Raw genomic sequence first — 56,713 nt, 5'->3', positions numbered from 1 at the left:
TTAAGACTCCCGGATACAAAACTCTTTACTATGTCCAATAACCTTGCAAAATTACGGCCCGCATTGCAACCCGTCCCCTTTTTGAGTTATATTAATTGATTACATGTCCATCACCATGTCACGTATGCAAGATTTTATTGTTATAAAGGGTGCAAGAGAGCATAATCTAAAGAACATAGACCTGAAAATACCGAGAAACAGGATAATTGTTATAACAGGCCCCTCGGGCTCAGGAAAATCTTCCCTTGCCATAGATACAATCTATGCCGAAGGCCAGCGCCGTTATGTCCAGAGCCTTTCATCCTATGCCAGGCAGTTTATCGGCGAACTGCAAAAGCCTGACGTTGATTACATTGAAGGACTCTCTCCCTCTGTGGCGATTGAGCAGAAAACCGTCTCAAGGTCTCCAAGGTCCACCCTCGGAACAATAACTGAAATATACGATTATATGCGGGTGCTGTATACAAGGATCGGAAAACCATACTGCTACAACTGCGGCAGTCCCATCACGGTTCAGGACGCAGAAAACATACTCCTTTCAGTTCTGCAGATGCCGTCAGGAACCAGGCTTCAAATCCTTTCACCAATAGTGAGAGAGCGTAAGGGTGAATACAGGAAGGAGCTTCAGCAGATGAGGCGGGAGGGTTTTGTACGGGCAAGAATTGACGGTGAGATGATTGATCTGACAGGAGATATAGCATTAAAGAAACATAAACGGCACACAATAGAGATGGTTGTTGACAGATTAATAGTTAAGCCGGGAATTGAACGACAACTGAAATCCGCCATTGAAAGCGCCCTGAATTTTTCAGACACGGTGATTATCAACCTCATAGACCGGAACGAGGACATCCTCTTCAGCAGGACCCTTGCATGTATAAAGTGCGGGTTAAGCTATCCGGAAATTACCCCCATGTTCTTCTCATTCAACAGCACCCTCGGGGCCTGTCCACTATGTCACGGCCTCGGATATGAAAACCTCATTGAGGAGACATCAGAGTCTGACGAACTGATACCCTGCAAGGAATGTGGCGGATTAAGGTTAAAGAAGGAGGCACTCGGCATTAAACTCCAGGGCATTAATATTGGAGAATTCTCCAGGCTTCCTGTAAAGAAGGCTCTTGAATTTATAGATAATCTCTCCCTCTCTGAAAGGGAGGGGATAATTGCAGGACGTATAATAAAAGAGGCCAGGGACAGGCTGCATTTTCTCCGTTGGGTGGGGCTTGATTATCTTACCCTGGACAGACCTGCTGCAACACTCTCAGGCGGTGAGGCACAAAGGATCAGGCTGTCCACCCAACTCGGCTCATCTCTTACCGGAGTACTCTATGTACTTGACGAGCCAAGCATCGGACTCCACCCAAGGGATTGCAGGAAGCTCCTCGAGACCCTTTCCGGGATCAGGGATGCTGAAAACACGGTTATAATCGTGGAACATGATGCAGATACAATCATGTGGGCCGATTATGTGGTAGACCTTGGCCCCGGCGGCGGGAGATCAGGCGGATGGATAGTGGCGGAAGGCACACCTCAGGAGATCCAGGAGATGGAATCTTCACCCACAGGACAGTATCTTTCCGGCAGAAAAACCATACCTTTACCTTCTCAGAGGAGGAGACCAAAGGAATGCATAAAGATTACAGGCATTACGGAACACAACCTGAAAGGTCTTAACATAAAGATTCCCCTCGGTGTCTTTGTCTGTTGTACCGGGGTGTCAGGCTCAGGCAAGAGCACGCTTGTCCTCGATATACTTTACAAGGCCCTTTTAAAGGAACTTTACGGCAGCAGGGTCAACCCCGGCAGATTCAGGTCAATAAAGGGTACAGAGAAACTCTCAAGGGTCATATGCGTTGATCAAAAACCCCTGGGCCGTACTCCCAGGTCTAATCCCGCAACATATACGGGTATCTTCACTCATATCCGGGATCTTTTTTCAAGGGTTCAGGATGCACGGGTACGGGGTTACTCTCCCTCAAGGTTCAGTTTTAATGTACAGGGCGGAAGATGTGAGAACTGTAAGGGCGAGGGGTACAAAAAGGTGGAGATGCATTTTCTGCCTGATGTTTATGTCCCTTGCGACGAGTGCAAGGGAATGAGGTATAACCGTGAAACCCTGGCAATCAGGTTTAAGGACAAGAGCATATCCGAAGTCCTCGAAATGACCATTACCGAGGCATATGACTTCTTCTCCAAAATACCTCTGCTGAGAGAAAAACTGCAGGTTCTGGTGGATGTCGGACTCGGATATATCAAACTTGGACAACCCGCAACCACACTCTCCGGGGGAGAGGCTCAGAGGGTGAGACTTGCAAAAGAGCTCAGCAAAAGGTCCCGGGGCGACACCCTTTACATACTTGACGAGCCAACCACAGGCCTGCACTTTGTTGATATAGAGCGTCTCCTTAATGTACTGAACAGCCTGGTGGAAAAGGGAAATACCGTTGTTGTCATTGAACATAACCTCGATGTTATAAAATGCGCTGATTATATAATAGACCTCGGGCCTGAAGGAGGAGAGGACGGGGGCTATCTCGTAGCCGCCGGCACTCCTGAGGATGTATGCCGCAACGAAGGGTCCTATACCGGATTTTTCTTAAAAAAGGTACTGGAAGGAGTGACAGAATTTCAGAGCCGGGGGGTTACGGCTTAAGGTAATCTGAAAACCCGGAAAGGAGTGAAAAGATGAAACGTTTATTATTTCTGGCCCTTAATCTGGCACTTATACTTTCCACTTTCTCCTGTAATTGGAGGAAGGATGAGACATACAGGAAATCAGAGTTCCTTCTGGATACCATAGTTACAATAACCGTGGTATCCGACTCTGAGAAAAAGGCCGGGAATGCCATGGACAAGGCCTTTGCAGAGATAAAGCGCATCGGGAAACTGATCAACTTCTTCTCCCCTGACAGCGAGATATCGGCAATTAACCGCAATGCCGGTATTTCACCTGTAGCACTATCCCCTGATACCTATACACTGCTTGAAAGGGCAACGGAGGTATCAACAGAAACAGGCGGGGCCTTTGACATGACAGTCGGGGTGGTAGTAAACCTCTATGACTTTCATAAAAAAATCCGGCCTTCCGACGCACTGATCAGGGAGAAACTCCCCCTTGTAAACTTCAGGGACTTAATGCTCAACCAGGATAAACAGACCGCATTTCTCAAGAGGAAGGGAATGACCGTTGATGCCGGGGGAATAGCCAAGGGATATGCTGCTGACAGGGCCATAGAGATACTGAAATCAGAGGGGATAAAGGCAGCCCTTGTTGCTGTGGCCGGAGACATCAGGGCATACGGGTTAAAACCCGGTGGAACACCGTGGAGGGTGGGGATAAGAGATCCAAGGGGACAAAGCATGGACGACATAATTGCAACCCTTGAACTCAGGGATATGGCAATATCCACATCCGGGGATTATGAGAGGTTTTTTATCGAAACCGGCAAAAGGTATCACCATCTCATTGACCCCAAGACCGGCTATCCTGCCGGAGGGGTTATGGGTGTAACTATTGTGGGTCCACTCGGAGTATATACTGACTCCCTTGCAACAGCCCTGTTCATATCAGGCATTGATAAAGGTCTTAAAATAGCCGGCACCCTTGGTTATGATGCATTAATGATTGATAAAACGGGTAAAATACATATGACTGATACACTGAAAAACAAAATAACCCTCAAGCCACGAATGGAAACGAATAAAAACAAATGAAGCCAATTGATTATACATGGAATTTAACTCGCAACCCGCAACCCGCAACCCGCAACTTGTTGTACCCCGTAACTCGCAACCCGCAACTATTTGTGAGGCAGGATTGAGTTTATTAAAAGAAACCTTTAAGGAGATCACAATATACGACTGGGCCTTATTCGTTGCACTCATACTACTTTCACTTTCAGGGCTATTCCTTGTCAAAGGGCTTGCCTTATCCGGTAATACAGCAACTATTGAGGTCAATGGAAAACTCATTTACAGGCTCTCCCTTAATGAAGACAAAACTGTTGAGGTTCACGGTCCGGTTGGCGTTACCAGGATCGAGGTAAAAGCGGGAAAGATACGTATAACGGACTCACCCTGCCCGAATAAGCTCTGTATCCGTCAGGGCTGGATAGAGAGGGGGGCAATTATATGTCTTCCCAACAGGGTGGTGGTTACAATCGGGGGGGATACGATGGGAGAGGTCGATGCAATCTCAGGATAGATTAAGGATAGCAATACTTGCAGCATATGCGATCGGACTCCATGGCCTTGAAAGAATGATCCCGGCCCCTGTGCCCTGGTTGAGGTTCGGCTTTGCAAATATCATAACACTGACGGCCCTCATCCTGTACGGCCTCAGGGTAGCCATGACAATAACCCTGATACGCATACTTATAGTCTCTCTCTTTACAGGGAGTTTTTTAGGTCCAGGCTTTGTCCTGAGCCTTGGCGGAGGTGTTGCAAGCACATTAATCATGGGCGGGGCATACTCCCTCTTTTCAGGCATATTCAGCCCCGTGGGAATCGGCCTTATCGGGGCAATGGCACATAACCTTACACAGCTCAGCCTTGCCTATCTGCTCTTCATCCGCCGCATGGAGGCCATACTCTTCGTTGCACCTCTGATACTATTTCTTGGTATAATAACAGGTATGATTAACGGTATGGCCTCCGGACTACTTTTAAAAAAATTAGGTGAAAAAATAACTGTAACTAAATTAAATCCAAAAACAAAAAAGGAAGAAAAGATATGAAAATCAGGTGTCCAATATGCAAAACCATCACCACATGGGAGGAAAATCCATGCAGACCTTTCTGCTCGGAAAGGTGCAAGGTGATTGATCTTGGGACGTGGGCGGCGGAAGAATACAGCATACCGGACAGCAATGCCGGTATGAATGACAATGAAGAACCTCCCCTGGAAACTGCATAGAAAAATATCGCTTATGGATGTCTTCAGGAAGATAACTGAAGAGAGGCTCAGGGCGGCGATGGAACATTTAAATGGCGGAGAGGGGGGGATTCGAACCCCCGGTGGAGTCGCCCCCACAACGGTTTTCGAGACCGCCGCCTTCAACCACTCGGCCACCTCTCCTTGTTAAAAAACAAACAAAGACTTTATTTAAGCCGCAGATTACGCAGATTCACACAGATTTAGCGATCATAACTCCATGGCTCTTTTCCTCTTGCCCCTGAAGAAACTCCTCAAGAGCCCTGCCGACTCCTCTGACAGTACTTCTGAGACTACCTCTGTCTGATGGTTAAGCCTCTTATCCGACAGGATATGATAGAGGCTGTCCACAGCCCCGCCCCTGTCATCCCTGCAGCCGTATACAACCCTGGAGAGCCTCGCGTTTACAATCGCGCCGGCACACATGGGACAGGGCTCTTTTGTGACATAGAGGGTAGCCCCTTCAAGCCTCCAGCTCTCAAGCTTGTCTGCAGCCTCCTTGATTGCAAGGACCTCTGCATGTGCAGTCGGGTCCTGGAGGGCCTCCATCAGGTTATGTGTCCTTGAAAGGATTATACCCCCTTTGACCACCAAGGCACCAACCGGCACCTCATCCAGCTCAAAGGCCTTTCGGGCCTCCTCAAGGGCTAATTGCATATATTCCATGTCTTTCATCCACTAACCACTTGTTTCAGGCAACAACTATATTCACCAGTTTTCCCTTTACCACGATAACCTTCCTGACCGTCCTGCCCTCTATCAGCTTCTTTATCTTCGGCTCACCAAGGGCCATCTCCCTTATCCTTTCATCATCAAGACCCGCAGGCGCCATTGTCTTTGCCCTCACCTTCCCGTTGACCTGGATAACCAGCTCTATCTCCTCTTCCCTTGTCGCATCTTCATCCCACTCAGGCCAATCATGCTCAAGTATGCTCCGCCTCTCACCCATGACCTCCCATAATTCTTCAGCCAGATGAGGAGTGAAGGGGCTCAACATTAAAAGTATATTTTTAATACTGAATCTGAGAACAGCCCAGTCATTGTCAGTCTCAGGGGTAAAGGCGGATACCTCGTTAAAGAGCTCCATCATTGAAGCTATGGCGGTATTGAACTGGAGTCTTTTTTCTATGTCTGTGGTTACTTTTTTGATTGTCTGATGGGTCTTACGGAATAGTTGCGAGTTGCGGGTTGCGGGTTGCAGGTTGTTATGTATAAGGCTAACTTCCTGGCTCTTTGCAGCCTTTATTTTTTTTGCATCCCTGCTTACAAGTGTCCAGATTCTGCCTAAAAACCTGTAGGCTCCCTCTATCCCCTTATCCGACCATTCCAGGTCCTTGTCCGGTGGGGCGGCAAAGAGGATAAAGAGCCTTGACGTATCAGAGCCGTATCTTTTTATAAGGTAATCCGGATCAACTACATTCTTCTTTGACTTTGACATCTTCTCCACCCTGCCCCGCTCAATCCGCAGTCCGCACTTTATACACCTGCCGTCATTGACCTCATGGGGAAAGAGCCATCCATGCTCAGGGCACTTGAGGGTCTCCTTGCAAACCATCCCCTGGGTCAAAAGATTAGTGAAAGGCTCGTTAACCGCGACTATGCCCGAATCCCTTAAAACCCTTGTGAAAAACCGCGAATACAGAAGGTGCAGCACGGCATGCTCCACCCCGCCGATATACTGGTCAACAGGCATCCAGTAGGCTATATTTTCCTTATTTAGGGGTTCTTCGTCCTTTCCTGAGCAATATCTCAGGAAATACCAGGATGAATCAACAAATGTATCCATGGTGTCGGTTTCCCGCCGGGCAGTTGCGCCGCAGGCAGGGCATTCCGTCCTGATAAAATCCTCTGAGGCCTGCAGCGGAGAAGTCCCTGTAGCCGTCAACTTCACATCCTCGGGCAGCACTACCGGCAGGTCCTCTTCCGGCATAGGGACTGTACCGCATTTATCACAGTAAATAATCGGTATCGGCGTCCCCCAGTATCTCTGCCTTGACACCCCCCAGTCCCGCAGACGGTAATTAACAACCCTCCTGCCCAGGCCTTTTTCCTCAATGTATCCTGAAATCTCCTTTATGGCATCCTTGCTCTTCATACCCGAAAACTGTCCTGAATTTATGAGGATTCCTTCACCCTCGTATGCCTGCTGTATGGGCTCTTCAAGCTCCCCATTCCGAGGGACAATAACCACCCTGACCGGAAGCCCGTATTGCTGTGCAAATTCAAAATCCCGCTGATCATGGGCCGGTACTGACATTATGGCGCCTGTGCCATACTCTGTCAGGACAAAGTTGGCAATATAGATGGGAATCCTTTCGCCGTTTACGGGGTTGATGGCATGTTGGCCTGTAAAAAGACCATGTTTTTCCTCCATCACCCCATATTTTGACCTTATAAAATCAAGTCCGGCCCGGTCTCTCACAAGTGACACCGCAAGGGGATGCGTAGGTGCGAGACAGAGAAAGGTAGCGCCCCAGAGGGTATCAGGTCTCGTGGTGTATATTTTTATAGCGCCCTCCCCTTCAGCGAGGGGAAAGTCCATCTCAACCCCCTCGCTCCTGCCTATCCAGTTGCGCTGCATTGCCAGGACATGTTCAGGCCATCCATCAACGAGCTCATCACAGCCCTCAAGCAGCTCTTCTGCATATGCGGTAATTTTAAGAAACCACTGCTCCAGTTCTTTCTGAACCACCTCACTGTCACACCTCCAGCACCTGTCATCAATAACCTGCTCATTTGCAAGCACCGTCACACAGGAAGGACACCAGTTAACAAAGGACGCCTTTCTGTAGGCAAGCCCCCTTTCAAACATCTTCAGGAAAAACCACTGGTTCCACTTATAATATTCAGGGCTGCAGGTGGTCAGCTCCCGAGACCAGTCATAGCTGAATCCCATCCGCTTAAGCTGGGTCTTCATGTACTCTATATTTTCATACGTCCATTTTGCAGGGTGAAGACCGTGGGTTATGGCGGCATTTTCCGCGGGCAGGCCAAAGGCATCCCATCCCATCGGATGCAGCACATTAAATCCCTTCATCCTCTTGTATCTTGCAATGACATCACCTATTGCGTAATTTCGCACATGCCCCATATGAATCCTGCCCGATGGATACGGGAACATCTCGAGACAGTAAAACTTCTCTTTCTTCTCATCAACAACGGAGTTGAAAATGCCTCTTTCCTCCCAGTAGGCCTGCCACTTGAGTTCTACCTTCCCAGGTTCATATTTCTCCAACTTTATCCTCCCTGACGTTAATATCAAAAATGCAATGTTTATAATATCATAACTGCCCGAAATACGAGAACAGGATATGGCCCTTTCGTTGACACAGTATCCGGGTTTCTGCTATTTTTAGTAATGAAGAAGATAACCCTCCTGATCATCCTTCTCCTGGCCCTGACGGATGTCGACTCTTCAGCCGCCTTTGATACAAAAGGGTTTCAACCTGTACAACCCTACGGCACCTTCTCAACCCTGAGTGCCTATACAATTGAAAAAGACAAGCCCGGCATCATGTTCTCCCTCGAGCGGTCAATCGAGCCCAACTTTTACAGATTATTCATAAACGCATCATATGGATTGACAGACAAGATCGAAATACTGACAAGCATCCCCTTTATCTTCAACTATCGAGGCACAGGGGGTATCGGTGATACGAGCATAGGTTACAAATACAATATCTTATCCGAGAAACGCCTTGGTCCGTCTATCTCCTATTTAGTAGGATTTTCGATCCCGGGTAAAGAGACTTTTTCTACGCTTGGCCATGTTGGTGGAGCCCTGCTTATAAGCAAGCGTGTGGGGCCATTCCGGGGACATGGAAATCTCTTTTACTTCAAGTCTACCAGTTCCTCCATGGAAGACGAGGTGGAACTGAGACTCGGTCTTGACCTTGCAGCTGCCCATAGCTTTAACATATTAAGTGAACTAATCGTTAAAAAGAGTCATTTCTCTGAACACATAGACTTGGTGGAAGGCAAGATGGGTTACAGGGTCAAGATTGCCTCAAATTCTTATGCGGCTCTGGGGGTTGGTTATGATTTCAAAAACAGGACCCCTGAACTCAGGATATTCCTGACACTAAGCCTTTTTCCACTGGATCAGGTAAAGGTGAAACGGATCTATTACGAAGAGGAAAAAACATGAAAAAAAGACTTTCCCTTGCTGTAACAGCAATAATCTTGATGATGTTCAGCCTCGCCTCTGCCTCACCTGTCCCTGAAACATTCTCGGGTATCGTCAAATTAAGGGCAAAGAGTGTAGTAAACATCAGTACCACGCAGATAATCAAGGAAAAAACAAAGCCCTTTCCCTTCCTGCCCGGAACCCCTTATCGTGATGAGGAAAAGAAATTAAGGAGACAGTCCCTTGGTTCAGGCTTTATTATTGATGAAGAGGGCTATATACTGACCAATAACCATGTCATAGACAAGGCAGAGGATATAAGGGTAAGACTCTGGGATGAGACCGAATACAAGGCAACCGTTGTGGGAAGGGACCAGAAGACTGATATAGCCCTTATCAAGGTGGAGGCTGACAGACCTCTTCCGGTTGCCCCGTTAGGGGATTCAGACGCCCTTGAGGTGGGCGACTGGATTATTGCCATAGGAAACCCCTTTGGCCTCGGGCACACAGTAACTGCAGGCATTGTGAGTGCCAAGGGCAGGGTATTAGGCTCCGGGCCCTACGATGATTTCATCCAGACGGATGCAGCCATAAACCCCGGTAACTCGGGAGGCCCCCTCTTTAATCTCAACGCCGAGGTTGTAGGTATCAGCAGTGCTATATTCTCCACGTCAGGGGGCAACATAGGGATCGGCTTCGCAATTCCGATTAACCTTGCAAAAGATATCCTGTTTTCCCTCAAAGAAAAGGGATTTGTTGAAAGGGGCTGGCTTGGTGTTACCGTTCAGAAGGTTACGCCGGAGATCGCCGAGAGTTTTGGACTCAGGGACAGACACGGGGCTCTGGTAACCGATGTTACAAAAGATTCACCTGCTGACAGGGCAGGAATACAGCGAGGTGACATCATAGTCGGGTATAATGGTAAAAAGATAGAAGACATGCACGAGCTTCCAAGACTTGTTGCTTCAACTCCCGTTGGAACTAGTGTCAATTTGAAAATCTTCCGGGAAGGCAAGGAACTCGATCTAAATGTTATTATTGAGAAGCTGGGCAAGGGTATTGAAACCCCGGAACTTGTTATTGAGAAGATACTTGGGTTAAGGACTAAAACCATGCATCCTGCTATTGCAGAACAGTTGGGAATCAGGGACGGCGGTGCTGTACTCATCCTTGGTGTTATTGACAACAGCCCGGCTGAAAGACAGAATATTCAGAAAGGTGATGTTATATTAGAGGTCAATCGCAAGAGGGTTACATCAACAGAGGAGATGGCCTCTGTGATCAAGGAACTTGACAAGGGAGACACCGTCCTGTTGCTTGTGAAGAGGAACAGAGGATATGTATACGTGAGTATAAGGCTGGAGTAAGATATGTTTGATTTAGGAATGCAGGAACTTATAGTCATTTTTGCAGTTGTCCTGATCGTCTTTGGACCGCAAAAGCTGCCCGAACTTGCCCGTTCACTCGGCAAAGGTGTGGCTGAGCTAAAAAAGGCCATTAACGGAATTAAAGATCAGATAGACACAGAGGTGAAAGAGGTCCAGGATCCCCTCCGTGAAGGACTGTCGGATACATTTCAAAGAGTAGATATCTCAGGGAAAACAGCAAAAGAAAAGAAAGACGACCACTCACCTTTAGCAGAAAAAACAGATGATAAAGCAGATACAGGAACTTCAGGAGATGCGGGGGAAGAAGCGGGGAGGAAAGCGGAGTAGATGGCTGAGGAAAAACTCCCCTTTACAGAGCATCTCACTGAATTAAGACAGCGGCTGATAAAATCCTTTGTTGCCGTACTGATTGGTTTTGGCTTATCCTTTAACTTTTCGGAGCAACTATTCAGACTCCTGACACTTCCTCTAAGGTCAGATCTGCATTTAAAGACTACTTCACCTTACATAGAGTTCATAACTAAAGATTCACCTATTCAAAAACTTGTTTTTCTCGCACCGGCAGAGGCATTCTGGATGAATATAAAGGTGGCCATGGTTGCCGGTATCGTACTTGCGTTACCGGTAGCCCTGTATCAACTGTGGAAGTTTATCGTCCCGGGACTCATGCCTTCAGAAAAGAAGTATGTTGGACCCTTTGTAGTGGCCGGAACAATGCTGTTTCTTATAGGAGCCCTCTTCTGCTTCACTATTATCCTGCCCTTTGCCATGGGGTTTCTCCTGACTTACAAGACGGCATCCCTGACACCAATGATTTCCGTGGGCAGCTATGTTGATTTCTGTCTGAAATTCCTCCTTTCCTTTGGTGCTGTATTTGAGCTGCCGATAGTAATTCTGTTTCTCACAAGGGCTGGCGTAGTAACACCAAAGACACTCGCAAAAAACAGAAAATATGCCGTTCTTCTGGCTTTTGTCCTTGCAGCCGTCTTGACACCCACACCGGATGCCTTTAACCAGACCCTTATGGCTGTTCCTATTATTCTTCTTTATGAAACCGGTATAATAATCTCAAAAATCTTCTCGAAAAAGAAGGCTCCAGATGAAGGGAATTAGAGGAAAAAGCATAAAGGCCATTTCATGGGATATAGCTGAAGGCTATGCCACTGTGAATCCTATCTTTCTCAAACCCCTTGAGATGGAACTGATAAAAGAACTCTACCAGGAAATTCAGCATATACAGACAGAGATACGGGGAGAAAAGTTTCCCTTTAACGATATTCAGGCAATAAGGAAGAGAAATATGAGGCTTCAGCGGCTAAACAGCGCCCAAGTAATCATAAGAAATTATCTTAAAGAGCGCAAACAGCTATTCATATAATAATCATGACCCTCTCACAGGACGTAAAAGATACTATTCAGGAACTCATCAAGGCAAAAAAAAATCTCAGAATCTATCCGGAAAATAATCCCGTCTATGCCAGGACAATTAATAACATATACTCAAGGATGACCACAATTCTTGATTCTTCCGGCTCTCTATCCCTCAAAATCAAACAGCACGATATATTCCTTGAGGGCGAGGCTGTATATCACAGCGATGAAAAAGAAGAAAATCTCGCACTCTTCTTTTTCAAGGATGGCATACGGGAGCTGACCTTTAAAAGAGGACTTCCGAAAAACGAAATGGAAGACTTTTTAAGGATACTTTCCGTAGACTTTGAAAGGGAGGTCCTTGACGATGATATAGTAACCCTTATGTGGGAAAAAGATTTCCAGTTCATACATTATATTGTTGATGATTCAATTCTTTTAGAAGATGAAACCTATGAAGAAAGGGCTGTTGAGAAAGCCAAAAAAGCCTCTAATAATAACGAAGGTATCCTAAATGCCTATGAAGATGCGTTTGGCCTTGAAAAGGAATCGGTTTTAAATGTAGTCCCCATTACCGATGAAGATCTGGGGACTATTATCCTGGAAATAGAGAACGACCCACCTGACAAGAGCATAACCATGATACATCTGCTCTTTGAGATGTTGTCTTATGCAGAAGGTATGGGGGAATATAAGGAATTGACAGGCTTTATAAGCTCTACACTGGAGTTTGCAATAAACCTTGGAAATCTGGAGGCAGCAGTTTATACATTAAAGAAAATAGAGCATAGCGCCGCAGAGGATATTTATGGTAAAGATGCTGATGTCTGCCTGAAAGAGCTGAAAAACTTTATCAATTCAGCAAAATTCGTCAAACTTCTTGGAGAGATACTCGACGAAGGGGTAGAGTTCAATGAAGAACTCCTGCATGAATTTGCCTCTCTGCTGGACAAAAGGGCAATTCCTTCATTTATCCATATCCTGGGAGAACTAAGAAATGCCCCGGCACGCAAGGCTATCATAATCATACTGTCGGAACTCGGCAAAAAAGATATACCCTCCATTGCAAAAGGCCTTCACGACAGGAGATGGTATGTAGTGAGAAATATTATATGTATTCTAAGACAGATTGGTGACACATCAGCTGTAGAGTATCTCTCACGTGCTGTCAGACACCCAGACAGGAGGGTGAAGAAAGAGGCGATACGTACCCTTGGTGTAATGGGTACAGGAAGCGTCTTGCCGGTACTAAAGGATTGCCTGTCTGATACTGACGAATTGGTAAGGCTTGCCGCTGTCAGGGCAATAGGACTTATAGGAACACCTGTATCCAAAAAAATAATTCTTGACAGGATAACTGACAAGAGTTTCAGGGATAAAAATTATAACGAAAAGAAGGAATTCTATGAAGTCCTTGCCAAATGGAAAGACAGTGATGTCATTAGCTTGCTAATCAGGAGCCTTAAGAGAAAAACCCTCTTTAAACGGGCAAAAAATACCGAGATAAGGGCAGCGGCAGCACACGGCCTTGGTATCATTGGCACGGAAGAGTCGTTGGATATCCTTATGAAGTTGCGGAACTCGAAAAACAAACTTCTGCGGGAAAACATCCAGACCGCTATTAAGAGGATAACGGATGAAAAAAAGAGAAGTTGATCTCAGGACAGCAGGGAAGAACATAATAAATCAGCTTGGCGTTGTACTGAGGACCGGTCATTTACACGATATCGATAATGTTGCCGTAATAGATGCCATAGTAAAGTTTCTGAACCTTCTAACCCCTCTGACAGAGGCGGAAGGTAGTTTAAGGATTGATATTATTGGTGAGTTCTTCTATATAAATGATTCCCGTGTAAGGTATCCACTTGAGTATATGCTGAATTTTGACTACCTCTTGCGGGAGTTTCAAAAAAGAGAACTGGGGACGGTAATCTTTGAATCACAACTTCGCATTGATGACCTCAAGGCTTTTCTGAAGGTCTTTATAAATGCTACATATTCCAGCACCCCCTATGAGGCTATGGAGACTTCTCTTGAAAGCATCCAGAATATTAGAATTGACAAGTTGAAAAAGATAAAGGAAGATGGCGATATAGACCAGAGAAGGATTGTCAAGAAGACCTATTTTAATGCCGTATCCTTTACAGAGGGTGTCATGAACAAGCTGAAGGCCGGAGAGAAGGTAAATATGAAAGTGGCAAAGAGGGTCGTGGAATCAATGGTCGACCTTATACTCTCAGAGGAACAGCTTCTTATCGGAATGACTGCTATAAAAGACTACGATGAATACACCTATCACCACTCAGTCAATGTCAGTGTTCTTTCAATCGCCATAGGCCAGAAGATCGGACTTAGCCGCAAGGCCCTTACAGAGTTGGGACTTGTTGCCCTTTTCCATGATATCGGCAAGATGGAAATTCCGAAAGAAATTTTAAACAAGCCAACTGCCTTTACTGAAGAGGAATGGCGGGTAATCAAACGTCATCCTTACTGGGGGGCCAGGACAATACTAAAACTCAAAGGAATCGACAGGACCTCTATTCGAAGTGCGGTGGTTGCCTTTGAACATCATTTAAACTATGACTATTCCGGCTATCCAAAGGTACGCTACCCCATCAGACTCGATTTTTATTCAAGGGTTCTCACCATAGCAGACCAGTATGATGCAATGACCTCTTCAAGGGTTTATGCCAGGGTGCCTCTTGCCCCGGACAGGGCCCTCAGTATAATGATGGAACGCGCAGGCACTCAACTTGACCCGATACTCTCAAAATTCTTTGTTAATATGGTCGGGGTCTATCCTGTTGGCTCACTGGTACTCCTTGATACACGAGAGATGGGACTCGTCTATGAATGTAATCCCCTCTTTGCCGACAGGCCAAGGGTGATGATTATTGTGGACAGTGCAGGCAAAAAAACGGCTGGCTTTATCACGGACCTTACGGAAAAAGACCCCGCAGGCGAATACCTCAAGAGCATCGTCAAGACCCTCGATCCCAACAAATACAGGATAAACCTTGCAGAATACCTGTTGTAGGATAAACAATCCCAGGATCCTGTAATTCTTCCGGCTTAATATCTGTAATAGCTCTCAGGTGTATGGGATGAGATGAAATTCACGGCCTTGTCTATCATCACCCTTACGGCCTTCTCCATCGGTGTATTCTTATACACGCTCAGCCCTGCCCCAAGGATTCCAACACCACCCCAGCCAAATCCGAGCCCCCCGACCCTGAAAGAAGACGCCTTTCCATCTACAGTTGTAGTGTTTATAATCCTTCTTGTTCTCACATCGATAATCCTGAGGTCCATGGAGATATAAGCATCGTCTTTGCCAAACCTGATACCCCCCAAAACACCGGGCAACAGCCCCCCGGCGCCGATACCCATCCCGCCGGCCTTTGGTTCAAAAGCTGTTATGGAACCAAGCACTATAATATCAGCTGATTCCCACCCTCCGGCCCGGGGAGCCCCGCTCTCTTTTACATACCCGCTCTGAGCAAGGTCAATCTCTTCTTTTATCTCCTTGAGTTCTTCCCTGCCCCCCAGAACCACAAACCGGTTTGTCCTGAAAAGTCCGCTGATGAGCATATCTCTCAAACCATCACCGATTGCGCCTGCACACTTCGCAGCCTTACACTTTATGCGTGCAACCGTTATCCTCGCCTTCGGGCCGTTATAAGTCCGGGCCTGCTGAACAGTCGGAGCAGTCGGTTGCTGTTGAACCTCTGCCGTTGTTGATGCACAAGAAGAGATGAAAAGTGCAAGCACAACAAGCATGGCAAGATAAAGGACTCTCTTTATTCCTGTACTCATATATAACCTCCCCGTTGAAATTTATACGAAAAATACAACTGAATTGAGCAACTTATGATATACAGACCTGTTTATTGTCCCCTCTTGAAAGGCTCCTGAATCTACCAGGGGCTTGCAAGTTCATCGGCAGTAATGGTTCTGATTATTAAACCTCTCTTCATAATGGGTTTCTTTTCTTGCTCAATCAGAAGGGCTTTTATTTTATGCAGGTAGAGGCTCTTCAAGCCGGAGATATCATCTTCATACACAAGCCTGACACCCGCTGTTTGTCCATACTTATCAACTATAATATCAATCCTCCGGAGGTTCCTTATCCTGTTCTGTCCAATGTCCGTGAATACTATCTTTCCATCTGTTATATTGGGAAGTCTGAGATTATCGGCAATTATTATGGTAACCCTCCTGGCGTTTATCCGCTTCTCGTTGAAGACCATTCCATATGCAGTTGCGCACAATAAAAACGGCAAAACCAACGCTGCAACAAGTCTTTTCATCCGGTCACCCTGGATATACGTCACTAAGTGATAATAATATGATATAACTTACAATACGAAAAATCAATCACTTATGACATGAATCATGGAAAGAATCCTCAGGTTATATTAAAGTATAAGTACAAAGGCTTAAAATAACCACAAGATCAGAAAAAAACAGATAGTCCCGCTGCAAAGGAGGTCATTATGGACAGATTTGTAACAAACTTTATAGTCATGAGCCTGGTATATCTTGCCGTTGCATCCGTTTTAGGCATTTTAATGATTGTAAACCCTGATTTCCTTACCCTCAGGTTTGTTCACTCCCACTTCATGCTGCTTGGCTGGGTATCCATGATGATCTATGGGGTGGGATACCATATTCTGCCAAGATTCTCGGGAAGGCTTTTAAAGAGCAAGGCAATGGCTGAGGTGCAATTCTGGCTGGCAAACATAGGACTTATCGGCCTTGCAATCTCTTATACGCTGGGAACATACTATTCAGATGCCGGCATTTACAGGACCCTCACTCTCCTTAGCGGTTTGATCGAGGTTTTTTCAATCTTTCTGTTCTTCTACAACATGCTTGCAACACTGCTTGCAAAGGAAAAGGGTTAGCAACAGCGGTAAACTTTAATAATTCCTAAGACCCTAAGGCGCTCAGTCCCTTGGGGTCTGTTATTAAAACCCTGCCATCCACTTCCCTGATTAACCCTGCTTTCCTGAACCTGGTCATTGTCCTTATAGCAGTCTCAACTGTTGTGCCGACCATATCAGCAATATCCTGTCTGGAAAGCCGCATATCGATAAGGATACCTTCATCTGTCTCTCTGCCCAGGTTTTCAGCCAGTTTCAGGAGTAACGAGACTATCCTTGCCTCAACACGCTCAAGGGCAATATTTTTAAGGGTTTCATGGGCTCCTCTCATCCTGTCGCCAAGGTTCATGGTCATGCAATACATCAGGGATGGAAATCTGTCCAGTATTCTCAGGAGGTCCTTCCTTGAGACCTTTAAAAGTTCGGTCTTCTCCATTGCCACTGCATTTGCGGGATAGGGAAATCCCCTCATAACGGCAACACCGCCAAAGAAATCAAAGGGCGATATAATCTCTATAATTATCTCCTTGCCGTCCTGAGACAACTTGGTTATCTTGACCTTTCCCTTCATCACAAAGTAAAGATAGTCCGGGGGGTCACCCTCTGCAAAAATGACCTCTTTCCTTGAAAACGAAGACGGCCTCAGGTAAGGCTCGATCTCCTTTAGCTCCTCTTCTTCAAGGTCTTTAAATAATCCTATCTTTCGTATGTCAGTGACCATAATATATAAATGATATAGAAAGTGCCTTAGAAATTACAATATCAACATGTTCATATTTTTTTCATAATGTGTTACTATAATAATTAAAAATCTGGAACGGAGGTCTGTATGACTAAATTTTTTATCCTGTTGTCCTCGTTGATGCTTCTGATGTTCATCAGTGTTACCACACCCTCCCTTGCGGCATCCGGCAAATGTAATATCTCCAAAGAAGAGGCCTACGAGGTTCTGAAAGGTTTTGACCCGAAAGCAAAAGTGGTTGGTGTTCAACAATCACCAGTTGAAGGACTTTGTGAAGTCAGCCTCAACGTCGGAGACAAAAAGGTCCTTGTTTACATGGACTCCTCAAGGAAAAATCTGGTACTGGGGTCAATTGTTGATGTAAAGACAAAGGTCAACCTGACACAGCAGAGAATGACTGATATGAACAGGATTGATACTTCTCAGATACCTCTCGATGATGCCTTGCTATTGGGTAAAGCAGATGCAAAGTATAAAGTTATAGTCTTTGATGACCCCGACTGACCTTACTGTGCAAAACTTCATCAGGAGATGAAGAAAATCGTAAAAGAAAGAACCGACATAGCCTTTTATCTGAAAATGTATCCACTGACAAGCATTCATCCTGATGCTTATAACAAGTCAAAGAGCATAGTGTGCGAGAAATCGATCAAGCTACTTGAAGATGCCTATGAAAAGAAGACCATTCCTGCACCCACGTGCACAACAGATGCTATTGACAAGAATATAGAGCTTGCTAAAAAACTCGGTATAAGGGGAACACCTGCCATCATCCTTCCTGACGGCAGGCTGCTGAGTGGCAACCAAAAAGCTGAAGACTTGATCAAGCTTATAGAAGGCAAATAACTTTTAAATTTGATGTTTAAAAAAATACGGCAGGGCATCCCTACACGTATAACCTTGGGATGCCCTGCCGTCTTACTATTGCAATACTACTCTATTTCAACCTTGCTTAGGCTATAATAAATATATGTCCGCTGCAATCTATATTCATATCCCCTTCTGTATAAAAAAGTGCAATTACTGTGATTTTTACTCTATTCCTTTTAATGAACCCATTAAAGATCGCTACTTGAAGGCATTAATGAAAGAAATAGAAATGACCCCGTTTGCCGGTAAGGTAGAGACCATCTATATTGGCGGGGGAACTCCTTCGTTGCTTTCACCTTCAGAGGTAGAGGCAATTATAAATAAGCTTGAACAAAAATTCCATATTTCCCATGGTGCCGAGATAACACTCGAGGTTAATCCCGGAACAATTAATCTCCACAAGGTCAGAGCCCTGAGCAATACAGGCATCAACAGATTAAGCATAGGCATACAATCCCTGAACCCCGATGAGCTTAACGTCCTTGGAAGAGTACATGATGAGGCTGACTCACGGAATACAATGGAATGGACCAGCAGGTATTTTGATAATTTCTCCGTTGACATCATATATGGCATACCCGGACAGGACCCTGAAGGATTGAGAGATACTTTAAAGCAGGTGCTCAGCTACAACCCGCCTCATATTTCAGCCTATGAATTGTCTGTTGAAAGAGGCACTCCACTTTCATGCATGTTATCTGAAGGAAAGGTAATACTTCCGGCTGATGATGACAAAATTGCGATGTACGAACTTACAGCAGACCTGCTTGCAGAAAAAGGTTATTTACATTATGAAATATCCAATTATTCCCTGAAAGGCTTTCATTGCAGACATAATATGAACTATTGGATGCGGGGAGAGTATCTGGGATTCGGCGTCTCAGCCCATGCACTTGTTCAGGAGACCAGACTGCGCAACACTGCTGACATTTCGGATTATATCCGGCTTATGGAAGAAAAAGGCAGGGCAGCAGTGGAAGAGATAGCACTGACAGACCTCGACAGGATCAACGAGGAAATATTTTTAAAGCTCAGGACAGACAGGGGATTTAACACCGATACAATATCAACTTCCACTGGACTACTCCATCACCTTGAACAGGAAGGCCTTATCCTGAAGAAAAACGGCTGGATCCGTCTGACTGAAAGGGGGATGCTCCTTTCAAACAGGGTGATTGTCGAGATATTAGACTCTATTGAGAAGACCACTGATATATCAACCTGAAACCGGCCTGCAAGTCAACTGCCGATCGTCTGTTTGACATTTATTATTTGTATTAACTATACTTTATTCATAATAACAACCTGAACATAAGTTTCTGATGTCCCTGGGGGAGGCATGAGCCTGAGAGCCCCGCAAAAATTCAGTGCGGGGGACCCATGGAACCTGATCCGGGTTATACCGGCGTAGGGAAAGGGATGGAAGCCGTATTCCATCCAGGGATACGGCTTTTTTGTTTTTTTTATCACGATTGAGAAACCATGGAGTGATGGAGATGTGGAGGAATGGAGGAATAAGAATCCAAGGCTCCAATCCTTCAGTTAAATATGAGAATACGCTTAAACGGAGAGGAATATATCACCGGAGATATAAAGAGTGTGGAAGACCTCCTGAAGGAGCTTGATATTCATTCGGCGGGGGTTGCTGTAGAAGTAAATCTCAAGATTATAAGCAAGCCTGATTACAGCAATTTTCTGCTGAATGATGGTGATACAGTAGAGGTTGTAAGTTTTGTAGGAGGAGGATGTTATGGAAGACAGGTTTATTATACGGGGAGTAGAGTTTAAGTCAAGGCTGTGGGTTGGAACAGGCAAATACAGGGATTTCGAGGAAACAGCAAAGGCAGTTGAAGAATCCGGCACAGACGTTGTCACAGTTGCAGTCAGAAGAATAAATATTCTGGACAGGAAATCACCCAATCTACTTGACTACATAGACCCGAAGAGGTACAAAATTCTCCCCAATACTGCAGGCTGTTACACTGTTGAGGATGCCCTGCGATACTCGCGTCTTGCAAGGGAGGCCGGGGTCTCTGACATGGTCAAGCTTGAGGTTATAGGTGATGAAAAAACACTTTTTCCGGATGTTTGCGGACTCCTCAAGGCAACCGAGATTCTTGCCAAAGAGGGCTTTATTGTCTTCCCTTACACCAATGATGATCCGATCATTGCAAAGAGACTCGTCGATGCAGGAGCTGCTGCGGTAATGCCCCTTGGTGCGCCTATCGGTTCCGGCCTCGGTATAAGAAATCCATACAATATAAAGATAATTCTCGAAACCGTTGATACCCCTGTAATTGTTGATGCCGGTGTTGGAACAGCTTCCGACTCGACAATTGCAATGGAGCTTGGCTGTAATGCGGCTCTTATAAATACAGGAATTGCCGGGGCCAAAGACCCTGTTGCAATGGCCAGGGCAATGAAACATGCCGTTATTGCAGGAAGACTTGCCTATAAGGCAGGCAGAATTCCGAAAAAACTTTATGCAACTGCAAGCAGTCCCCTTGAAGGAATGCTCCTGTAAACACTGAAAAACCGAGGTTAAAAAACTATGACAAGAATAGAATCAGCAAAAAGCGGAGAAATAACAGAGGAGGTAAGGAGATGCGCTGAGCTGGAAAGCATCTCCCCTGAAATATTGAGCAGGGACATTGCAGAGGGTGTTACTGTAATCCTTCGCAATAATATTCACCAGATTGAACCGGTTGCAGTAGGCAAAGGGCTCAAGACAAAGATCAATGCAAATATCGGCACATCAAAAGACCGCATCTCTTTTGAAGAGGAGATGGAAAAGCTGGACACCCTCGTCACTTACGGTGCAGATGCAGTTATGGACCTTTCCACAGGAGGACCGATAAAGGACATGAGGAGCTTGATGCTCAGAAAATCTCCTGTACCCATTGGAACTGTTCCTATTTATGAGGCGATTGTAAGGACAGTAGAGGTCTATGGCTCAATGGCAAAGATGACCGTGGAGGACCTGTTCAATGTTATTGAAGACCATGGCAAAGAGGGGGTTGATTTCATCACCGTCCATTCAGGGCTTACTCTTGATACTGTAAAACACCTGCGCAACGAGGGCCGGATACTTGATGTAGTAAGCCGCGGTGGTGCTTTTTTGATTGAATGGATGATTTACAACAAGAGGGAAAACCCGCTCTATGAGTATTATGACAGGCTGCTCGATATTGCAAAAAAATATGACATGACTCTCAGTCTTGGTGATGGGATGAGGCCTGGTTGCATTGCAGATGCCACAGACCGGGCACAGGTCCAGGAGCTTATCATACTTGGAGAGTTGCACCAGAGGGCACAGGACGCCGGAGTTCAGAGTATGATTGAAGGGCCCGGTCATGTTCCACTGAATCAGGTTGAGCTTAATATAAGGATGGAAAAAGAACTGTGCAATGGGGCGCCTTTTTATGTCCTCGGTCCGCTCGTAACGGATATTGCCATGGGTTATGACCATATAACTGCCGCCATTGGTGGCGCAATTGCGGCATCAGCCGGGGCAGATTTCCTCTGCTATGTCACCCCTGCCGAACATATCAGGCTGCCATCTATTGATGATGTAAGAGAAGGCGTAATAGCATCAAAAATTGCAGCCCATGCAGCAGATATTGCCAAGGGTATACCGGGGGCAATAGAGCGGAACAGGGAAATGGCACGCCGGAGAAAGGCCCTTGACTGGAACGGTCAGATAGAGCTGAGTCTTGATCCCGAAAAGGTAAGGCGTTACCGCTCTGAGGTCCCGCCTTCAGAAACAGAGGTCTGCAGCATGTGCGGTGAGTTCTGCGCTATCAGGACAGTTGAGAAGGCCCTGAAGAGGAAGTAACATGCCGTTTCAACCGTGTGTGTGAGGGTGTCCATAAACCGTGTCCAGCTGAAGGAAAGCACCTGAAAAATTTCATTAACTCGATGAACATTTATTTATATAGTCCAAAACCTTTTGTCCATAACTGTGAAAGGCAGTAACTTGATAAATTGTAGATTGAGGTATCGAAAATGAAATTTTTCAGGCACTCTCCTTCAGCTAATCGTTCAATCGGGGATTATAAGAGTTTCCTGTAAATCTCTTCAAACTGCACAGTAATCCTGTCCCAGTGGTAAGTCTCAAGGACATGACTCTTTGCCCGCTCCTTTACCATCTCCACGGCCTTACGGTTCTCTATCAAATAGCGCAACTTTGCCGAAAGGTCATCAATATCCTTGTTCCTGAACGTATATCCAAGATCATTCAGGACCTCAATGTTTTCAGGAATATTGCTGACAAGACAGCAGTTACCATAACTCATTGCCTCAAGAAGGACAATCGGCAACCCCTCCACCTCGGAAGGTAAAACAAAGAGATAACTGTTTGAAAGGAGTTCATCAAGCATTTTACCCCTTACAAGAGATGTAAAAATTATATTTTTATTTCCCTCTGCCATCCGGTAAAGCTCTGACTTATAAAGCTCTTCATGTTTGGCATCACCCGCAATAACGAGTTTCATATCCGTGTTAAGCCTCTTATAAGCCTCTATCAAATAATGTGCGCCCTTCTCCCTTACAAGCCTTGCCATAAAGAGAATGTAATCATTTCCACAAAGTCCATACTCTTTTATAAGGTCCGGCTTCTCCATGTTTGGTGGATTAACCCCCGGCGGGATAAAAAATGATTCTATGCCATAGGTATCCATCAGGTACTTTTTTTGCTGTTTGGAGACCACGGTTACAGTATGGGGAAATCTCACAGATGGAAGTTCTGCCAATTTCAGAAAGAATCTTCCAATTCTGCCAAATTTCGACCTCTTCCATTCAAGCCCGTGTCCCTGAACCACAACCTTTCTGCCAAAAAGTCTTGGAATAAAACAGAACATTGCAGGGCCAAAGGCATGAAAATGCACGATATCCACATCCTTCTCAAGACATTGCTCAATGGCTGCCAGAAATGAAGCCGTGAGTTTCTCAAGACTTCTGCTCTTCAGGGTGGGAACGGTCTTTATTCTCATTCCCCTGTATACACCGTCTCTGGCCCCGTAATGCCTCATTGTGTACACAATGACTTCATGTCCCTTTTCTACAAGCCTTGAGCCGAGCTCCTCCGTGTACTTCTCAATACCGCCGCCAAGGGGCATTCCTTTAAGAACAATATATGCAATCTTCATCGGTTACCTTTTCCCGCAGGCCCTTTCATAAACCTCCATCAACCTCTGATAATGAACATCCGCATTGTACTCCTCTTCAGCCTTCTTTCTTGCCTCTCTGCCCATCCCGGCAATCATGGACGGCATAGAGATAAGATAATTAATCTTTTCTCTTAACTCCCTGTAATCTCCGGGCTTAAAGAGCAGACCGGTCTTCCCCTCCACCACCATTTCAGGGATTCCACCTATATCAGAGCCAACAACCGGCTTACCATAGGCAAACGCCTCAAGCACGGTCATCGGCGCATTTTCGTACCACTCGGAAGGAAGCACCAGAAAGGCAGCGTTCCTGAAGAGATTTATGAGGTCTTCACCCGTCTTGTATCCCTCAAATACAACATTGTTAATCTTTTTATCCTTCGCATAGGCCCTGTACTCATCTCCCCCTGGTCCCTCTCCGACAATCCTGACCAGCACATCAATTCCCCTTACAGCATCAAGTAATGTACGAATACCTTTTTCTGCGGAGAGGCGTCCGGCAAAGAGGATGTAATCATGGCTTTCGTAATCAGGTTCGTAAGCTGCAATATTTATAAAGTTGGGTATGTGGACTAATTTCTTTTCATCCACTCCAATCTCTGCGTGTTTCTTTAGGGAAAAAAGACTCGGACAGATAAAAAACGTCACATTTTTACCGTATATATCAAGCAGGCCGTGAACCTCCGCCTCCAGATAATGAAACAGACTCTGCGTTAATGACCCTTTTGTACAGCGGTTTTTGACTACCCTGTACCTTCCAGCCGTAAGGCATTCCGTACATATATGGTTATCTCTGTAAAAATTATATGTTGAACATCCAAGCTTATAATCATGAAGGGTCATGACAACCGGTATCTTATGTTTTCTCAAGACATCAAACACTGAAGGGCAGACCCTGTGGTAAATATTATGGGCGTGAGCTATATCAACCTTATAATCAGACAGCAGCCTCCTCATTAATTTATTATTCTCAAAAGAGTAAAGCATTCTCAACGCGGTTCCAAGTTTCGTTACCACGCCCTGTCCGGAATCAAAGCTCATCGGCCTGCCAAAATATTTTGAATACGGTGACTCCAGATTGCTTTCATGCTTCACAGAAAAACAATGCACTCTATGGCCGTGCTCTTCAAGCAGCCGCGTAACCTCAAAATAATACCGTTCGGCACCGCCCCTGATATAGTGATAATTATTAATCTGCAAGATATCTATTTTCCTAAACCCCTATGTATTTCCTGACTGATACAAATTCATACTTTTCAAGCAAGATTCTGAGTTTTCTCTCTGTGCTGAAAGTCAAAGGGGATTGCAGTATTTTATACTTGAATCGGACGTTTCTTTTTGGTTGATCCCTGTTAAACTCCCAGGGGTGCACATACAGCATTACAGGCTGCCCAGCCATACTATACTGGGAAAACCCCTTGTTTATAATGAATTCCGGGAGCAACCTTAAATATGTTCCTCCTGAAAAGACGGTCTTTAATCCAAATATGTTAACAGAAGAGGGGAAAACACGATATAAATGGTCTTTCTGTATCGTCTGACAATTGCCCTCCCAGTTCTTTTTTTTACTCGAATCGTATTTATAGCCGTGTTTTTGCAGCAGACTGTAGAATGTCATCTCATCCTGTGGAATGGTATATCCCATAGCCCTGAAACCAAGCACCTGCTCTCCTGTCAGGGAAGAGAGGATATCGGAAGACTTTCTTATATCCTCCTCTATATCCTCCATCGCAACATTCCTCAGAGATTTGTGCAGGTAACTGTGCGATGCTATCTCATGACCATCATCCATTATGTATTTTACGAGTTCAGGGTGCCTTTCAGCCAGCATGCCCACCACAAAAAAAGTGGCCCCTGCTTTGTATTGCCGGAGTAAAGAGAGAATATTTAAGGTGTTTTCCACTACCTGTCCCTCGTATTTCGGCCAATCCTCTTCATTGGCCAACTCATCGAAAGTGAAATTATCCTCTACATCAACAGTTAATATATGCCTTTCCATAGCACCTTTCTTCCAGACTTTCTGAACTTTTTTATATCTTTCTTCTGTGGAAAACTGAAATACGTGGCCTCTTCACGCAGGTTCGGTATTGTTGGTGGTTTTCCATCATGCCCGGGAAATAACCCAAAAGCCTCCAGCAGGGCATCTACGGTCAGAAGCTTGGTCTTTTTAATCAAAGAGTCAAGGGTTTCATTGTCCGAAATAGTCACTCTTTTCTGCACAATAATATCACCTGTATCAATAGTTTCATCCATAAGATGAACGGTTGTTGCAGTCTCTTTCTCACCATGATACAGTACCCAGAAACTGGGCAGCATCCCCTGATACTTAGGCAGCGGGGCATTGTGAACATTAATTGTTGCCCATTTTGCAAGACGAATCACCTTTTTGGAGAATATCTGACTTGCTGACAGGGAAACAATCAGGTCAGGGCTGTCGGCCTTGATACTCTCTATCGCCTCAGCAGAGTTTATATTATCTATTTTCGACAAGGGAACCTTATAAGCCCTTGCAACCGCCTCAACAGAATAATATCTCCTGTTCAATTCCATGTTCATTTTTGATAATACTTTAAAGATTATAAATTGCAGGCTCCTGAAAACAAAATATATATATCCAAACCCCAGCTGCTCCCTGATAAGGGTCTTCCATGTTCTTTTTTTAGCCGTGGGGGGCAACAGGACAATCTTCTTTATATCATCCCTCACAGGACTTTCGAGCAATTTTCGAATTGTTAAGGGCAGATAAAAGGGTTCATCCGTTGTAATAACAACTATTTTCATTGTCTTTGCACCTCAAAACCCGAGTTAGTTTTATATATTCTCATTCTTATACTCACATCAAACAACTTATCAAATCATACCCCTCAAGCCTATGAAGAGTAGCTGAAAAAATTCATTTTCGATACCTTGATTTACGATTCATCAACTCTCTGCCTTTCACAGTTAAGTGCAAAAGGTTTCGGACTATATCAATGAATGTTCATTGAGTTAATGAATTTTTCCAGGTGCTCTTTATAAGCTTGAAACAGATAAACCAATAAGCACACCGGAATAAAAAAACGATTTATCATAAAAGTCTTCTCTTGATAGCCTCCGGAATGCTCTTCATCCGCTTAAGGTTAAGAACAAAGGACATTGCCAGCTTTACCGGAAGCGAAAGAAGATACCAAAGCAATGTTAAGGGGTTAACCTTAACACGTTCAGGCTTATACCCGTATTTTCTCATTAACGTGCCGGTAATCTTCTGACAAAGGTATATTTCTGTTTGATTGAGCCCACCTTCTCGCCATGCCTCAACCCTGCTGCCGTCTATACCTTTATTCGCAGTAAACTTCTTTAACGAAGAACCTCCCTGGGGAATATCGAGCATCTCCTTATAAAAGTCCACTCCAAGAAAATCACAAATCCTCCTCACCTCTGCCTCAGAATCTGTCAGAAGGTCTTCAAACTTCACCACTAAAACCCTTGGATGGTCGGCAAAAGGGTTTACAGCACGGACTGATGCATTCCAGATCATGCTTATAGTAACCGGGTGATAATTTATTTTAGTGCGGATTGATTCTTTTAAAGGAAAGTTCTTGTACCCCATCCATCGTCGTTTCCATTTGTTTTTTTGAGACAGCAAGACAGGTCGGGGATCACGAATCATGTTGATAACACGCGAATCCGGATACAGTCTCAGTATATCAGCAATATAGAGGATATAACGGGGGGTCTGATCACAGGGAATCGGCTTACCGTTTTTTTGAGCCACATACCGGAGAAACTGTTCGAATATAACAACAGGTGTTGTTGACCTGTCCTGAATTGAACGTATAACCGTCTTAGCCTCTTCAGAAAAGCGGGCGGGGTCTCCCTGTGTCCAATAGCTATCGTGGTTAATGCATAAAAGTCGTGCTGCCAGCTTCACTGACTCCTCAAAAGACAGAACACGATTATAGTCGCTCGATGCACATAACTGTTCAAAAAAATGCACTTCATGATGGAGGGTAAAAATCATTGGATGATTACGCAATATATGACCCATCATTGTGGTACCGCTACGGCTATTACCAACAACAAAAACCGGTCCTTTAATGCTGCCATCCTCTTTAATCAAATACTACTCCTCCCCAAAAACCCTGTGTTGTTTATGTAACATGTTCTCTTATCATCGTAATGCAAGAAATATCATCATATGTAATTAATCAGGAATGACTCAAACGGACATGAACAATAAAAAGCATGTCGATATTCTTTTCCGAACAGTAATGATACTATTTAATGGACAGGATGTTACTCTTTTCCAAAAGCTCGATTACCTTGGAAACCGAGCTTTCCAGGTCAAAGTTTTCTGTATCAATAACCATGTCAGGATTTTCAGGTTCCTCATAAGGAGCAGATATACCTGTATAGTTCTTTATGATTCCAGCCCTTGCCTTCTTATACTGACCCTTGGGATCCCGTCTCTCACACTCCTCCACAGAACACTTCACATAAATCTCTAAAAAGTTATCATCATTAAACCTTTGCCTGATATACTCCCTGTCTTCCCTGTAAGGGGAGATAAAGGCAGCAAGCACAAGTATCCCGGCATCAGCAAAAAGCTTTGAAACTTCAACTATTCTACGAAGGTTTTCTTTGCGGTCCTCACGGCTGAAGCCAAGGTTGGAATTCAGGCCGTGGCGGACATTATCACCATCAAGAACGTAAGTTCGTATTCTCCGAACGAAGAGTTTCTTCTCGACATTATGTACAATAGTGGATTTTCCACATGCAGAAAGTCCGGTAAACCATACAAGCCCACTCCTGTGATTATTTAAAGCGTTTCTGTCAGACCTCTTTACTGCTCCATCGTGCCATACTACATGATTTTCCATAACCATGAATTCCCTCTTTCTACAAAGTTCCCGGTTCCTCTGACCTCTTAATAAAAAAACCAAATAATCCGAAAGAATTCAGAGAGCCGTTGCGTTTATAAAAAAGGCTCTTACATCCCCCCTGCAACTCCACTATTCATTGTGAAGGATATTTTCAATCCTCTGTACCATTACATCAAGTGTCTTTCCTCTATTATACACCAGTTCGTCAACGGGAAATTTGAAACCGGTTCCTTCTATCGCTTTCCTCAAGTCTTTTTTCAACCCATCCATATCTTCTATTTCATAATCCGGCCTGCACCATTTTTCAGGTCTTTCCGTGCCATATATTTCAAAATATCTTGGTGCCGGCAGGAAAACAACCGGCTTGTCCATCGTCAAAAACTCAAGGGCCATTCCACTCACATCAGTAATCATAACATCTGAAACCAGCATTATATCATCGATGTCATGACTCATTGCAACCCTGACATGAGGATACTTTTTTTCAATATTATAAAGCTTCATGTTCCAGTCAACACCCCCGGTCTTCCATTTAGCTTTTAGTGTCAGTACAATGGGATGAAGGCGGAGCAGTAAATTAATCCCCATATCTCCACACACTTCAACAACCTTATCTATCCATTCAGTGGTTGAAGAAAAATCCCCCCACGTTGGGGCATACATAACCGTTGGAGCATCCGAAAGCCCAAGAGAATCAAGAAAGGGTTTCCTTTTAAATGTTCTTGCCATATTAAGGAGCCTGTCTCCTCTCAGATAGCCAATCTCAAACATTGGTGGCAACTTAACACCATAGTATCCCTGAGCAGTAAGCAGGGCTTTTTTATGCAACGGTCCATTCAGGAAAATAGCATTATACCTTTGAAGATACCGTACATATTTAAAGTCCTTTGTAAAATTCAACCCGGCCATCCCGTGGGTATATAAAACCTTGGGGCATCTCAGTTCACTGCCATACGATGATAACGTAAGTTCAAGAAACAGCTTTAGCTTTGAAGTTTTTAACCAGGGGTAAGCAAAGAGGTCTTTGTTGTATGCAATGTTATATCTGGATAAAAAAAACTTAAATGTTTCGGTTTTTTTATCTTTCATCATTGGTATCTGTTTTGTCGTAGTATAAAGAACAGGACACATTTTCTCATCTCTCTTAAGAGCGTCAACCAGTTCCCTTATATGTTCCATGAAATGTACATGTGATATGGATAAACCGACCAATGCCCTTGAACTATTCTTCCTGCAGTATTCCTTAACATTCTTACCTTCACTTCTGAATAACCCCCTGTATATATAATTCGTCAATCGTCGTGCATTTGGACTTAAAAAAAGTTTCTCACTCAACCCTGCCTTTAACCTGTCCAGATTCAACATTACAGTTCTGATTGCCCTTTCATGCTTAAGTTTCTTGACGAAACCTTATATTTTCGGTCATAAGTCATTTATTACTCAAAAAATTCCTTCACTTTTTCAAAATCTTCCTGGAAATCGATTTCAACACACTTGCACTTCGAAATATCAACAGGGAAAAAATCCATTCCTTTAGAAATACAGATCTCGATACCCCTCTCAAAATAATCACTGTCCTTACATTGGCTTAAGCTTTCCATAAACGGGTTAAAACTTTCTGCAACGATCTTGTTTACTCCAACGGACTCACCTTCTGCATGCTCTACACTTTTTGATATTTCCATAATCCTATCATCACTACCAGTCTTGTATTTCACCTCTTCATCATCACATTTTGCCTTATTTACAGCTATCACATTGCCTCTTTCAGCTAACACAATGTCTATTACTGCTGATTCCAGAAAAACATCGCCATTAAGCCAGAGAGTATCTCCCACATCAATACTCTGCAGTGCCATCATCAGGCTTTTTGAAGTATTGGTCATATGATAAAAAGGATTATACTTGTAAATAACATCCGGATACTTTTCCATTATAATATCCTTCTTGAAGCCAACGACAATTACTATCTCTCTTATACCCTTTTCTTTCAGTATATCTATCTGGTTTCCTATAATGGTCTTACCTGAGGGTAGCTCCATTAGACATTTTGGCAGTTGATTGCCAATTCTTGTACCTGCTCCTGCTGCAAGAATTACCGCTTTCAATACAGCCTCCTTGTATATTGTTTATTCATAACCCTGTCCGGGGAGATTCTTCTCAGCCCGCACAAGCGCTGTCAGACTTGCTCATTGGTCACTATTAAACCATCTTCTTCACGCTGCAAGAACAACGACAAGTAAATACCACACAGGGCAAAAAAAGTATAAACTACAAACGGTTTATTAAACCCTGTAAAAAAACACATTATTACCAGTGCAACAGAATAATTCTTCAGCACAGTTCCTATGTTATACATCAGGGTATCTCCATTCGATTTATACCACCCGGAGATCAGGGAAAGCTTGCGATACAGAGCTACCCATATATACAGATACGCCGTAAATCCCAGGATTCCCACTTCTGCAAAAATAGACGGCCAGAAGGCATCCAAGCTTCCAAAACTGTAAATCTTACCCAGAAAATAACGTGGCCAATCATCATAGTACGGGGAATGGAATATTACAGATGCCAGCCCGCCAAACATCCCGGGACCAGCTCCAAAAAAAGGATGGTCAAGAAAAATCCTGAAAGCTTCAAAATACGTAAAGCTCCTATAGTACTGATCCGGGGTATACCGTTGTACTGAGGGAATCGTCATCAGGGCAATACCGGCAACGATCAAAAGTCCCGGCCATATTAATTTTCTTTTCGTTAACACCATCATGGCAAACAATCCCATCCAAGCCTGCCTTGAGAAGGTAAGGAATATCAGACCTAAAGCCGAGAACATGCCTAAAAACTTTTCCAGTTTGCCTTTTGTGGTTGCATAAATCAGAAAAAGTCCCATTAATGCATACAGTCCAAGGTAATTCACTCCCCCGGCTCCGGTAATAGAGATCACCCTGTCCAGACCCAATCTCTTTTTATGTTCTCCGTACATTCTTACAAGTGGGTTCAGCCTCGGGTCTATGCCTCCAATTGCAAGAATCTCTCCGATTATTCCTGTAACAGCAAGTACAATTACAATCACCTTAATCCAGAAGACAAATGACAGGAACTCTTCACGCCGCCATCTCAGGGTAGCAAATACGTAAAAAACAAGAATATTCTTTATAACATCATATATCCCAAAAACCCCCTGGAATACGTATACACTATTGTATACCATGGAAAAAGAAGCTACCAGTATAAACAGAAAAAGAGGCCTGGTTGTGGGAAGTTCCATTATTCTAAAGACGTAAACCCGTGGCTTCAACGCAATAAAGGTAAATAAAATGGCAAACATCAACAAGGTTGATACTTCATCAGAGTAAGACACAAATTTAACAAGAAACTTATTCTGGATAAACAGCTTTTTGAGCAGTCGTTGCAGAGGCAGTAACAATATAAATATAACCAACAATTTTCTTGTTATCGATGCAACATCAAAAAGCCTTATTATATAGTCAGAACGGCTTGTATTCATCATTTAAAATGTTCTCATTCTATGTAGTGAGATTTCGATACCCGATTACAAAATATCCACTTGCATGTCAATGGTATTCACCCCCTGGTATTCCGGTCAAAAAGAAATGATCATCTAAACTTCCCAACCTGTATTTCGCATGCCATGTTTCCTTGACATCAAGGTTTAAAGGATATCTTCTCTTTGTTCTATAACGACTTCAGTATACATTCAGTCAATCTTGTATTGCTATTACTTACGTTTTGGCGGCAAGTAATACTTATCGGTTGCACCATCAATATAGTATCTGTAAAAATCCATAAGTCCTTTAATATTAAAGCCTGAATTTATAAGGAAATAGACCGTGTGCTTTATAATATTCTTTACGTGTCCGGCTCTTCCATAATAGTTCCCGATTATATATCCCAGGTTTCTATAGTAAATATTAGCTTTACTGGCAGGCCGGACAACAACTCTACCAAAAAGACCAAATAATATGTCCACCTTCTTCCCTTTTCGTGCAGGGTGCAAATGTATAGCACTAACTACCGTACCTACCTCTATGTTATTTGCCCTGGCTCTAAGTTCATACTCTCTCTCATCGCCCCAGATAAACATCTCTTTCTTAACATTCCCGATTTTCTCAACAACCTTCCTGGAAATAAGAGTCCCGTTGAAGGGGGTTACCCAGCCATAAACAACGCCATCTTCTGCACATGGCACAACATTATCCACTGAGTTTTCGACCTTTCTCAGGAAAGGAGGCCAAAAAGACAAAGAATTCGTCCTGGATTTATCTATTATAAGGGGGCCTGAGAAAAGCAACTTCTTCTCTATTGATTTATCCAGCAATTCCGCCAACTGGTCTTCTGCAGGAATACCATCATCATCCATCAACCACACCCAGTCAACCCCGGACTCGTAGCACCTCTTAATGCCCTCATAAAAACCGCCTGCCCCTCCTGTATTTTCGTGCATCCTGACATAATGAATCTCGACAGTCTTATCCGGAAAGGGCGGCAACGGATGTGTCTTCACTTCCTCCACAGGCGCCACATCAGGACTTGACGCTTTGTCAACAAAGCCCTTCTCCATCAAATACTCCGGCGTGCCGTCTGTGGATGCATTGTCTATAACGTATACGGCTTCTACAGGGTATGACTGTCTCAACACGGCATTGAGACAGTCATTCAGTGCTTCCTTCCTGTTATAAGTCACAATAACTGCTGCAACCCTTTCTCTCTTTTTATCAGTCATATATAGTCGTATTTTAACCTATCAAGAGTCTGTTACACAAACCGGATAAGTACTACAAAGATTCATTGTGACGTAATTCAGGGTTGCTTGCGCTTTGGGGGCAAAAGGAATCTGTCAGTTGCTCCGTCAAAATAGTACCTGTAAAACTTTATAAGCCCTTTAATGTTAAGTCTTGAATTTATGAGAAAATAGAGTGTATATTTTATTAAAATCTTCAACTTTTTTTTTACAGTGAAATACTTTTTATGCTGATACCCCAGATTTCTATAATAAATGTGGGCCTTGGGATCTGTTCTAACACTGACTTTGCCCAAAAAACCAAACAATACTTCTGCCCTGTTCGCTATCCGTGCAGGATGCCGATGTAAAGCGGTAATGACGGTTCCCATCCTTATATTATTTGATTCAGCCCTCATCACATACTCTTTTTCATCACCCCAGATAAACATCTCTTTTTTGATGTTTCCAATCTTCTCGATCACTCCTGTCGAGATTAAGGTCCCGTTAAAAGGAAACATACAGTTATATATAATTCCATTTACTGCATATTCTTTAAGGGCATCAACACTATTCTCAAGACCGTCCATGTCTCCTTGCCTGAAAGACAGGGTCTGCTCATGGTTCTTATCTATTACAATAGGACCAGCCATAAGCAGATCGTTCCTCAGTGATTTATCCAGCAATTCTGCCAACTGGTCTTCTGCAGGAATACCATCATCATCCATCAACCACACCCAGTCAACCCCGGACTCGTAGCACCTCTTAATGCCCTCATAAAAACCGCCTGCACCTCCTGTATTTTCGTGCATCCTGACATAATGAATCTCGACAGTCTTATCCGGAAAGGGCGGCAACGGAAGTGTCTTCACCTCCTCCTCAGGTGCACCCTCAGGAGACAACGCTTTCTCAATAAAGCATTTCTCCCTCAGATACTCAGGAGTGCCGTCTGTGGATGCATTGTCTATAATGTATACGGCTTCTACAGGATATGACTGCCTCAACACGGCATGGAGACATTCATCCAATGGTTTCTTCCTGTTATAAGTTACAATAACTGCTGCAACCTTCTCTCTCTTTCTATCAGTCATCTGTCTTTTATTCTAAATTAACTCCTCAAATAATTTTAAAGCCCCGGCAACTACCTGATCCATATTTAAATATTTATACTGGGCAAGTCTTCCTATAAAATAGACTGACCTTAACTTATCGGCCTCCTTCCTGTACTTCTGATAAATCTCCCGGCACTCGGGTTTAGGAATGGGATAATATGGATCTCCTTCAGCCAGGGGATACTCATAACAAATTGTCGTCTTCTGGTGCTGTTGAAGATAAAAGTGCTTAAATTCGGTTATCCTTGTATAATTATAATCATTGGGATAATTTACAACACCTGCATTCTGATATTTCTCCATATCAAGTGTCTCAAATTTAAAGTCAAGGCTCCTGTATGGTAATTTGCCAAACATGTAATCAAAGTAATAATCAATGGGCCCTGTGTAAATAAGCTTGTTATACTCAACCGAGTCAATGATTTCCCTATAGTCTGTCTTCAGCAGCAGATGAATGTTTTTATTATCTATCATCCTCTCAAACATTCTTGTGAAACCATGTTTTGGTATGCCCTGATACGCATCTGTAAAATATCTGGTGTCCCGGTTAAACCTTACAGGAAGCCGTTTCGTTACTTCCGGGTCGAGCTCATCAGGATAAATGCCCCACTGCTTTTTTGTATAGTTTTTGAAGAACAGGTCATATAACTCTTCCCCGACTTGTGAAACAACCACATCCCTTGAATTTCTGATCTTATCGAGTTTCACCCTATGTTGCTCAAAATACTCCTCAAGTTCTTCAGATGTAAACTTACGGTCATAAAGGCGCTCCATGGTATCAAGATTAATGGGCAAATAAACTTCCTTTCCCCTTACCACAGCGATTACCCTGTGAATATATCCATTCCACTCAGTAAACCGGCAAAGATAATCCCAAACGTCTTTTAGATTAGTATGAAAAATATGCGGGCCGTACTTCTGAATAAGAAGACCGTCTTCATTATAATAATCATAGGTATTGCCGCCGATATGGTTCCGAGTTTCTACCAGCAATACTTTCTTATCAAATTGTGTGGCAATTCTTTCAGCTAAGGTACAACCAGCAAAGCCAGCACCGGCAATAAGAAAATCAACTTTCATTCAGTCACCCCTGTATTTTCCCTCTTATAAAAAAACTTTGTCCCTATAGCGGTAAGGATTCAATCTCCCTGCTTTAATCTTACAATATCATAAAGAGGTTGACCCAGATTATATGTTCTTAACAATCTTAACCCTGTAACGGAGGCTGACTATCAAGACAAGTGGAAATACAATTAATGAAGTTATATTACCAAGAATGGTCAATAAAAAAAGTTTCCATGACTGGATACGCGATTCAAAAAAAAGCTTCCTGTCTTCATCAAATGCATAGACGTTTTTTACTGCATAGTTTACATTACCAAAAGTTCCCGTTCCTCCCCCAGGAGAAGTAACCGCAAAGTCAAACTTTTCTCTTATAAGGCTAATTAACGTCCTGAAATATCCGAATTTTTTACTCGCATCAAGAACTTTGATCTCCTCCACGTCAACGTCTGAAAACAGATACATACGCTCCTTTGCAATCAGCAAACAGATATGGGGATTCTCCACCTCATGTCGAATTTTTTGAATTATCTTTTCAGTTAATGCCCTGTTGCCCGGCGGTATTATTATAAAGCGTTTATAGTTTGAGACATCTTGAATATAACGTCTGGTATCCTGGGGCAGTTCAATTTGATAATCATATCGTCCCCACTTGTTACGGAAAAAATCGATAAGAGGTAATGTATAAACCTTTGCTATTTCGGGGTTTCCGGTAATCCAGAAAAAACAAGCTTTCTTTATGGGTCTTCGCATACAATGAAATAATGATAGAATCCGGTTGGATTTCTGTGCATGCTTGCTGAACATGAGCAACAAGTTTCTGAATTTATAATATGCACTGGAAGGGGACCACCCTTCTTTTTCGCTGTATGCCGGGTGAAAAGTAATCGATCGATTCACGGCCACAACCCGATATCCGTGGCGTTTAAATGTAATTCCCCAGTCCATATCGTCACATATAATAAAGTATCGGCTATCCATAAGCCCTATGTTTCTGACCGCTTCAACTCTCACCAGGGCTGAACAGACAGAAACGTAACCAACATCATAGTAATCCTTCAAGTCATTCCTGTCAGGAATATTTTTCATCAACGGCCTGTAAATCCCTCGCTTCCAGTCTATATTTGCACCAAGCTCTACAATAAAGCCGGGCCTCTCCGGATTCATTATCTTGGAGCCGGCAATCCCTATCTTGGAATCCGACTCTGCAACCTTAAGAAGTTCTCTCAATGTTGAGGGCTCGACCTGGGTATCGTTATCAAGCAGCCAGATATAATCAAACTCTCCCATATCCCCCTGCAGGATATAACGAAGCCCGGTATTAAAGCCGCCGGTACCACCAAGGTTTTCCTTGTTTTGCACTACTGTTACTTCCGGATACCCCTCTCTTACAGCTTCTACTGAACCATCCGTAGAGGCATTATCCACAACAAGTGTTTTGCATTGGTCGCAGTCAAAGCTCCGCAATGAACTGAGCAGGTTAAGAACATCTGTCTTTTTATTCCAGTTGACAACAAGAATTGCGACTTTAGGAAGTAACTGTTTCAGCATAATGTATCCTTCACTTGCCGGACTTTATCGATAAAGCTTTCTTTAACCTTTCAAGCTTGACTCTATGTACAGGGTCTTTTGAAACTTTCTCTATATACTCCATGAGAAACGTCAGGAAAATGGAGAACAGGAATCCTGCCAAAGCAGCAAGAATAACCATGCGCCTTCTTTTAGGTTCAACCCGTTTCTCCGGAGGGATTGCCTTCTCTAATACCTGAATCATCACCGGATCCCTTCCTTCATCAAGTCTTGCTGCTTCATACTGCTTCAGGAAGAGGTTATATAACTCTTCGGCAAAGTTAAGATTCCGGAGCTTTCTTATATACTCAATACTCACTTCCGGCATTCCTTCAGTAGACATCAGATGGTCATATCCTTTTCCCTTCCCTGTCTCAAGTTTCTTTAATTCTGATCGCAAGGCCTGCAACGCTGCTTCAAGCCTCTGAAGATCAGGGTTGTCAGGAGCAGAGTAAGTTTTCATAACACTGAGTTGCACCTCTTTTTCCGCAATCTTTGCCCTCATGCCTGAAATAGCTGATATAACAGCCTTTGCCTGGGCATCAAGCTTTAAGGCTCCGGTCTTTGCCTTAAAACTTGCCATATCCTGTTCAGCGTTTATTAGCAGTTCTTTCGTCTCCCTAAGACGCTCTCCAAAGAAAACCCGGCGTTGTGCTGCCTCGGTAATTGCAAGCCTCCTTGTCAGGTTCTTAAGTTCTTCAACAAGGGCATTTGCTATGTCGGCAGCCAATTGAGGCACTCCATCGTAGACTGAAATGGTTATGATCCCACTCCAACTACTGGATCTGACTTTTACATTTGTAGACAGTTGTTCGCTTGCAGCCACAGCTGTTTCAGTTCCATATAACCGTACCAGATCAAATCGCTCTACAACAGCCTCCATAACAGGCCTGCTCGTGAGCAACGCAATATAAAGTGCATTTGGACTGTTAAGTCCGAATAATCCGGCTGCCGTTCCGGCAGCACTCCCAAACTGGCTCAGAACCTTTGATACCACGGCAGAACTCTCTTGCTGAGGCCGTAATATCCTCGTTTTAGCCATATACCTCTCGGGCATACTCAGGCTTATTGCAGCAGTAATTGCAGCAACGGCAAGCGTAACAACAAGAATTATCTTTTTCCGCTTTAGGGGAACAAGAAGAAGGTCAAGAAGGCTGATACTATCATCTTTTGGTTCAGTTTGCTGTTTCTCCAATCCTTCTCTCCTTTATTACGGAAACTACAACTATTTTGGAAACTGCAACGGAATCCGCTTATGCTGATTGATAGTTGTTGTGGTAACTGAATTCGGGGAATTTCGATACAACCTGAAACTCCTGTGCAGAAAGAGGAACTGCACTTACAGGTCTGCAAAATAAACAAAAAGCCATTAAAATGTATTTGCTTGTCATAAAAAATAATAATAGTTTTTACACGGAAAAGTCAAACTTTCTCACTGAAAAGACTGGATTCCCGCTCAACAAACCGCGGGAATAACGGCTCAATTCTTATATTTATACACAGACTCTATTTAGCACCCCTGATAAGAGATTTTACCTTTTTTTGCAGACTCTGAAAGACAGGCTGCGTGGACCAGAAACTTGCAATGTAAACTTCCTGTATTTTTTCATTTACAACCTTCCTCCTGTTCCTGATCCTGGGCAGGAGTTTTAGAAACAGCAGGGATCCATTTGCAGCATACCAGATATTGGCAATCCCGTCCTTTCTGAATGTCCGCATATTCCAGTATAAGGTTCGGAGAAACAATGAAGGTATTTTTTTCCAGGGAAAATACAGGTAGACTATAGCCAATTCATTCCTCGTAGTAAAAGTTCTTAATCTCTTAAAACTCCTGTGCATTGTTGAAGCACGGTGATTGACAACACATTTTTCAAAGTATTTAATCCCGAATCCAGCATCCAGCACCCTGAGTCCATATTCCCATTCATGGGAGTAGAGGAACATCCAGTCTGCATAACCACCTACCCTGTCTATCACTTCTCTTCTGATTATTGCCCCGGCCCCTATAAACCCTATCCAGTCCTGCAAATGCGTGCGCCTGCCCGTTGTAAACGCACCTCCTATTATCTGACACGCCAATATGCCAATATCCTTGTTCTCCTCCAGAAAAACAACGGCATCCTTCACCCCTTCAACAGGGTGCGAATCATCGTCCAGGACAAGAAAATACTTTCCTGTCCCATTGACAAAACCATAATTCCAGCCTGCAATACCTACATTCTCAGGTATCTTTATGAGCTTGACACCGGGAAACTCCTCCCTGACCATCTCAGCGGTTCCATCACCTGAGGCATTGTCATTGACAATAATCTCTATCTTCTCTTTTGGATAATCAATGTTACCTGAAAGCTCCTGCAATGTTGTCCTTAGATCATCTTTCCTGTTATATGCAAGAATATTGACCGTTAATAATGGCAACTCCGTTTCATTCATAAAAAGACTCCTCAAATGTCTTCAAGGCTCTTGAAATTATCTGGTCCATGTTATAATATTTATATTCTGCCAGCCGTCCAATGAAGGTCACATCCTTTAGTTTTTCAGCTTCTTCCTTGTATTTCATGTAAATATTACTATTTTCATCATTTGGAACGGGATAGTACGGGTCATTGTCACCGGTCTTGTATTCCTGAGGATACTCATATGCAACTGTTGTTTTTTTGCTTTCCGTATTCAGGAAATGTTTATATTCTGTAATTCTCGTATAATCATAATTTTCGGGATAATTTATTTGTGCTACTGACTGAAAGAACTCCTTATCATATGATTTAAAGTTAAAATCCAGACTCCTGTATGAAAGTTCTCCAAACCTGAAGTCGAAAAACTCATCAATGCAGCCGGTGTATACAAGCTTCTCAAATTTTACAGAATCTTTAACTTCCCTGAAATCCGTATTCAGTTCCACCCTTATACGGGAGTTGTCCAGCATCTTTTCTATCACGCTTGTATACCCACTTTCAGGTATTCCCTGATATTTATCCTGAAAATACCTGTCATCCCTGCTGATATAAACAGGCACTCTTGCAGTAACAGATGGATAAAGATTTTCAGGTGTTAAGCCCCACTGCTTTAAAGTGTATCCGAGAAAGACTTTCTCATAAATATAATTTGAAAGGAACTGCAACTCCTTATCATCGAATTCCTTTAATTTAAGAATCGGAATTTTCACATTGTAACCAAAGGTATCAATCAGTTTATTCTCTAATTTAGAAGCCAGTCCAGGCGGAAAGGCTTTATAAAGGGCATTCAGGTTAAAAGGCAACGGTATTTCAAGACCGTCAACTATTGCCCTGACTTTATGAAAATACGGATACCACTCCGTGAATTGACTCAGATAGTCCCAGACCTTTTTATCAGCAGTATGAAAAGCATGCGGGCCATATTTATGTATATATATCCCTTCGCTGTCTTTAAAATCATAGATATTACCGGCTATATGGTCTCTTCTTTCAACAACCAGGACCTCTTTTTTTAGAACATTAGCGATCCTTTCAGCCAGTACGCAACCCGCCAGCCCCGACCCCACTATCAGATACATTTTATCTATTTGTCCTTTCTTTCATGAAATCCTCTATTGAGTTTCTGGTGCCAATCCCAGGCAGTCTCTATTATTTTTCGCAATTCAGAGTATTTTGGTTGCCATCCTAAAACCTCGTTGGTTTTTCGGGCGCTGCCTACAAGCACTGCAGGGTCCCCAGCCCTTCTCGGTGAAGCAATATCCACAATCTCTCTTCCGGTTACCTCTCTTGCAGTCTCTATTACATCTTTTACTGAAAACCCGCTACCATTTCCAAGGTTAAAAACATCGCTCTTTCCTCCGTTTAACAGGTACTCCAATGCCAATATATGTGCATCTGCCAGGTCGGTGACATGTATGTAATCTCTTATACATGTCTTATCAGGCGTAGCATAATCCGTTCCAAAAACCTTTATATTCTCCCTTCGGCCAATAGCTGCATCCAGAACCAGCGGGATCAAATGGGTTTCAGGGTCATGCCATTCGCCAATCTCCTGCTCAGGATCAGCTCCGGCGGCATTAAAGTATCTCAGGGCAACATTTTTCAATCCGTAGGCACTACTGTAATCAGACAGTATCTTTTCAACCATCAATTTACTCCGTCCGTACGGATTTATGGGATTTTGGGGGTGGTCTTCAGTTATGGGCACCTCTACAGGATTGCCATAGGTAGCACAGGTTGATGAAAAAATAAAGCAGTCTACATTAAACTCCTTCATCACCTTTAAAATATTCAAAGTATTGGCTACATTATTTATGTAGTACTTTTGCGGATCTTCAACTGATTCTCCAACATACGCAAATGCTGCAAAATACATTACAGCACTGACAGGATATTCCTTAAAGGCCAGCCTGATCTGTTCGATATCAGACAGGTCTCCCAGGACAAACTCTCCCCATTTGACAAACTCCCTGTGACCATAGATCAAACTATCAAATACCACGGTCTTGTAGCCCCTTTCATTCAGAAGTTTGTTGATATGAGACCCGATATACCCGGCACCACCCGCTATGAGTATCACTCTACATCTCCTGCTATGAGATCTTTAAAATACTTAATAGTCCTCTTTAATCCTTCTTCCATCTGGACAGAGGGCTCCCAATTCAGTTTTTCTTTTGCCAGACTTATATCAGGCTGTCTCTGCCTGGGGTCATCTGCAGGCAACTCTTTAAAGCATATCCTTGACTCTGATCCAGTCAGCTTAATTATCTTTTCTGCAAGTTCAAGTATGGAAAACTCCGCAGGATTACCAAGATTTACAGGTCCGGTAAAATCGTCAGGACTGTTCATGAGTTTCATCAACCCCCCTACAAGGTCATCAACGTAGCAGAAGCTCCTCGTCTGACTTCCGTCGCCATAAACCGTCAGGTCCTCTCCCCGTAAAGCCTGCATTATAAAATTACTTACAACACGGCCATCATTAGGATGCATCCTCGGCCCGCTGGTATTAAATATTCTCGCTACTTTTATACTGAGCTTGTGCTGGCGGTGATAGTCAAAAAAGAGTGTCTCAGCACATCGTTTTCCCTCATCATAACAGGCCCTGAATCCGATGGGATTTACATTTCCCCAATAGGTCTCGGGCTGTGGATGAATTTCAGGGTCTCCATATACTTCACTGGTTGAGGCCTGAAGGATCTTTATCCTGAGCCTCTTTGCAAGGCCAAGCATATTAATAGCGCCGATCACAGATGTTTTTGTTGTCTGAACAGGATCAAACTGGTAGTGTATCGGCGATGCAGGACAGGCAAGGTTGTAAATTTGATCCACCTCGATGTAGAGGGGAAAACATATGTCATGACGCAATGTCTCAAAATAAGGGTTGTTCATAAGATGAGCAATATTTTCCTTGCGACCCGTATAGAAGTTGTCCAAACAGATAACTTCATGACCCTCGCTCAAAAGTCTTTCGCAAAGGTGTGATCCAAGGAAACCGGCGCCACCGGTAACAAGAATACGTTTTACCGAATCATAATGTCTCATTCTTCAAGCCTCCAAAATATAAAGTCCGGGAAAATACCGGCAGGCACTTAAAATGTTGCAATCAGTACTCCAGAGGTTACGGCAATCTGGTACAGAATCTGGGTAATATCCTTAATATTGCGCATCCATGCTATTCTCTCAAGCTTCTCAGGCACAACTATTGTGTCACCCGACTCCACCTGTCCTGCCCCAACATCCCATCTTGAGTATTCACTGTTCCATGAAAGACCCAGGAACCCTCTACTCACCTTCATTGCAGAGCCATTGGCCTTGAGTATATATACATTTCCACCATCGGCATTCTCCGTATAACCACCTGCAAGGGATATATAATACTTGGCATTCCTTCCATTTTCATAAATAAAAGCCGTCTGATTATATACGGAACCAATTACCTGCACTGTCTGTGGATCTGTAGGAATATAGATTGAATCACTGTCTTCAAGCTCTATATCATAAAGTGTTCCTCTGAGTTTATCCGGCAACTCCAACTGGATTGCCACCCTTCCCTTTGCCCTTACAGTTCTGAGCTTTGCAATAAATTGTCTCTTCTGCTCTGTCTCCATTTGCATCAATCTCGCCTCTTTTGAAGAAGCTGCTGTAGCTACCCGTGCCGTCCCCGTACTCAGAAGTTCTCTTTCAAGCCTGTCTATCATCTCCTCAATCTGTTTCTGTTGTAATGCCTCAACACGTTTTCTTGTAAATACCGCTCCCTTCAGAAACGCCTTGCCGGTAAAACCTCCGGCCCTCTCTATCAGGGATGAAAGTCTCTCGCCCTTTTTGATGGTATATGTACCCGGGAACCTGACCTCCCCCTCAATCACCACTGTCTGGTAAAGCCTCCACTCGGGTATGGCGCGGACAAACAGATAGTCGTTCTGTTGCAAAGGGATATTGCTGTCGGGATCCCCTGTCAGGGCCTTCTCAAGGTTGATCAGTATCTTCTCGGTAATTGGTCCTTCACTGGTAATATGTATCCTTGTCAGCTCGGCTTCCTTGTCATATGCATAATACTTAAGCCCTCCCGCCATTGAGATTAGCTCCCTGACGGTCATTGCCGGGCTGAACCCATACTCGCCTTCCCTCTGTACCGCACCGGCAAGCCTCACTATTCTCTCGTCTTTAACGACCTGAAATATCTTTACCACATCCCCTGCCTGCACTGCAATATCTTTATCCCGTATCTTCTGCAGGTCGGATTCAAACACTGTTTGCCGGCTGTTATCAATAATCCGCTCTATTTGCACCCTGCCTTTAAAGGCAACGTCATTTAATCCTCCCGCCATATCTATCAACTGAGCGATGGTGGTCTTACCTTTCAGCTCGTATATGGCAGGATTGTTAACACTACCTGCAATGGCAACAAGGGGTCCAACCGGTTGTATGAATATCACGTCCTCCGGCATTAACCTTATGTCCCTTGTTTTGTCGCCCTTCAACAGGAAATCATACATATCCAAATGGACTACGGTCTTACCGTTTCGCTTTACCTGTATATCCCTCATTGTCCCTGTTTTGCTGGGCCCGCCGGCCTCAAACAGTGCATTTATGAGAGTGGAAAGCGAAGATAGCGTATATGCGCCTGGACTCCGGGCATTACCGACTACGTACACCCTGATGGTTCTCAGTGAACCCATGCTCACATTCATCTCAAACCCTGTATAGTATTTGGAAAACTGCTTATGTAAAAGCCTTCTTAATTCACTGAATTTTAGACCTGAAACGCCAAAAGTTCCAATTTTGGGAATGCTTATATTCCCATCTCTGTCTACCACAAGATCCCACTGTCCTTCCACCATCCCCCAGATAGACACCTTTATCTCATCACCGGGACCGATAACATAACCAGGACCAACAGGCACGTTCCCGACAGGAGCAAATGTTGATGGGGGTCTCCTGAAAAGGTCGTAACCAAACTGCTTGAGATTGGTCGAAACCGTCAGGGAAACCTTTCCTGAAATATACTCCTCAAACTCTGAAGGCTTCTCTGAAGGTTCTTCTACAGGGAGCACAGTCTCCAAGCCCAGTTCCCCCTGTTCGGACGACTGCGACGACTGCAGGGACTGCTGAGGAGGTTGTTTTTTCTCAATTGTCGATGATTGTTGTGATGACTGAGGCGCAGGGGATATCGGAATGGTTTGGAACTCCTGGGCAAATAGCGGAGCTGCACACGCAAAAATGTACAGTAAGGATACGATTATGAAAATATTTTTATATTTCATAAGGTTATTCAATATGTTACTTAAATTATAGTTAAAAAGTCAATGGACGGATGCCCCAAAACGAAAGGGAAAGCATGTAGAATTAACATGTTAAGACTTAACATGTTAATATAGAATTTAAAACCAATCGGGAATACTATATCAAAAAAAACTGGAGGAACACAAGAATGGAGGCTTACAGATATCAGGAGCTGGCATACCTTATAGTGCCGGTGTTCCTGGGAATGGAGTTTTTTATAAGTGCAAGAAATGAAAGAAGAGAACGGCATGAGGCGCCTCTTGGCTCCTATGTTCTTGATTTCTGCGGATTTCTTTTCACCGCCCTTGTCCCTGCTATCTTTTTCTTTACTATATGGGCAATTGAAACCAGGGCCTTCCCTCTGAGGGAAACAACGCTTGCCCGCCTTGACCGCTACGGGGTGATGTTTATGTTTATGGGGGGCTGGTGGCAGGTCTACATGATAGGTGCACTCAGGGCGGGAAGACTGACAGACAGGAGCAGCCCCTTCTATCTCTGGGGACCCTTTTTAGGACTGGGAACATTTATATCACTACTTGTACTCTGGGTCTCACCGTGGAACCTGAAGTGGATATCCACGGGATGGTTCATACTTATATCAATCGTATTGCATCTCATGAAGGTAAAACCAAAAAACATTGCGAGGGTTCTCTGGATACTGACAGGGGTGACCTTCTTTCTTGAAAACATATTCTTTCTGTGGATTGAAACCCTTGTTTAGTACAATGAAGGTTGATTTCAGTCTCTACCTTATAACGGACGGAAGGCAGATGAAGACGCCTTTTTATGAGGGGATCGAAGATGCACTTAAAGGGGGAGTAAAGGCCCTTCAGTTAAGGGAAAAGGACTTTTCCGTGAGACGACTGTATGTGATGGCATGTAAACTTCGGGAGATCACTTCCCGTTATGGAGCGAGGCTCTTTGTCAATGACAGGCTGGATGTAGCACTGTCGGTTGAGGCAGACGGGGTTCACCTTGCAGGGACGAGCTTCCCCCCACGGGCTGTCCGGAAAATCACCGGAGGAAAAATGCTCATTGGCGTATCCACTCACACACTTGAAGAGGCCATCGATGCTGAAAGGGACGGGGCTGATTTTATAACCTTTGGCCCTGTATATGCGACACCTTCAAAGAAAAAATATGGCCCGCCTGTGGGTATCGAAAAGCTGAAGGAAGTGACTGAAAGGGTCTCTATTCCTGTTTTTGGACTTGGGGGAATAAAGATTGAGAGGGTACCGGATGTGATTAAATCAGGTGCACGGGGAGTAGCACTCATCTCTGCCATCCTGTCATCCGACAATATAGAGGAAGAAACTGCAAAACTTATCACATCGGTTGAAGGGGTTTAGGGGAAGGACTCATCCTCCTGCTCACTGCCCTGAAAAGTGAGGGGTAGATTATACTCGAGATTATGGCTGTAAGGATAAGGGAGCCGTTCATCTCGGGCGTCAGCAGCCCCATCCTAACACCGAGAGTGCCTGCCACAACAATCATTGAAAGCGGAGCGGAAAGGATTAAGGACATACCCAGGGCCTCAAGACTGCCCAGTCCCATGAAACGTGCAAGAAACAGTGGAAAGGCGTTGCTCACAAAGACCATCAACGTCAGGAACAGCGAAAAAGAGATACCCTGAAGGGATTTCAGCAATCCCGGATCAAAGTCAGCACCGACACCGATAAAGAAAAACGGAGTAAAAAAACCGAAACCCACGGCATTTATCTTGTCCTCGAATCGTCCCTTGCTCTTAAAGACATAGCTAAAAATGAGGCCTGCCATAAAAGAGCCGAGTATCGGCTCAACACCTGAACCATAGGCGATAAGTGCACCGGCAAAGGCTATGGAGATAACCGCCCTTATACCTTCTTCAACAGGGTCATTGCTCTCCATCACATTCTCAATCCTCTCGGGATGCCACCAGGCAATAACATAAAGTATTCTGAGAAAAACTGCTGCCACACCCAGAAGTAACAGAAGCTTAAGCCCCTCCACTCCTGCCATAACCGTCAGACCCAGACGGTGATATATATCAATACCCGTCAGTACCACTATGGACAGTAGCTCTCCCGTAAGGGCCACCCCTATGACATCCTGACCAATATCCGTCCTTATCATCCCCGACTCCTTAAGCACGGGTATGATAATCCCTGCAGATACTACAGAGACGGCTATTCCGATATAAAAAGAGTAACCCATCTGAATAAATACAAGCGGGGTTAAGAGCAGGGAGAGGGCCGAGATGAGGACATACCAGAAGAACCTTCCCTGCCTCATAAGACCTCTTATATCAAGCTCCATCCCGGCAATAAACATCAGATATATAAACCCTATATCCTTCAGCAGGGAAAACCACTCGGGTTTCCCGGATAAAAAAACGCTGAAGAGGACAATGCCATAGATTATCTCCAGTGCTGCAGAGGGCAGCATAAACTTTCTGGCAAAAAAGGGTATAACGGCTGCGCCGCCAATAACCACAAACATTATAAGGAGTTGTTCACCCATAGTTTACAAAGACTCCTCTACCGGCGGGATCAGCAGTGTGGAGATCGGGGACCTGTTAACGATATGCCATACCACATCCGGGTTCAGCATTAATGAAAACCATCGCCGGGTCTTCCAGCCTCCGGTGTCAACAATCAGGAGGTCATAATCCTTCAAAACCCCGGCTACCGCCTTGACAGGGTTCCCTTTAAGAACAGGAGCTTTAACACTCGACTTGTATACAAGGGCCATATCAGAGATATTCTTCTTCATCTCCTCAAAATCCTTAACCTCTTCCTCGGTAGATATATAACCTGACGGCTCAACAAGCAGTGCTGTTATCTCATTGTTCAAGGACGAGGATATCTCAAAAGCAGTATCCATTACACGCTGAACATCTATCCCCTCAACACAGGGAACAACAACCTTCTCATATGGAAATGTACCGGCTGAAAGAAGGATCGGGCAGACAGCAATTGAGGCAAGGCTGTTCAGAAGGCGCCTTTTTCTGAAATCCGGAGAAACAAGCAGATCCTTTGACAACACAATGAGCCCGTACTCACCCCTTTCTTCCGATATCACACCCTGTATTGCATTGTACGTAGAGAGAACCGTCTCCCTCTCCTCAATGTTTTTAAAACTCTTTCCACTGATAAACTCCCTAAACTTCCCGGACCTCGCCGCTGCCTTTTTTGTATAGATAAAGATTATTTTATCCAGAGGGAAGACGGAAAAGAGATATTCAAGCTCATTGAAAAATCCCTCATCCTCCTTTCCGCTCAGATAGGCAACGGCGGTAGAACCATATTCAAGGGGAAAACGCTGGAAACTAAAGGTAAGTATTTCAGAAACGGTCTTTAAGACTGCCGGGTCTCCGAGTATGATCACCTTGTCCCTGGGTTTCAGCACCCTGTCTTTCCTTGGCATAATAATATTTCCATCCCTGTATATAATCCCTATGCGCCATCTGATAGGTGCAAGTGCACCAATGGGCTTGTTGGCAAGCCTGGAGTTCGGATGGACCTCAACCTCCAGTATTTCGTTTTTGCCAAGGCCGATGGCATGAGCTGCCCTTGATTTCCGTTCAATCCTGTTCCGTATCCCGGTAGCGCTGGCAGTATAGATGTTCTCCACCTCCACTCCAAGCCCCTCAAGTGCCTCGATATTCTCCTGTGTTACACCAACCGAGATGACCCTCTTTGTACTGAAATGCTCTTTCAGGAGACGGGCAACCTCTACATTAACCTTTTCAGTAGTAGTGGTAATTATCACTACATCAGCATCTTCCACACCTGCATCCTCAAGGACCAGTCTGCTGGTGGCATCTCCGGCTATAAACCTGACTTCATCTCCCCTTAGTTTCCTTGCCCTCTCCTGAAGGTCGGGATTCAAGTCAATACATGTTATTTCAAAGTCTCTTGGAAGTTTTTTCAGCAGCTCCCGGCCTATACGGCCAAGGCCGATAATTACAAGCCTGTTACGTTTCATTGAAAACCCTCTGATGCCCTGTGCACAAGGTCTTTCAGCGTTGATATGAATAGCGGACGGGTATTTAACGACTCCACCCTCCCAAGCTCCATCCCGTGTTTTTCCGCCAAGCCCCTGTAAAGGATATCTATCTCGTAGAGTGTCTCCATGTGGTCCGAGACGAAACTAACGGGCACAACCACTATCCTCCTGACGCCCTTCCCAGCAAGCTCAACAATAACCTCATCAGTTGACGGTTCCAGCCATTTAACGGGTCCGCTTTTACTCTGATAACTGATGTGATACGGTGGGACAACCGGCATCCCGGTCCTCAGTCTCCTGATAACAGCCTTCACAGTCCCTTTAATCTCATTTACATACGGATCTCCCTCCTCAATAAAACTCACCGGCAGGCTGTGAGCGCTGAAAAGCAAGTGCACTCCGTCCGTCTCATGCCCCTTCAGTTCCATCCTTATAGTCTCCACCAGAGCGTCAATGTAAAGTGGATGGTCATACCATGAGCTTATGAACGTGGATTCTAATCCGAACTTTCCGGCCGCCCTGCCAAATTGCTCTCTTGTAGAGCCGGTGGTTGCCCTTGAGTAATGGGGGTAGAGACTGAGGCCGATGAGTCGCCTGATACCGTCTTTGCAGGCCTGCCTGACTGAATCTTCAATAAAGGGATGCCAGTATCGCATACCAACGTATACGCTGAAATCCCCCTCACCCCTGAGCGCCTCCCGTAGTGTATCAGCCTGCTGCCCGGTAATTCTCAGAATAGAAGATGCACCACCTATCTGCGCATATGCCTCTTTCGTCCTTTTTGCCCTGAGTCCGGATATGAGCCACGCAAGGGGTTTCTGCATAAAGGCCGGGCCAAGTGGAATAATATCCCTGTCTGAAAAGAGATTGTAAAGGAAGGGTCTGACAGCCCCCGGACTGTCGGGCCCGCCAAGGTTAAGCAGAATAACACCTGTCTTCTTCATATATGGATTATATAATTTCAGAAGCCACCGTGTAAAAGATTCAACTCAGATACATACTCTTCAGTCCAAAAGCGGACCCATAAAAAAGGCGGCACATTCAGTTGAATGTGCCGCCTTTTGAAAAGCAGTACCTGATTGTTGGACTTCCTGTTCCTTTACAGCAGGAGCTGGAGCATTACTCTCAGGGTATTGAAATCTTCGGTCTTGACGTTCCTTACAGTGCCTTCCTTTTCAAAATCAGTCATGGCGTATTCAGCACTGAGCCTTAACTTCTGACCTTTTATGTAATAATTGATACCAGGTGCTATCCACGTTAAATCCTGGTCTTCCTGCTCATTAAGCTTCGCATACTTCCAGTTTTCATACCGGCCGTAGAACTGCACCCTTCCTATCCATATCTTCATGGGAAGGAGATAGCCTGCCTTTACATAGTACCCATTTCTCTCTCCGTACATTCCCGTAGCCTTCGGATCCGGGTCAAAACCCTTGTATGCATCATCGAAACTGACATCGAGATATGCACCTGAAAGGGTAAATGCGCCGACAGGCGTGGGATACTCAAAGAAACCGTCCACTGTCCATGTTACGTTATCCTTGGCGTCGGTCTTTGCACCAAGATTGCCATAAATGACATCCGGCTCATATTGCATACCACCACCTATGGTCAGCACTTTTTTCATACCGCGGTAGGTGCCGAAGTAAACAATTGATGCCTCGGGTTTTAAAAGGGACAGGTGGAGTCTGCCAGTGTAACGCAGGGAGCTTTTAGGTGTATTTATATCCTCCCTGCCCTCCATGATACCTATCCTGTACTGAAGTCTCTTATTGACAAAATTTCCCCAAGCAACTATACCCACGTCCCTTGATGCTGCAAAGGGGTTGTAGATAAAGAGGGAGCGGTCAATACTGAGCGGATCAAAACAACCCTCGTTGTTCTCCCTTGTAAGGGGATCCTTGGTCAAACCTACCCTCAACCTGAGGGACTTTGCTATCTTGAACTTCATAAAGGCATCGAGCATATCAAGCCTGGTTGACGGTGCATCAGCAACATTCAGGTCATTGATCAACCTGGGGCCTTTATGCTCAATCTGTATTACAAACCCTACGTTCCTGTTCAGCTGACCGGAGAAATTGAACCTGTTCCTTTTAAAGTAGAAGTCAACTGTATCGTCAGTGCCGTCAGGGCCTGAACCTGTATCGCGCCATACACCGTAAAACTGCGAAAAATAACTGATCCTGAGCGATAATCCCCTCTTACCCTTTATCTTCACACCGGCCTGGGCTGAATCCACAGCCATGCCGAGCACAAAGACAAAGACCAGGGCCAAAACCGAGAAGAGCCCAAGTTTCTTCCTTATATCTCTCATGAGTAACTCCTCCTTATTACCTGATTGTTATGACTTTTAAGTTCCACTGCCTGCTTAATATCCGCCTGAATCACCGCCGCCTCCGGCACCACCGCCGCCAGGACCCTCAACAGCACATATCTCCTCATCCGTCCTGTTGACATTGTCTGCATTAGGGATAAAGGAATTGGCCAGAATTGACTCAACATTTGCGTTATATGTAACAGCCTCGGACAACCATGAAGTAGTCCCTGCAGGCACGAATGCAACGGCATCAGCAGGAATATAAGTACCTGCAGTTGCTTCATCGGTCACAGTCACATCCTCTGAACCGCCTGCGTCAAAGGTATATGTCCCCAGCTTGTACCACATTCCACCGTTCTGAGTTAAATTAACATCTGGTGTCACCGTATCAGTTGTACCGCTGTGAGTAACAGTAAACTTGGCATCCGTTTCATAAACGGGCTTTGCAGTATGCCAGACATAAACATCATAATCTCCAGCCGAGGACAAAGCAGGAGTCCATGTGGCTGAATTGGCGCCAGTCCCCGCTTCGATATACCTGAAGTTTGAACCGTAATAATCACCATTGCCGGCGCTTGTTGAGGTGCTCCAGGTACCAACTACGGAAAAGCCGGAATCGGTATTGTCAACAACTACAGCATCTGATATATCTTTCAATTCCTTGTCTGTTATCCATGAAGAGCCTGCATCAAGGGCTCCGTACTGTGCAGTCATCTGCCCCCACTCTATCCATGCACCGTCGTAGAGTTTCACAGGATAGTTCAGCACACCGTCGAGCGCCAGGAATGTAATCGCAGCCCTCCAGCTTGTACGGCAGTAAGGATAAGCTGTTGTGGTTCCGTTCACACCAATGGCATCCATTGCAGCCTCCAGGTCCGTACCAGACAGAAGCTTTCCGTCACTATCCAAAAGGTTAGTATATTCCATCCATTCTGCACCTCTTATATGTCCTTCAAAGGCAACATACTCTCCAGAGCTGGCACCAGCAGAGCCAGGAGTTGAGTTTGTATTACCGCTATATTCAGCGTTGCTCCTTGTATCTATCACCACTGTCTTATCATCAGTGTCTTTAGCCACATTTATCATATCCTCAAGTGGTGCCCTGAACCTGTCGGGGTACTGCTTCAGGTAGCAGACACTGTAGGTGGAAGCTTCCGGCGCTGTGGGGGTTTCAAACTCAAGGCGATAACCGGCATCCGCCCATGTGGTATCAACAAACCCGTCCAGTACCCTCAGCTTGCTCCTCGGAAATCCCCAATAACGGAAATTATAGTATGCCCTTGAAGTATTCATGAATGAAAAGTTACCACTCGGACCGGTTAAGACGATCAGCGTGCCTCCGTCTATACCTGTCTTCTGTATAACCCCATCCATCTGGGCCTTTGTGGCAACCATATCGATTGTCATACTTACCCCATCAGACCTGTCAGCCTTGATGTCACCATAACCGACCAACTGAGAACCGGGTATGTGGCCGGCATCGTACTGGTCCTGTGTGCCTACAAAGAGCACAACCACCTTGTTGTTACCGTAGATATCACCGGGATAACCATTATCCAGCCAGTTTTTGAGTGTAAGTGGACTTATCATGACAGTATCCGTATATTTCACCCGTGCTGCGGCTATTTCTTCAGAAGTATCATAATCTTTTGCACAGCTGAACAAAAACAAAGAAACCGTCAGTATCATAAGAACCGATACCAGGGATATCGAAAGACTTTTTTTACGTTTTAGAAAACTCATTCTCCCCTTTGCCTCCTTTTCGTTTAAAATTTATGGTACGAGGTTGAGCCACTCACTCCACATCCGCTGTATCTGCTGCCTTCTATCACCTCCCCTTCATAAATACTGCTTGAATTGTTCATGCCTTACGAGGATACCTTAACTGTATGCCGGACAATTATAACCTAAACCAAATGGTTTTTGTCGCCTGCCCCTGAAACTCCGGGACTCCTGCAGTACCCCCTCTTTTTAATCCGGTTTTCTCTTCCCTCCCGGATTAAAAACCCCTTACGAAACACCCTTATCCTTGCGGAATATATCTCCTTTTACCCACAGCCAGAAGAGACTCTTTGCTCCCTGGAGAGCGGCCTTCAGATCATCCATTGTCCTCATCCGCAGTATCCGTCCCCAAATATACTTCGGCCTCGAATAGAATTTTTTGAAAGCCAACTGCCGCAGCTTCCATATCTCATCCCTGGTCATGGTATAGGGAACGAATGCCGCACCCTGATAAGTAAAGTCACTGGAGTCTGTCGACATTGTCCCGTACTTCTCTATATTGTCGTAAAGCTCGGAGCCCGGAAAAGGTGTGAGCGCGTGAAAATTGGCCACATCAGGGTCTATTTCACAGGCAAATTCTATGGTCTTGAGCCCGTCCTCGTACGTCTGCCCCGGTATGCCGAAAAGGAAAGGAGTAAGTACCTTTAATCCAACCTCCTTGGCTGTCTTGACTGCCTTACGCGTCTGTTCAAGAGTAATCCCCTTTTTGATGGCATTAAGATTCTTCTGCACCCCGCTCTCCGCCCCAAACAGAATGGACCAGCACCCTGCCTCCTTAAAAGCCTCAAGAAGCGGTCTGTCCACCTGGCTGACACATGCAGAGGCAAACCATGTAAAATCAAGTTTACGCGCCTTGATCTCCTTTGCTATCTGCATTGCCCTGTCGTAATTTGCTGCAAGGGTATCATCTATGAATTTTATCTCGCGGTACCCCTGCTTCAGACACAATTCTATTTCCTCCATCACATTCTCTACACTGCGGTATCTGACTCCACTCTTGCGGGTCTTGTCTATCTGAAAACAGAAGAGGCACTTACGGTTACACCCCCTGGAAGTTATCATTACCGCCACAGGCTTCCTCTTGTATGTAGCCGGGGGTGGAACGTATTTGATTGCTCCCTCGCCCAAGAGGTCTCTTGCAGGAAAGGGAAGGCTGTCAAGGTCCTCGAGAAGGGGTCTCAGCGGGTTCTTCCTTATCTCCCCACCCTCACGGTACACCACACCAAGAACCCCTTCCATTCCCTTACCCTCAGATAATCTCTCCATCATCTCTACCAGGGTATGCTCACCCTCACCCGTCACCACTGCATCAAGCCAATCGCAATCCTCAAGGCATTTTTCCTGCATTGCAATCGGATAAGGGCCACCAACGCAGACAAATATATTTTTATCTATCTCCTTTATGGCCCTGGCTGCTTCCTTTGCCTTCTTCCATCCAAATGTAGTTGAATAGAGCCCCACAATATCCGGTCTCTCTTTTTCGATTTCCTTCATTATCTCTGCATTGCGCATAAAAGCGCCGTTGAGAAACCTCACCTCATGTCCTGCCTGCCTCACAGATGCAGCAATATAGAGCAGGCCCAGGGGCTGCCAGTAGTTAATCTGGGATCCCGCCGTCTTTGCTGAAAATATGTCCTCAGGCAACCATGCCGGTACTACAAGAAAACACTTCATATCAATTCACCGTTATTACACACCTTTTTTTTCACTCTAACACCTTCTTGCCTAATATTTCTTCAGCTACCTCAATCCCCGACTCTATGGCACGGTCCATATTATAGTACTTGAACAGACCGCCTCTGCCGATAGGACGAAGGTTCTTGAAGTTCTTCAGATATTGCAGGATCTTCTCGTAAGGCTCCCTGTATCCGACTTCCATAAGTGGATATGCCTTTGCCGCCCTCACCACAGAACTGTCTATGACCTCGTTTTTATTAATAAAGCCCAGCTTCTCAAGATTCTCTACTGTAATGGCTGTAAGCTCCTCATCACTTGAGTTCCATATCTTATCACCCTTAAAGCAGAAAAACTCTGCCACTACATGTGTCTTCCCTTCCGGGGCCATATAGGGACTCCAGTTCCTTGGTTCATGTATCCTTCCCAGGGGCATGTCTTTCTCGGGAAAATATAACCATGTCAGGTCGGTCACCTTTTCACGGTCGAGCATTACCGTCACAATTACAATATCCCTGTATCTTAATTTAGAGGCAGCTTCCATTATATCGGCTGGAGCAGCAGGATGAAGCATCTTCGCAAGGTGTGTCAGCGGAACACTCGAAATAAATTCCTTGCCCTCAATATCATACTGTTTTCCGTTGTTATCAACCGTTATGCTGCTTACATTAAAGTTTTCATGATTAACCTTGATTACCCTTGTTTCAGTCAATACGGAACTACCTGCTTCCTCTATGCCTTCTTTCAAGTTATCAGAAAGCTGACCGATTCCATATGGGGGATAGATAAACTCATCCGCGAGAGTTTTTATACTTTTTCCACTGACCTTGGTAAAACCATTCTTTATGGCCTCCCAAAGAGAAAGACCTTTTATTCTTTCAGAGACCCATTCCTGACTTATGCTTTTGCAATCAATCCCCCAGACCTTTTCACTGTACTCTTTGAAATACAGGTCAAACATCTTGCGGCCAAACTGACTCACTACCCAGTCTTCAAGAGAGATTATCTCGGGCGGCTTTAGTACATTTTTGATCTTCTCCTTCCAGTAGTCCAGGAGTATCTGCAGGCTGGTCAAAATACCAAGACCGAACATGGCATTTACGGGCTTCAACGGATAATCGAAATACCTGCCGAACATATATATCTGACTGGTTCTCATTACCTTAAGAAATTCACCTTTCAGGAGTTCATTAACGAAACGTTCCAACGACCTGTTGTGAGTTATGAATCTGTGTCCTCCAAGGTCAAACATAAACCCATTATGCTTGTATGTCTTTGATAGTCCACCAACTGTAGAATCCCCCTCTGCTACCAACACCTTTTTCCCCTCCCTGGACAAAACATATCCTGCTGAAAGCCCTGCAAGACCTCCACCAAGAATTACTATACCGTTCTGTTTACTGTTAATATCCAAGTATCGAGCACCTCACTTTTATTATTATTTGATTCAGGATTTAAAGGTTTTGAATAAGACATCTGGAAATCAGAGGGACTACAAAATGTAGTCCCTCTGATATTACGTTTATAAACTATGAGTGGCAACTTATCTTTTTTTACTTTCTTCAGGGAACATTTGAATGATGATTCTCTAAAATTCTTTATGATGCTACCCATGTTTCATTATAACATCCTGCTTTAACAGAATGCTAATCATCGAAAACACATTCAACATTAAAACTTCTGGCCTTTTATGACCAAAACAGGCATGTCTGCCTTTTCGAGCACTTCCCTGCTGATGCTTCCCATGAGCAAGGGCTCGAACCTTTTACCTCTCGATCCGATAACTATCATGTCCACGCCTTCCTCTTCTACAGCGGCGAGAATCTCTTCTGCAGGATGGCCCTCCTTGGTCACGGTCTTTACACTGCCTAACCCATTATCCTCAAGGAGCTTCTTGTAATAATTGAGAATCGTCTGGGCCTTCTTGTCCAGCATTTCCTTATATTCCGTACCCTGTATCGCCTCCTCCAAAGCCTTTATTTCTGACTCACCGAGCATTTCATCCATTAAGAAACTGGCGTCAAACTTTTCTACATACAGAAGCACTATCAATTCAGGACGGCAAACCGAAAACATCTCAACAAACTTTGCAACTGCATTCTTAGAGCCCTTTGTCTCGTTTACAGCAACCAGTATTTTCATAATTCAATTACCTCTGATGAGAAATTTTTATTAAGGGGTTTTTAAAAAAATATCTTTTAGATTACCACACGGCAATCATTGTTTAAAGCGTTATCACCCACCACTGTAGTCAGCAGTATCACCGTAGTCGCCGCTGTCACCGTAGTCGCCGCTGTCACCGTAGTCGCCGCTGTCACCGTAGTCGCCGCTGTCACCGTAGTCGCCGCTGTCACCGTAGTCGCCGCTGTCACCGTAGTCGCCGCTGT

Annotated in this window: 52 protein-coding genes, 1 tRNA gene, 1 pseudogene and 1 riboswitch; of the genes and pseudogenes, 21 read left to right on the top strand and 33 right to left on the bottom strand. The window is 44.5% G+C overall.

The features are described from left to right. Window positions 1-115 precede the first annotated feature (115 nt). From uvrA to VST71_08315, 5 genes are read left to right on the top strand one after another with little or no spacing between them, the layout of a single operon-like run. Complete coding sequence (uvrA, locus tag VST71_08335) at window positions 116-2,656, top strand: excinuclease ABC subunit UvrA (protein MEC4685723.1); 2,541 nt, start codon at window positions 116-118, stop codon at window positions 2,654-2,656. A 32-nt stretch (window positions 2,657-2,688) separates the two neighbouring features. Continuing rightward, the gene (locus VST71_08330; protein MEC4685722.1) at window positions 2,689-3,717 is read left to right on the top strand and encodes an FAD:protein FMN transferase; all 1,029 of its coding nucleotides are present in this window, start codon (window positions 2,689-2,691) and stop codon (window positions 3,715-3,717) included. Between the two features lie 16 nt (window positions 3,718-3,733). Then, window positions 3,734-4,207 carry a NusG domain II-containing protein gene (locus VST71_08325; GenBank protein MEC4685721.1) on the top strand — a complete coding sequence of 158 codons (474 nt, stop codon included), beginning with the start codon at window positions 3,734-3,736 and terminating at the stop codon, window positions 4,205-4,207. Beyond that, window positions 4,191-4,739: a Gx transporter family protein gene (locus tag VST71_08320; GenBank protein MEC4685720.1), complete on the top strand. Its 549-nt coding sequence runs from the start codon at window positions 4,191-4,193 to the stop codon at window positions 4,737-4,739. The genes VST71_08325 and VST71_08320 overlap by 17 nt, the downstream gene beginning before the upstream one ends. After that, the gene (locus VST71_08315) at window positions 4,736-4,918 is read left to right on the top strand and encodes a DNA gyrase inhibitor YacG (protein MEC4685719.1); all 183 of its coding nucleotides are present in this window, start codon (window positions 4,736-4,738) and stop codon (window positions 4,916-4,918) included. Before VST71_08320 ends, VST71_08315 begins: the two co-directional genes overlap by 4 nt. A 72-nt stretch (window positions 4,919-4,990) precedes the next feature. Here the strand turns inward: VST71_08315 and VST71_08310 are convergent. The 3 genes from VST71_08310 to leuS all read right to left on the bottom strand — a co-directional run bounded on the left by VST71_08310 (window position 4,991) and on the right by leuS (window position 8,171). After that, window positions 4,991-5,080, bottom strand: a tRNA-Ser gene (locus tag VST71_08310). A 66-nt stretch (window positions 5,081-5,146) separates the two neighbouring features. Continuing rightward, window positions 5,147-5,611, bottom strand: coding sequence for a tRNA adenosine(34) deaminase TadA (gene tadA, locus VST71_08305; GenBank protein MEC4685718.1), 465 nt, complete (start codon window positions 5,609-5,611; stop codon window positions 5,147-5,149). Between the two features lie 16 nt (window positions 5,612-5,627). After that, complete coding sequence (leuS, locus tag VST71_08300) at window positions 5,628-8,171, bottom strand: leucine--tRNA ligase (GenBank protein MEC4685717.1); 2,544 nt, start codon at window positions 8,169-8,171, stop codon at window positions 5,628-5,630. Window positions 8,172-8,294: 123 nt separating this feature from the next. Here leuS and VST71_08295 point away from each other — a divergent pair, with 123 nt between their 5' ends. The 7 genes from VST71_08295 to VST71_08265 are packed head-to-tail and all read left to right on the top strand — an operon-like array spanning window position 8,295 to window position 14,858. After that, on the top strand, window positions 8,295-9,083 hold the full coding sequence (locus VST71_08295) for a hypothetical protein (protein MEC4685716.1): 789 nt from the start codon (window positions 8,295-8,297) through the stop codon (window positions 9,081-9,083). After that, on the top strand, window positions 9,080-10,429 hold the full coding sequence (locus tag VST71_08290; protein MEC4685715.1) for a DegQ family serine endoprotease: 1,350 nt from the start codon (window positions 9,080-9,082) through the stop codon (window positions 10,427-10,429). Before VST71_08295 ends, VST71_08290 begins: the two co-directional genes overlap by 4 nt. A 3-nt stretch (window positions 10,430-10,432) precedes the next feature. Next, window positions 10,433-10,777, top strand: a complete 345-nt coding sequence (gene tatB / locus VST71_08285; GenBank protein ID MEC4685714.1) for a Sec-independent protein translocase protein TatB — start codon at window positions 10,433-10,435, stop codon at window positions 10,775-10,777. Beyond that, on the top strand, window positions 10,778-11,563 hold the full coding sequence (tatC, locus tag VST71_08280) for a twin-arginine translocase subunit TatC (GenBank protein MEC4685713.1): 786 nt from the start codon (window positions 10,778-10,780) through the stop codon (window positions 11,561-11,563). It abuts the gene before it with no gap. Then, on the top strand, window positions 11,550-11,828 hold the full coding sequence (locus tag VST71_08275; protein MEC4685712.1) for a hypothetical protein: 279 nt from the start codon (window positions 11,550-11,552) through the stop codon (window positions 11,826-11,828). The genes tatC and VST71_08275 overlap by 14 nt, the downstream gene beginning before the upstream one ends. A 5-nt stretch (window positions 11,829-11,833) precedes the next feature. Further along, window positions 11,834-13,477: a HEAT repeat domain-containing protein gene (locus tag VST71_08270; GenBank protein MEC4685711.1), complete on the top strand. Its 1,644-nt coding sequence runs from the start codon at window positions 11,834-11,836 to the stop codon at window positions 13,475-13,477. Beyond that, complete coding sequence (locus VST71_08265) at window positions 13,458-14,858, top strand: HD-GYP domain-containing protein (GenBank protein ID MEC4685710.1); 1,401 nt, start codon at window positions 13,458-13,460, stop codon at window positions 14,856-14,858. Before VST71_08270 ends, VST71_08265 begins: the two co-directional genes overlap by 20 nt. 35 nt (window positions 14,859-14,893) lie before the next feature. Here VST71_08265 and VST71_08260 read toward each other — a convergent pair whose 3' ends face one another. Both VST71_08260 and VST71_08255 read right to left on the bottom strand, forming a co-directional pair. Then, the gene (locus tag VST71_08260) at window positions 14,894-15,637 is read right to left on the bottom strand and encodes a CsgG/HfaB family protein (protein MEC4685709.1); all 744 of its coding nucleotides are present in this window, start codon (window positions 15,635-15,637) and stop codon (window positions 14,894-14,896) included. A 101-nt stretch (window positions 15,638-15,738) separates the two neighbouring features. Next, on the bottom strand, window positions 15,739-16,131 hold the full coding sequence (locus tag VST71_08255; GenBank protein MEC4685708.1) for a hypothetical protein: 393 nt from the start codon (window positions 16,129-16,131) through the stop codon (window positions 15,739-15,741). Between the two features lie 186 nt (window positions 16,132-16,317). Between VST71_08255 and VST71_08250 the strand changes: the two genes are divergently transcribed. Beyond that, window positions 16,318-16,728: a cbb3-type cytochrome c oxidase subunit I gene (locus VST71_08250; GenBank protein MEC4685707.1), complete on the top strand. Its 411-nt coding sequence runs from the start codon at window positions 16,318-16,320 to the stop codon at window positions 16,726-16,728. A gap of 25 nt (window positions 16,729-16,753) precedes the next feature. Here the strand turns inward: VST71_08250 and VST71_08245 are convergent, their stop codons facing one another. Beyond that, the gene (locus VST71_08245) at window positions 16,754-17,428 is read right to left on the bottom strand and encodes a Crp/Fnr family transcriptional regulator (protein MEC4685706.1); all 675 of its coding nucleotides are present in this window, start codon (window positions 17,426-17,428) and stop codon (window positions 16,754-16,756) included. Window positions 17,429-17,536: 108 nt separating this feature from the next. Here VST71_08245 and VST71_08240 point away from each other — a divergent pair, with 108 nt between their 5' ends. The 6 genes and pseudogenes from VST71_08240 (at window position 17,537) to thiC (ending at window position 22,154) form a co-directional block, all read left to right on the top strand. Beyond that, window positions 17,537-17,953: a disulfide isomerase DsbC N-terminal domain-containing protein gene (locus VST71_08240; protein MEC4685705.1), complete on the top strand. Its 417-nt coding sequence runs from the start codon at window positions 17,537-17,539 to the stop codon at window positions 17,951-17,953. 12 nt (window positions 17,954-17,965) lie between these two features. Then, window positions 17,966-18,295, top strand: a pseudogene (locus VST71_08235) (thioredoxin fold domain-containing protein). 124 nt (window positions 18,296-18,419) lie between these two features. Continuing rightward, window positions 18,420-19,544, top strand: a complete 1,125-nt coding sequence (gene hemW, locus VST71_08230; GenBank protein ID MEC4685704.1) for a radical SAM family heme chaperone HemW — start codon at window positions 18,420-18,422, stop codon at window positions 19,542-19,544. Between the two features lie 95 nt (window positions 19,545-19,639). Beyond that, window positions 19,640-19,751: riboswitch (TPP riboswitch) on the top strand. 116 nt (window positions 19,752-19,867) lie between these two features. Further along, complete coding sequence (thiS, locus tag VST71_08225; GenBank protein MEC4685703.1) at window positions 19,868-20,107, top strand: sulfur carrier protein ThiS; 240 nt, start codon at window positions 19,868-19,870, stop codon at window positions 20,105-20,107. After that, the gene (locus VST71_08220) at window positions 20,070-20,843 is read left to right on the top strand and encodes a thiazole synthase (GenBank protein ID MEC4685702.1); all 774 of its coding nucleotides are present in this window, start codon (window positions 20,070-20,072) and stop codon (window positions 20,841-20,843) included. Before thiS ends, VST71_08220 begins: the two co-directional genes overlap by 38 nt. Window positions 20,844-20,870: 27 nt before the next feature. Further along, window positions 20,871-22,154, top strand: coding sequence for a phosphomethylpyrimidine synthase ThiC (thiC, locus tag VST71_08215; protein ID MEC4685701.1), 1,284 nt, complete (start codon window positions 20,871-20,873; stop codon window positions 22,152-22,154). Window positions 22,155-22,371: 217 nt separating this feature from the next. On the opposite strand, the gene VST71_08210 is transcribed toward thiC, so the two are convergent. The 19 genes from VST71_08210 to VST71_08120 all read right to left on the bottom strand — a co-directional run bounded on the left by VST71_08210 (window position 22,372) and on the right by VST71_08120 (window position 44,340). Further along, on the bottom strand, window positions 22,372-23,466 hold the full coding sequence (locus tag VST71_08210) for a glycosyltransferase family 4 protein (protein ID MEC4685700.1): 1,095 nt from the start codon (window positions 23,464-23,466) through the stop codon (window positions 22,372-22,374). A 3-nt stretch (window positions 23,467-23,469) separates the two neighbouring features. Further along, window positions 23,470-24,684 carry a glycosyltransferase family 4 protein gene (locus VST71_08205; GenBank protein MEC4685699.1) on the bottom strand — a complete coding sequence of 405 codons (1,215 nt, stop codon included), beginning with the start codon at window positions 24,682-24,684 and terminating at the stop codon, window positions 23,470-23,472. A 13-nt stretch (window positions 24,685-24,697) separates the two neighbouring features. Beyond that, window positions 24,698-25,483: a polysaccharide deacetylase family protein gene (locus VST71_08200; protein MEC4685698.1), complete on the bottom strand. Its 786-nt coding sequence runs from the start codon at window positions 25,481-25,483 to the stop codon at window positions 24,698-24,700. Continuing rightward, a complete protein-coding gene (locus VST71_08195) occupies window positions 25,465-26,265 on the bottom strand; it encodes a formyltransferase family protein (GenBank protein MEC4685697.1) in 801 nt (266 codons plus the stop codon). Before VST71_08195 ends, VST71_08200 begins: the two co-directional genes overlap by 19 nt. A gap of 286 nt (window positions 26,266-26,551) precedes the next feature. After that, a complete protein-coding gene (locus VST71_08190) occupies window positions 26,552-27,583 on the bottom strand; it encodes a sulfotransferase (GenBank protein MEC4685696.1) in 1,032 nt (343 codons plus the stop codon). Window positions 27,584-27,740: 157 nt separating this feature from the next. Beyond that, entirely contained in the window at window positions 27,741-28,349 is a 609-nt protein-coding gene (gene cysC, locus VST71_08185) for an adenylyl-sulfate kinase (GenBank protein MEC4685695.1), read from the bottom strand. A gap of 126 nt (window positions 28,350-28,475) precedes the next feature. Next, window positions 28,476-29,711 carry a CDP-glycerol glycerophosphotransferase family protein gene (locus VST71_08180; protein MEC4685694.1) on the bottom strand — a complete coding sequence of 412 codons (1,236 nt, stop codon included), beginning with the start codon at window positions 29,709-29,711 and terminating at the stop codon, window positions 28,476-28,478. Between the two features lie 71 nt (window positions 29,712-29,782). Then, the gene (locus tag VST71_08175; protein MEC4685693.1) at window positions 29,783-30,454 is read right to left on the bottom strand and encodes a phosphocholine cytidylyltransferase family protein; all 672 of its coding nucleotides are present in this window, start codon (window positions 30,452-30,454) and stop codon (window positions 29,783-29,785) included. A gap of 71 nt (window positions 30,455-30,525) precedes the next feature. Then, window positions 30,526-31,674, bottom strand: coding sequence for a hypothetical protein (locus VST71_08170; protein ID MEC4685692.1), 1,149 nt, complete (start codon window positions 31,672-31,674; stop codon window positions 30,526-30,528). Window positions 31,675-32,085: 411 nt separating this feature from the next. Continuing rightward, entirely contained in the window at window positions 32,086-33,090 is a 1,005-nt protein-coding gene (locus tag VST71_08165) for a glycosyltransferase family 2 protein (protein ID MEC4685691.1), read from the bottom strand. A 77-nt stretch (window positions 33,091-33,167) separates the two neighbouring features. Continuing rightward, the gene (locus VST71_08160) at window positions 33,168-34,178 is read right to left on the bottom strand and encodes a glycosyltransferase family 2 protein (GenBank protein MEC4685690.1); all 1,011 of its coding nucleotides are present in this window, start codon (window positions 34,176-34,178) and stop codon (window positions 33,168-33,170) included. Window positions 34,179-34,190: 12 nt separating this feature from the next. Continuing rightward, the gene (gene glf, locus VST71_08155) at window positions 34,191-35,279 is read right to left on the bottom strand and encodes a UDP-galactopyranose mutase (GenBank protein ID MEC4685689.1); all 1,089 of its coding nucleotides are present in this window, start codon (window positions 35,277-35,279) and stop codon (window positions 34,191-34,193) included. A 108-nt stretch (window positions 35,280-35,387) separates the two neighbouring features. Further along, window positions 35,388-36,812, bottom strand: coding sequence for a glycosyltransferase family 2 protein (locus tag VST71_08150; GenBank protein MEC4685688.1), 1,425 nt, complete (start codon window positions 36,810-36,812; stop codon window positions 35,388-35,390). Window positions 36,813-36,822: 10 nt separating this feature from the next. After that, the gene (locus VST71_08145) at window positions 36,823-38,025 is read right to left on the bottom strand and encodes a Wzz/FepE/Etk N-terminal domain-containing protein (protein ID MEC4685687.1); all 1,203 of its coding nucleotides are present in this window, start codon (window positions 38,023-38,025) and stop codon (window positions 36,823-36,825) included. 311 nt (window positions 38,026-38,336) lie between these two features. Continuing rightward, a complete protein-coding gene (locus VST71_08140; GenBank protein MEC4685686.1) occupies window positions 38,337-39,263 on the bottom strand; it encodes a glycosyltransferase in 927 nt (308 codons plus the stop codon). Then, window positions 39,256-40,374 carry a UDP-galactopyranose mutase gene (glf, locus tag VST71_08135; GenBank protein ID MEC4685685.1) on the bottom strand — a complete coding sequence of 373 codons (1,119 nt, stop codon included), beginning with the start codon at window positions 40,372-40,374 and terminating at the stop codon, window positions 39,256-39,258. The genes VST71_08140 and glf (VST71_08135) overlap by 8 nt, the downstream gene beginning before the upstream one ends. Beyond that, window positions 40,371-41,366, bottom strand: a complete 996-nt coding sequence (gene galE, locus VST71_08130; protein MEC4685684.1) for a UDP-glucose 4-epimerase GalE — start codon at window positions 41,364-41,366, stop codon at window positions 40,371-40,373. The genes glf (VST71_08135) and galE overlap by 4 nt, the downstream gene beginning before the upstream one ends. After that, on the bottom strand, window positions 41,363-42,328 hold the full coding sequence (locus VST71_08125) for a UDP-glucuronic acid decarboxylase family protein (GenBank protein ID MEC4685683.1): 966 nt from the start codon (window positions 42,326-42,328) through the stop codon (window positions 41,363-41,365). The genes galE and VST71_08125 overlap by 4 nt, the downstream gene beginning before the upstream one ends. Window positions 42,329-42,375: 47 nt before the next feature. Then, on the bottom strand, window positions 42,376-44,340 hold the full coding sequence (locus tag VST71_08120; protein ID MEC4685682.1) for an SLBB domain-containing protein: 1,965 nt from the start codon (window positions 44,338-44,340) through the stop codon (window positions 42,376-42,378). Between the two features lie 377 nt (window positions 44,341-44,717). Here VST71_08120 and VST71_08115 point away from each other — a divergent pair, with 377 nt between their 5' ends. Beyond that, window positions 44,718-45,290 (top strand): hypothetical protein, encoded by a 573-nt coding sequence (locus VST71_08115; protein ID MEC4685681.1) that lies wholly within the window; start codon window positions 44,718-44,720, stop codon window positions 45,288-45,290. Beyond that, a complete protein-coding gene (gene thiE / locus VST71_08110; protein MEC4685680.1) occupies window positions 45,283-45,918 on the top strand; it encodes a thiamine phosphate synthase in 636 nt (211 codons plus the stop codon). The genes VST71_08115 and thiE overlap by 8 nt, the downstream gene beginning before the upstream one ends. Here thiE and VST71_08105 read toward each other — a convergent pair. The 8 genes from VST71_08105 to VST71_08070 form a co-directional block, all read right to left on the bottom strand. Beyond that, on the bottom strand, window positions 45,896-47,068 hold the full coding sequence (locus tag VST71_08105; protein ID MEC4685679.1) for a cation:proton antiporter: 1,173 nt from the start codon (window positions 47,066-47,068) through the stop codon (window positions 45,896-45,898). The genes thiE and VST71_08105 overlap by 23 nt on opposite strands. Window positions 47,069-47,071: 3 nt before the next feature. Continuing rightward, window positions 47,072-48,535 (bottom strand): TrkA family potassium uptake protein, encoded by a 1,464-nt coding sequence (locus VST71_08100; protein ID MEC4685678.1) that lies wholly within the window; start codon window positions 48,533-48,535, stop codon window positions 47,072-47,074. Further along, on the bottom strand, window positions 48,532-49,500 hold the full coding sequence (gene hemH, locus VST71_08095; protein MEC4685677.1) for a ferrochelatase: 969 nt from the start codon (window positions 49,498-49,500) through the stop codon (window positions 48,532-48,534). Before hemH ends, VST71_08100 begins: the two co-directional genes overlap by 4 nt. 155 nt (window positions 49,501-49,655) lie before the next feature. Next, entirely contained in the window at window positions 49,656-50,867 is a 1,212-nt protein-coding gene (extI, locus tag VST71_08090; protein MEC4685676.1) for a selenite/tellurite reduction operon porin ExtI, read from the bottom strand. Between the two features lie 54 nt (window positions 50,868-50,921). Beyond that, window positions 50,922-52,613, bottom strand: a complete 1,692-nt coding sequence (extH, locus tag VST71_08085; protein ID MEC4685675.1) for a selenite/tellurite reduction operon rhodanese-like protein ExtH — start codon at window positions 52,611-52,613, stop codon at window positions 50,922-50,924. A gap of 267 nt (window positions 52,614-52,880) precedes the next feature. Further along, the gene (locus tag VST71_08080; GenBank protein MEC4685674.1) at window positions 52,881-54,326 is read right to left on the bottom strand and encodes a radical SAM protein; all 1,446 of its coding nucleotides are present in this window, start codon (window positions 54,324-54,326) and stop codon (window positions 52,881-52,883) included. 31 nt (window positions 54,327-54,357) lie between these two features. Continuing rightward, window positions 54,358-55,740, bottom strand: a complete 1,383-nt coding sequence (locus tag VST71_08075; protein ID MEC4685673.1) for an FAD-dependent oxidoreductase — start codon at window positions 55,738-55,740, stop codon at window positions 54,358-54,360. Between the two features lie 257 nt (window positions 55,741-55,997). Further along, window positions 55,998-56,468: a universal stress protein gene (locus VST71_08070; GenBank protein ID MEC4685672.1), complete on the bottom strand. Its 471-nt coding sequence runs from the start codon at window positions 56,466-56,468 to the stop codon at window positions 55,998-56,000. Window positions 56,469-56,713: the final 245 nt, after the last annotated feature.

The organism is Nitrospirota bacterium (assembly GCA_035873375.1).
Lineage (GTDB): Bacteria > Nitrospirota > Thermodesulfovibrionia > Thermodesulfovibrionales > JdFR-85 > BMS3Bbin07.
The sequence above is the reverse complement of the archived record's forward strand: the minus strand, read 5'-3'. Positions and strand labels throughout refer to the sequence as shown.

Excerpts from the sequence above, each read along its gene's own strand:
- cysC (MEC4685695.1), bottom strand. The coding sequence starts at position 28,349 with ATGGTTATGGAAAATCATGTAGTATGGCACGATGGAGCAGTAAAGAGG.
- VST71_08320 (MEC4685720.1), top strand. The coding sequence starts at position 4,191 with ATGCAATCTCAGGATAGATTAAGGATAGCAATACTTGCAGCATATGCG.
- VST71_08290 (MEC4685715.1), top strand. The coding sequence starts at position 9,080 with ATGAAAAAAAGACTTTCCCTTGCTGTAACAGCAATAATCTTGATGATG.
- VST71_08295 (MEC4685716.1), top strand. The coding sequence starts at position 8,295 with ATGAAGAAGATAACCCTCCTGATCATCCTTCTCCTGGCCCTGACGGAT.
- VST71_08315 (MEC4685719.1), top strand. The coding sequence starts at position 4,736 with ATGAAAATCAGGTGTCCAATATGCAAAACCATCACCACATGGGAGGAA.
- VST71_08150 (MEC4685688.1), bottom strand. The coding sequence starts at position 36,812 with ATGCTGAAACAGTTACTTCCTAAAGTCGCAATTCTTGTTGTCAACTGG.
- VST71_08250 (MEC4685707.1), top strand. The coding sequence starts at position 16,318 with ATGGACAGATTTGTAACAAACTTTATAGTCATGAGCCTGGTATATCTT.
- VST71_08070 (MEC4685672.1), bottom strand. The coding sequence starts at position 56,468 with ATGAAAATACTGGTTGCTGTAAACGAGACAAAGGGCTCTAAGAATGCA.
- VST71_08080 (MEC4685674.1), bottom strand. The coding sequence starts at position 54,326 with ATGAAGTGTTTTCTTGTAGTACCGGCATGGTTGCCTGAGGACATATTT.
- VST71_08200 (MEC4685698.1), bottom strand. The coding sequence starts at position 25,483 with ATGGAAAGGCATATATTAACTGTTGATGTAGAGGATAATTTCACTTTC.
- VST71_08255 (MEC4685708.1), bottom strand. The coding sequence starts at position 16,131 with ATGAAAAGACTTGTTGCAGCGTTGGTTTTGCCGTTTTTATTGTGCGCA.
- VST71_08165 (MEC4685691.1), bottom strand. The coding sequence starts at position 33,090 with ATGACTGATAAAAAGAGAGAAAGGGTTGCAGCAGTTATTGTGACTTAT.
- VST71_08170 (MEC4685692.1), bottom strand. The coding sequence starts at position 31,674 with ATGTTTGCCATTTTATTTACCTTTATTGCGTTGAAGCCACGGGTTTAC.
- VST71_08195 (MEC4685697.1), bottom strand. The coding sequence starts at position 26,265 with ATGAAAATAGTTGTTATTACAACGGATGAACCCTTTTATCTGCCCTTA.
- tadA (MEC4685718.1), bottom strand. The coding sequence starts at position 5,611 with ATGAAAGACATGGAATATATGCAATTAGCCCTTGAGGAGGCCCGAAAG.
- glf (MEC4685689.1), bottom strand. The coding sequence starts at position 35,279 with ATGAAAGTTGATTTTCTTATTGCCGGTGCTGGCTTTGCTGGTTGTACC.
- thiC (MEC4685701.1), top strand. The coding sequence starts at position 20,871 with ATGACAAGAATAGAATCAGCAAAAAGCGGAGAAATAACAGAGGAGGTA.
- VST71_08240 (MEC4685705.1), top strand. The coding sequence starts at position 17,537 with ATGACTAAATTTTTTATCCTGTTGTCCTCGTTGATGCTTCTGATGTTC.
- VST71_08125 (MEC4685683.1), bottom strand. The coding sequence starts at position 42,328 with ATGAGACATTATGATTCGGTAAAACGTATTCTTGTTACCGGTGGCGCC.
- VST71_08180 (MEC4685694.1), bottom strand. The coding sequence starts at position 29,711 with ATGTTGAATCTGGACAGGTTAAAGGCAGGGTTGAGTGAGAAACTTTTT.
- VST71_08105 (MEC4685679.1), bottom strand. The coding sequence starts at position 47,068 with ATGGGTGAACAACTCCTTATAATGTTTGTGGTTATTGGCGGCGCAGCC.
- VST71_08325 (MEC4685721.1), top strand. The coding sequence starts at position 3,734 with ATGGAATTTAACTCGCAACCCGCAACCCGCAACCCGCAACTTGTTGTA.
- VST71_08140 (MEC4685686.1), bottom strand. The coding sequence starts at position 39,263 with ATGAATGAAACGGAGTTGCCATTATTAACGGTCAATATTCTTGCATAT.
- VST71_08270 (MEC4685711.1), top strand. The coding sequence starts at position 11,834 with ATGACCCTCTCACAGGACGTAAAAGATACTATTCAGGAACTCATCAAG.
- VST71_08100 (MEC4685678.1), bottom strand. The coding sequence starts at position 48,535 with ATGAAACGTAACAGGCTTGTAATTATCGGCCTTGGCCGTATAGGCCGG.
- extH (MEC4685675.1), bottom strand. The coding sequence starts at position 52,613 with ATGAGTTTTCTAAAACGTAAAAAAAGTCTTTCGATATCCCTGGTATCG.
- VST71_08265 (MEC4685710.1), top strand. The coding sequence starts at position 13,458 with ATGAAAAAAAGAGAAGTTGATCTCAGGACAGCAGGGAAGAACATAATA.
- VST71_08160 (MEC4685690.1), bottom strand. The coding sequence starts at position 34,178 with ATGACTGATAGAAAGAGAGAGAAGGTTGCAGCAGTTATTGTAACTTAT.
- VST71_08245 (MEC4685706.1), bottom strand. The coding sequence starts at position 17,428 with ATGGTCACTGACATACGAAAGATAGGATTATTTAAAGACCTTGAAGAA.
- tatB (MEC4685714.1), top strand. The coding sequence starts at position 10,433 with ATGTTTGATTTAGGAATGCAGGAACTTATAGTCATTTTTGCAGTTGTC.
- hemW (MEC4685704.1), top strand. The coding sequence starts at position 18,420 with ATGTCCGCTGCAATCTATATTCATATCCCCTTCTGTATAAAAAAGTGC.
- hemH (MEC4685677.1), bottom strand. The coding sequence starts at position 49,500 with ATGAAGAAGACAGGTGTTATTCTGCTTAACCTTGGCGGGCCCGACAGT.
- VST71_08260 (MEC4685709.1), bottom strand. The coding sequence starts at position 15,637 with ATGAGTACAGGAATAAAGAGAGTCCTTTATCTTGCCATGCTTGTTGTG.
- uvrA (MEC4685723.1), top strand. The coding sequence starts at position 116 with ATGTCACGTATGCAAGATTTTATTGTTATAAAGGGTGCAAGAGAGCAT.
- VST71_08115 (MEC4685681.1), top strand. The coding sequence starts at position 44,718 with ATGGAGGCTTACAGATATCAGGAGCTGGCATACCTTATAGTGCCGGTG.
- VST71_08220 (MEC4685702.1), top strand. The coding sequence starts at position 20,070 with ATGGAAGACAGGTTTATTATACGGGGAGTAGAGTTTAAGTCAAGGCTG.
- tatC (MEC4685713.1), top strand. The coding sequence starts at position 10,778 with ATGGCTGAGGAAAAACTCCCCTTTACAGAGCATCTCACTGAATTAAGA.
- thiS (MEC4685703.1), top strand. The coding sequence starts at position 19,868 with ATGAGAATACGCTTAAACGGAGAGGAATATATCACCGGAGATATAAAG.
- VST71_08275 (MEC4685712.1), top strand. The coding sequence starts at position 11,550 with ATGAAGGGAATTAGAGGAAAAAGCATAAAGGCCATTTCATGGGATATA.
- extI (MEC4685676.1), bottom strand. The coding sequence starts at position 50,867 with ATGAGAGATATAAGGAAGAAACTTGGGCTCTTCTCGGTTTTGGCCCTG.
- VST71_08330 (MEC4685722.1), top strand. The coding sequence starts at position 2,689 with ATGAAACGTTTATTATTTCTGGCCCTTAATCTGGCACTTATACTTTCC.
- VST71_08210 (MEC4685700.1), bottom strand. The coding sequence starts at position 23,466 with ATGAAGATTGCATATATTGTTCTTAAAGGAATGCCCCTTGGCGGCGGT.